At 68.9% G+C, this 54,548-nt stretch carries 62 protein-coding genes; 22 read left to right on the forward strand and 40 right to left on the reverse strand.

Translation table 11 applies throughout. From position 1 onward, the window contains the following. Window positions 1-97 precede the first annotated feature (97 nt). On the reverse strand, window positions 98-1,420 hold the full coding sequence (locus ACFORO_RS04685) for an MFS transporter (protein ID WP_377871891.1): 1,323 nt from the start codon (window positions 1,418-1,420) through the stop codon (window positions 98-100). A gap of 22 nt (window positions 1,421-1,442) precedes the next feature. Here ACFORO_RS04685 and ACFORO_RS04690 point away from each other — a divergent pair, with 22 nt between their 5' ends. After that, window positions 1,443-2,087: a TetR/AcrR family transcriptional regulator gene (locus tag ACFORO_RS04690; RefSeq protein WP_377871892.1), complete on the forward strand. Its 645-nt coding sequence runs from the start codon at window positions 1,443-1,445 to the stop codon at window positions 2,085-2,087. Between the two features lie 40 nt (window positions 2,088-2,127). On the opposite strand, the gene ACFORO_RS04695 is transcribed toward ACFORO_RS04690, so the two are convergent. The 3 genes from ACFORO_RS04695 to ACFORO_RS04705 all read right to left on the reverse strand — a co-directional run bounded on the left by ACFORO_RS04695 (window position 2,128) and on the right by ACFORO_RS04705 (window position 3,833). Then, a complete protein-coding gene (locus ACFORO_RS04695) occupies window positions 2,128-3,078 on the reverse strand; it encodes a PLP-dependent cysteine synthase family protein (protein WP_344271617.1) in 951 nt (316 codons plus the stop codon). A 4-nt stretch (window positions 3,079-3,082) separates the two neighbouring features. Beyond that, complete coding sequence (locus ACFORO_RS04700) at window positions 3,083-3,361, reverse strand: MoaD/ThiS family protein (RefSeq protein ID WP_344271615.1); 279 nt, start codon at window positions 3,359-3,361, stop codon at window positions 3,083-3,085. Window positions 3,362-3,425: 64 nt separating this feature from the next. Beyond that, entirely contained in the window at window positions 3,426-3,833 is a 408-nt protein-coding gene (locus ACFORO_RS04705) for a Mov34/MPN/PAD-1 family protein (protein WP_043827849.1), read from the reverse strand. Between the two features lie 81 nt (window positions 3,834-3,914). On the opposite strand from ACFORO_RS04705, the gene ACFORO_RS04710 reads away from it, so the two are divergent. Further along, a complete protein-coding gene (locus ACFORO_RS04710; RefSeq protein WP_377871893.1) occupies window positions 3,915-4,286 on the forward strand; it encodes a hypothetical protein in 372 nt (123 codons plus the stop codon). 2 nt (window positions 4,287-4,288) lie between these two features. Here ACFORO_RS04710 and ACFORO_RS04715 read toward each other — a convergent pair whose 3' ends face one another. The 3 genes from ACFORO_RS04715 to clpS are packed head-to-tail and all read right to left on the reverse strand — an operon-like array spanning window position 4,289 to window position 6,140. Continuing rightward, on the reverse strand, window positions 4,289-5,326 hold the full coding sequence (locus ACFORO_RS04715) for a P1 family peptidase (protein WP_377871894.1): 1,038 nt from the start codon (window positions 5,324-5,326) through the stop codon (window positions 4,289-4,291). Beyond that, entirely contained in the window at window positions 5,287-5,844 is a 558-nt protein-coding gene (locus ACFORO_RS04720) for a DUF2017 domain-containing protein (protein WP_067593672.1), read from the reverse strand. Before ACFORO_RS04720 ends, ACFORO_RS04715 begins: the two co-directional genes overlap by 40 nt. Beyond that, window positions 5,841-6,140, reverse strand: a complete 300-nt coding sequence (clpS, locus tag ACFORO_RS04725) for an ATP-dependent Clp protease adapter ClpS (protein WP_067593947.1) — start codon at window positions 6,138-6,140, stop codon at window positions 5,841-5,843. Before clpS ends, ACFORO_RS04720 begins: the two co-directional genes overlap by 4 nt. Before the next feature lie 74 nt (window positions 6,141-6,214). On the opposite strand from clpS, the gene ACFORO_RS04730 reads away from it, so the two are divergent. Both ACFORO_RS04730 and ACFORO_RS04735 read left to right on the forward strand, forming a co-directional pair. Beyond that, the gene (locus ACFORO_RS04730) at window positions 6,215-7,519 is read left to right on the forward strand and encodes a nicotinate phosphoribosyltransferase (RefSeq protein WP_377871895.1); all 1,305 of its coding nucleotides are present in this window, start codon (window positions 6,215-6,217) and stop codon (window positions 7,517-7,519) included. 10 nt (window positions 7,520-7,529) lie between these two features. Further along, the gene (locus ACFORO_RS04735) at window positions 7,530-8,105 is read left to right on the forward strand and encodes an isochorismatase family protein (RefSeq protein WP_377871897.1); all 576 of its coding nucleotides are present in this window, start codon (window positions 7,530-7,532) and stop codon (window positions 8,103-8,105) included. A 196-nt stretch (window positions 8,106-8,301) separates the two neighbouring features. Here the strand turns inward: ACFORO_RS04735 and ACFORO_RS04740 are convergent, their stop codons facing one another. Continuing rightward, window positions 8,302-8,961: a choice-of-anchor P family protein gene (locus ACFORO_RS04740; protein ID WP_377871898.1), complete on the reverse strand. Its 660-nt coding sequence runs from the start codon at window positions 8,959-8,961 to the stop codon at window positions 8,302-8,304. Between the two features lie 187 nt (window positions 8,962-9,148). On the opposite strand from ACFORO_RS04740, the gene ACFORO_RS04745 reads away from it, so the two are divergent. The 3 genes from ACFORO_RS04745 to ACFORO_RS04755 all read left to right on the forward strand — a co-directional run bounded on the left by ACFORO_RS04745 (window position 9,149) and on the right by ACFORO_RS04755 (window position 12,272). After that, on the forward strand, window positions 9,149-9,739 hold the full coding sequence (locus tag ACFORO_RS04745; RefSeq protein WP_377871899.1) for a biotin transporter BioY: 591 nt from the start codon (window positions 9,149-9,151) through the stop codon (window positions 9,737-9,739). Between the two features lie 91 nt (window positions 9,740-9,830). Next, a complete protein-coding gene (locus ACFORO_RS04750) occupies window positions 9,831-11,882 on the forward strand; it encodes an ATP-dependent DNA helicase (protein WP_354747251.1) in 2,052 nt (683 codons plus the stop codon). A 57-nt stretch (window positions 11,883-11,939) separates the two neighbouring features. Continuing rightward, window positions 11,940-12,272, forward strand: a complete 333-nt coding sequence (locus tag ACFORO_RS04755; RefSeq protein ID WP_067593690.1) for a hypothetical protein — start codon at window positions 11,940-11,942, stop codon at window positions 12,270-12,272. Window positions 12,273-12,336: 64 nt separating this feature from the next. Here ACFORO_RS04755 and ACFORO_RS04760 read toward each other — a convergent pair whose 3' ends face one another. The 3 genes from ACFORO_RS04760 to ACFORO_RS04770 are packed head-to-tail and all read right to left on the reverse strand — an operon-like array spanning window position 12,337 to window position 16,616. Next, window positions 12,337-13,668: an MFS transporter gene (locus ACFORO_RS04760; protein WP_377871901.1), complete on the reverse strand. Its 1,332-nt coding sequence runs from the start codon at window positions 13,666-13,668 to the stop codon at window positions 12,337-12,339. A 9-nt stretch (window positions 13,669-13,677) separates the two neighbouring features. Continuing rightward, window positions 13,678-15,825, reverse strand: a complete 2,148-nt coding sequence (locus ACFORO_RS04765) for an acetate--CoA ligase family protein (protein WP_377871902.1) — start codon at window positions 15,823-15,825, stop codon at window positions 13,678-13,680. Beyond that, window positions 15,822-16,616 carry an enoyl-CoA hydratase/isomerase family protein gene (locus ACFORO_RS04770; protein ID WP_377871903.1) on the reverse strand — a complete coding sequence of 265 codons (795 nt, stop codon included), beginning with the start codon at window positions 16,614-16,616 and terminating at the stop codon, window positions 15,822-15,824. Before ACFORO_RS04770 ends, ACFORO_RS04765 begins: the two co-directional genes overlap by 4 nt. A 115-nt stretch (window positions 16,617-16,731) precedes the next feature. Here ACFORO_RS04770 and ACFORO_RS04775 point away from each other — a divergent pair, with 115 nt between their 5' ends. Next, window positions 16,732-17,424 carry a GntR family transcriptional regulator gene (locus ACFORO_RS04775; protein WP_377871905.1) on the forward strand — a complete coding sequence of 231 codons (693 nt, stop codon included), beginning with the start codon at window positions 16,732-16,734 and terminating at the stop codon, window positions 17,422-17,424. An 86-nt stretch (window positions 17,425-17,510) separates the two neighbouring features. Here ACFORO_RS04775 and ACFORO_RS04780 read toward each other — a convergent pair whose 3' ends face one another. From ACFORO_RS04780 to ctaD, 4 genes are all read right to left on the reverse strand, one after another. Then, window positions 17,511-17,915: an OsmC family protein gene (locus ACFORO_RS04780; RefSeq protein WP_354747253.1), complete on the reverse strand. Its 405-nt coding sequence runs from the start codon at window positions 17,913-17,915 to the stop codon at window positions 17,511-17,513. A gap of 51 nt (window positions 17,916-17,966) precedes the next feature. Then, window positions 17,967-18,740, reverse strand: a complete 774-nt coding sequence (locus ACFORO_RS04785; protein ID WP_377871907.1) for a peptidyl-tRNA hydrolase — start codon at window positions 18,738-18,740, stop codon at window positions 17,967-17,969. Next, a complete protein-coding gene (gene serB / locus ACFORO_RS04790) occupies window positions 18,737-19,966 on the reverse strand; it encodes a phosphoserine phosphatase SerB (RefSeq protein WP_377871908.1) in 1,230 nt (409 codons plus the stop codon). Before serB ends, ACFORO_RS04785 begins: the two co-directional genes overlap by 4 nt. 579 nt (window positions 19,967-20,545) lie before the next feature. Continuing rightward, window positions 20,546-22,318, reverse strand: a complete 1,773-nt coding sequence (gene ctaD, locus ACFORO_RS04795; protein ID WP_354747259.1) for an aa3-type cytochrome oxidase subunit I — start codon at window positions 22,316-22,318, stop codon at window positions 20,546-20,548. A gap of 136 nt (window positions 22,319-22,454) precedes the next feature. On the opposite strand from ctaD, the gene ACFORO_RS04800 reads away from it, so the two are divergent. Further along, complete coding sequence (locus ACFORO_RS04800) at window positions 22,455-23,285, forward strand: phosphotransferase (RefSeq protein ID WP_377871909.1); 831 nt, start codon at window positions 22,455-22,457, stop codon at window positions 23,283-23,285. Here ACFORO_RS04800 and ACFORO_RS04805 read toward each other — a convergent pair. Beyond that, entirely contained in the window at window positions 23,278-24,015 is a 738-nt protein-coding gene (locus ACFORO_RS04805; RefSeq protein WP_377871910.1) for an alpha/beta fold hydrolase, read from the reverse strand. The two genes, ACFORO_RS04800 and ACFORO_RS04805, sit on opposite strands and share 8 nt — an antisense overlap. 50 nt (window positions 24,016-24,065) lie before the next feature. Between ACFORO_RS04805 and ACFORO_RS04810 the strand changes: the two genes are divergently transcribed. Next, window positions 24,066-24,590, forward strand: a complete 525-nt coding sequence (locus ACFORO_RS04810) for a GNAT family N-acetyltransferase (RefSeq protein WP_377871912.1) — start codon at window positions 24,066-24,068, stop codon at window positions 24,588-24,590. 462 nt (window positions 24,591-25,052) lie between these two features. On the opposite strand, the gene ACFORO_RS04815 is transcribed toward ACFORO_RS04810, so the two are convergent. Both ACFORO_RS04815 and ACFORO_RS04820 read right to left on the reverse strand, forming a co-directional pair. Continuing rightward, window positions 25,053-25,358: a hypothetical protein gene (locus tag ACFORO_RS04815; RefSeq protein WP_370934697.1), complete on the reverse strand. Its 306-nt coding sequence runs from the start codon at window positions 25,356-25,358 to the stop codon at window positions 25,053-25,055. A 211-nt stretch (window positions 25,359-25,569) separates the two neighbouring features. Continuing rightward, window positions 25,570-26,694 carry an alkaline phosphatase family protein gene (locus ACFORO_RS04820; protein ID WP_354747269.1) on the reverse strand — a complete coding sequence of 375 codons (1,125 nt, stop codon included), beginning with the start codon at window positions 26,692-26,694 and terminating at the stop codon, window positions 25,570-25,572. A 45-nt stretch (window positions 26,695-26,739) separates the two neighbouring features. Between ACFORO_RS04820 and ACFORO_RS04825 the strand changes: the two genes are divergently transcribed. Continuing rightward, window positions 26,740-26,943: an FmdB family zinc ribbon protein gene (locus tag ACFORO_RS04825; protein ID WP_078870550.1), complete on the forward strand. Its 204-nt coding sequence runs from the start codon at window positions 26,740-26,742 to the stop codon at window positions 26,941-26,943. Between the two features lie 66 nt (window positions 26,944-27,009). Here the strand turns inward: ACFORO_RS04825 and ACFORO_RS04830 are convergent, their stop codons facing one another. Beyond that, complete coding sequence (locus ACFORO_RS04830) at window positions 27,010-28,122, reverse strand: trans-sulfuration enzyme family protein (protein WP_377871913.1); 1,113 nt, start codon at window positions 28,120-28,122, stop codon at window positions 27,010-27,012. Between the two features lie 59 nt (window positions 28,123-28,181). Here ACFORO_RS04830 and ACFORO_RS04835 point away from each other — a divergent pair, with 59 nt between their 5' ends. Next, window positions 28,182-28,697: an Lrp/AsnC family transcriptional regulator gene (locus ACFORO_RS04835; protein ID WP_354747275.1), complete on the forward strand. Its 516-nt coding sequence runs from the start codon at window positions 28,182-28,184 to the stop codon at window positions 28,695-28,697. 63 nt (window positions 28,698-28,760) lie between these two features. Here the strand turns inward: ACFORO_RS04835 and ACFORO_RS04840 are convergent, their stop codons facing one another. Then, window positions 28,761-29,174, reverse strand: a complete 414-nt coding sequence (locus tag ACFORO_RS04840; RefSeq protein WP_377896489.1) for a winged helix-turn-helix transcriptional regulator — start codon at window positions 29,172-29,174, stop codon at window positions 28,761-28,763. 140 nt (window positions 29,175-29,314) lie between these two features. On the opposite strand from ACFORO_RS04840, the gene ACFORO_RS04845 reads away from it, so the two are divergent. After that, a complete protein-coding gene (locus ACFORO_RS04845; RefSeq protein ID WP_377871916.1) occupies window positions 29,315-30,268 on the forward strand; it encodes a superoxide dismutase in 954 nt (317 codons plus the stop codon). Window positions 30,269-30,295: 27 nt separating this feature from the next. Next, a complete protein-coding gene (locus ACFORO_RS04850) occupies window positions 30,296-30,730 on the forward strand; it encodes a GNAT family N-acetyltransferase (RefSeq protein ID WP_377871917.1) in 435 nt (144 codons plus the stop codon). Here ACFORO_RS04850 and ACFORO_RS04855 read toward each other — a convergent pair. The 7 genes from ACFORO_RS04855 to ACFORO_RS04885 all read right to left on the reverse strand — a co-directional run bounded on the left by ACFORO_RS04855 (window position 30,724) and on the right by ACFORO_RS04885 (window position 38,019). Then, a complete protein-coding gene (locus ACFORO_RS04855) occupies window positions 30,724-32,490 on the reverse strand; it encodes a 3-hydroxyacyl-CoA dehydrogenase family protein (protein ID WP_377871918.1) in 1,767 nt (588 codons plus the stop codon). The genes ACFORO_RS04850 and ACFORO_RS04855 overlap by 7 nt on opposite strands. 116 nt (window positions 32,491-32,606) lie before the next feature. Then, the gene (gene dhaM, locus ACFORO_RS04860) at window positions 32,607-33,293 is read right to left on the reverse strand and encodes a dihydroxyacetone kinase phosphoryl donor subunit DhaM (RefSeq protein ID WP_354747283.1); all 687 of its coding nucleotides are present in this window, start codon (window positions 33,291-33,293) and stop codon (window positions 32,607-32,609) included. Beyond that, window positions 33,290-33,913 carry a dihydroxyacetone kinase subunit DhaL gene (dhaL, locus tag ACFORO_RS04865; protein WP_377871919.1) on the reverse strand — a complete coding sequence of 208 codons (624 nt, stop codon included), beginning with the start codon at window positions 33,911-33,913 and terminating at the stop codon, window positions 33,290-33,292. The genes dhaM and dhaL overlap by 4 nt, the downstream gene beginning before the upstream one ends. After that, window positions 33,913-34,914: a dihydroxyacetone kinase subunit DhaK gene (dhaK, locus tag ACFORO_RS04870; RefSeq protein WP_377871920.1), complete on the reverse strand. Its 1,002-nt coding sequence runs from the start codon at window positions 34,912-34,914 to the stop codon at window positions 33,913-33,915. Before dhaK ends, dhaL begins: the two co-directional genes overlap by 1 nt. 78 nt (window positions 34,915-34,992) lie before the next feature. Further along, window positions 34,993-35,988, reverse strand: coding sequence for a hypothetical protein (locus tag ACFORO_RS04875; protein ID WP_377871922.1), 996 nt, complete (start codon window positions 35,986-35,988; stop codon window positions 34,993-34,995). Window positions 35,989-36,035: 47 nt separating this feature from the next. After that, complete coding sequence (locus ACFORO_RS04880; protein ID WP_377871923.1) at window positions 36,036-36,311, reverse strand: hypothetical protein; 276 nt, start codon at window positions 36,309-36,311, stop codon at window positions 36,036-36,038. A 10-nt stretch (window positions 36,312-36,321) separates the two neighbouring features. Then, window positions 36,322-38,019: a sodium:solute symporter family protein gene (locus tag ACFORO_RS04885; RefSeq protein WP_377871924.1), complete on the reverse strand. Its 1,698-nt coding sequence runs from the start codon at window positions 38,017-38,019 to the stop codon at window positions 36,322-36,324. Window positions 38,020-38,305: 286 nt separating this feature from the next. Here ACFORO_RS04885 and ACFORO_RS04890 point away from each other — a divergent pair, with 286 nt between their 5' ends. After that, a complete protein-coding gene (locus ACFORO_RS04890) occupies window positions 38,306-38,722 on the forward strand; it encodes a hypothetical protein (protein WP_377871925.1) in 417 nt (138 codons plus the stop codon). 16 nt (window positions 38,723-38,738) lie between these two features. On the opposite strand, the gene ACFORO_RS04895 is transcribed toward ACFORO_RS04890, so the two are convergent. Continuing rightward, window positions 38,739-39,455 (reverse strand): TetR/AcrR family transcriptional regulator, encoded by a 717-nt coding sequence (locus ACFORO_RS04895; RefSeq protein WP_377871926.1) that lies wholly within the window; start codon window positions 39,453-39,455, stop codon window positions 38,739-38,741. An 89-nt stretch (window positions 39,456-39,544) separates the two neighbouring features. On the opposite strand from ACFORO_RS04895, the gene ACFORO_RS04900 reads away from it, so the two are divergent. Beyond that, complete coding sequence (locus tag ACFORO_RS04900) at window positions 39,545-40,129, forward strand: flavodoxin family protein (protein WP_377871927.1); 585 nt, start codon at window positions 39,545-39,547, stop codon at window positions 40,127-40,129. 6 nt (window positions 40,130-40,135) lie between these two features. Here ACFORO_RS04900 and nucS read toward each other — a convergent pair whose 3' ends face one another. Then, window positions 40,136-40,795 carry an endonuclease NucS gene (gene nucS, locus ACFORO_RS04905; protein ID WP_354747301.1) on the reverse strand — a complete coding sequence of 220 codons (660 nt, stop codon included), beginning with the start codon at window positions 40,793-40,795 and terminating at the stop codon, window positions 40,136-40,138. Between the two features lie 102 nt (window positions 40,796-40,897). Here nucS and ACFORO_RS04910 point away from each other — a divergent pair, with 102 nt between their 5' ends. Continuing rightward, window positions 40,898-41,437, forward strand: coding sequence for an NUDIX domain-containing protein (locus tag ACFORO_RS04910; RefSeq protein WP_446681610.1), 540 nt, complete (start codon window positions 40,898-40,900; stop codon window positions 41,435-41,437). A 175-nt stretch (window positions 41,438-41,612) separates the two neighbouring features. On the opposite strand, the gene ACFORO_RS04915 is transcribed toward ACFORO_RS04910, so the two are convergent. Beyond that, window positions 41,613-42,386 (reverse strand): enoyl-CoA hydratase-related protein, encoded by a 774-nt coding sequence (locus ACFORO_RS04915; protein ID WP_377871928.1) that lies wholly within the window; start codon window positions 42,384-42,386, stop codon window positions 41,613-41,615. Beyond that, window positions 42,359-43,357 (reverse strand): GlxA family transcriptional regulator, encoded by a 999-nt coding sequence (locus ACFORO_RS04920; RefSeq protein ID WP_377871929.1) that lies wholly within the window; start codon window positions 43,355-43,357, stop codon window positions 42,359-42,361. The genes ACFORO_RS04915 and ACFORO_RS04920 overlap by 28 nt, the downstream gene beginning before the upstream one ends. 72 nt (window positions 43,358-43,429) lie before the next feature. On the opposite strand from ACFORO_RS04920, the gene ACFORO_RS04925 reads away from it, so the two are divergent. Continuing rightward, on the forward strand, window positions 43,430-43,987 hold the full coding sequence (locus ACFORO_RS04925; protein ID WP_377871930.1) for a cysteine hydrolase family protein: 558 nt from the start codon (window positions 43,430-43,432) through the stop codon (window positions 43,985-43,987). Between the two features lie 316 nt (window positions 43,988-44,303). On the opposite strand, the gene ACFORO_RS04930 is transcribed toward ACFORO_RS04925, so the two are convergent. The 4 genes from ACFORO_RS04930 to ACFORO_RS04945 form a co-directional block, all read right to left on the reverse strand. Beyond that, window positions 44,304-46,325, reverse strand: a complete 2,022-nt coding sequence (locus ACFORO_RS04930; protein ID WP_377871931.1) for a protein meaA — start codon at window positions 46,323-46,325, stop codon at window positions 44,304-44,306. Window positions 46,326-46,375: 50 nt separating this feature from the next. After that, window positions 46,376-46,693, reverse strand: coding sequence for a DUF6191 domain-containing protein (locus tag ACFORO_RS04935; protein ID WP_344271494.1), 318 nt, complete (start codon window positions 46,691-46,693; stop codon window positions 46,376-46,378). A gap of 2 nt (window positions 46,694-46,695) precedes the next feature. Continuing rightward, window positions 46,696-47,229 (reverse strand): hypothetical protein, encoded by a 534-nt coding sequence (locus ACFORO_RS04940; protein ID WP_377871932.1) that lies wholly within the window; start codon window positions 47,227-47,229, stop codon window positions 46,696-46,698. Between the two features lie 96 nt (window positions 47,230-47,325). Continuing rightward, window positions 47,326-47,871 carry a hypothetical protein gene (locus tag ACFORO_RS04945; protein ID WP_377871933.1) on the reverse strand — a complete coding sequence of 182 codons (546 nt, stop codon included), beginning with the start codon at window positions 47,869-47,871 and terminating at the stop codon, window positions 47,326-47,328. Window positions 47,872-47,994: 123 nt separating this feature from the next. On the opposite strand from ACFORO_RS04945, the gene ACFORO_RS04950 reads away from it, so the two are divergent. Then, on the forward strand, window positions 47,995-48,621 hold the full coding sequence (locus ACFORO_RS04950; RefSeq protein WP_377871934.1) for a LysE family translocator: 627 nt from the start codon (window positions 47,995-47,997) through the stop codon (window positions 48,619-48,621). Between the two features lie 17 nt (window positions 48,622-48,638). On the opposite strand, the gene ACFORO_RS04955 is transcribed toward ACFORO_RS04950, so the two are convergent. From ACFORO_RS04955 to ACFORO_RS04965, 3 genes are read right to left on the reverse strand one after another with little or no spacing between them, the layout of a single operon-like run. Further along, complete coding sequence (locus ACFORO_RS04955; protein WP_377871935.1) at window positions 48,639-49,829, reverse strand: alpha/beta hydrolase family protein; 1,191 nt, start codon at window positions 49,827-49,829, stop codon at window positions 48,639-48,641. Then, on the reverse strand, window positions 49,826-50,632 hold the full coding sequence (locus ACFORO_RS04960) for an ergot alkaloid biosynthesis protein (protein ID WP_377871937.1): 807 nt from the start codon (window positions 50,630-50,632) through the stop codon (window positions 49,826-49,828). Before ACFORO_RS04960 ends, ACFORO_RS04955 begins: the two co-directional genes overlap by 4 nt. Continuing rightward, entirely contained in the window at window positions 50,625-51,020 is a 396-nt protein-coding gene (locus tag ACFORO_RS04965; protein WP_354743980.1) for a nuclear transport factor 2 family protein, read from the reverse strand. Before ACFORO_RS04965 ends, ACFORO_RS04960 begins: the two co-directional genes overlap by 8 nt. A 93-nt stretch (window positions 51,021-51,113) precedes the next feature. Between ACFORO_RS04965 and ACFORO_RS04970 the strand changes: the two genes are divergently transcribed. Then, a complete protein-coding gene (locus ACFORO_RS04970; protein WP_354743978.1) occupies window positions 51,114-51,704 on the forward strand; it encodes a TetR/AcrR family transcriptional regulator in 591 nt (196 codons plus the stop codon). A gap of 279 nt (window positions 51,705-51,983) precedes the next feature. Here the strand turns inward: ACFORO_RS04970 and murA are convergent, their stop codons facing one another. After that, window positions 51,984-53,258 (reverse strand): UDP-N-acetylglucosamine 1-carboxyvinyltransferase, encoded by a 1,275-nt coding sequence (gene murA, locus ACFORO_RS04975; protein ID WP_377871938.1) that lies wholly within the window; start codon window positions 53,256-53,258, stop codon window positions 51,984-51,986. 61 nt (window positions 53,259-53,319) lie between these two features. Here murA and ACFORO_RS04980 point away from each other — a divergent pair, with 61 nt between their 5' ends. Together ACFORO_RS04980 and ACFORO_RS04985 are read left to right on the forward strand one after the other, a co-directional pair. Then, window positions 53,320-53,886: a cob(I)yrinic acid a,c-diamide adenosyltransferase gene (locus tag ACFORO_RS04980; protein ID WP_377871939.1), complete on the forward strand. Its 567-nt coding sequence runs from the start codon at window positions 53,320-53,322 to the stop codon at window positions 53,884-53,886. Window positions 53,887-53,966: 80 nt separating this feature from the next. Further along, window positions 53,967-54,317, forward strand: a complete 351-nt coding sequence (locus ACFORO_RS04985; RefSeq protein WP_377871940.1) for a hypothetical protein — start codon at window positions 53,967-53,969, stop codon at window positions 54,315-54,317. Here the strand turns inward: ACFORO_RS04985 and ACFORO_RS04990 are convergent, their stop codons facing one another. Beyond that, on the reverse strand, window positions 54,318-54,488 hold the full coding sequence (locus ACFORO_RS04990) for a hypothetical protein (protein WP_167756599.1): 171 nt from the start codon (window positions 54,486-54,488) through the stop codon (window positions 54,318-54,320). Window positions 54,489-54,548 lie beyond the last annotated feature (60 nt).

Below are 54,548 nucleotides of genomic sequence, written 5' to 3' on the forward strand. Positions count from 1 at the left end.
CCCACAAACCAACACCCACCACCGCCCAACCACGAGCCGCTTAAGTCCCAGGCATTGGGACTCAGAGTCCGTGAAGGTGGCCCTCACGGACCGCGCGTCACACCGTTGCTGGCTTCCGGAGCAAGTTTCCATAGGCGGCAGCGAACAAGGCGGAAAGCAGCGCGGCCACCGCCGCCACCGCGAAGCTCCATCCCGGACCGCCAGCCGACAGCACCACCGCGCCGACCGCTCCGGCGAGGCTGCTGCCCACCACCCGAACCAGCGCGTTGATCCCACCGGCGGCGGCCGTCTTCGCGGGCTCGACGTGCTCGACCGCCATCGTCCCCAACGCGGCGTAACCGAGCCCGATCCCCAGCCCCAGCACCGCCGCGACGGCATAAAGCCCAAGCCCGTCCCCCGGCAACGTGGTCAGCCGCAACGCGGCCACCAGCACCACCGCCGAGCCGCCGGCGACCAGCGCGGGCGCGCTGAACCGCCGCATCAACGAACCGGCCAGCACGGAAACCACCAGCATCAAGATCGTCGTCGGCAGGAGATAAAGCCCCACCTGCAACACCGACGCCCCGAGCACGCCTTGCGCGTAGGCCGAAAGCGTCATGATCGTGGCGAACAACGCGAAGCCGAGCAGGAACGACGCCACCGTCGCGCCCACCGTTTTTCGGTGCAGCAGCATGGGAATCTCGATCAACGGCGTCCTCGTGCGCCGCGCCGTCACCACCCACACCGACGCCAGCACCACGGCCGCGACCAGCAGTCCGACGGTCCCCCAGCCCCATTCGGAACCCTTGCTGATCGCCAGCAGCAGGCAGATCAGCCACCCCGACACCAGCACCGCGCCCAGCAGGTCCGGCGAACCGCTCCGTACCGCGGCCGTCCGGTCCTCCTTAACCGCGGCGACCAGCGCGAACGCCACCACGCCGAGCGCCGCCAGCACCCAGAACACCAGCTGGTGATCGCCACCGGCGAGCCCGGCGAGGATCATCCCGCCGCCACTGCCCGCGCCGATGGTCGCGCTCAGAACGCCGATCGCGGTCGGCAGCGATCGGGCGGGCAAAACGGTCCTGACCTGGCCGATCGCCAGCGGAAGCAACGGCGCGGCGGCACCCTGCAGGATCCGGCCGACGACCAGCAGCGGCAGCGAGCCCGCCACCGCGCCCAGCACCGATCCCCCGACCAGCAACGCGAGCACGACCAACGACATCGTGCGCCTGCCGTACAGGTCGCCGAGCTGCGCGACCAGCGGAATCGCGACCGCGCCCGCCAGCAGCCCGGCGGTCAGCGTCCACGACACCGAACTCAGCGGCACCCCCAGCTTGAGCTGCAGCCGCGGCAGCAACGGCACCACGACGGTCATCTGCAAAGTCCCGACCGCCACCGCGAACGCCAGCGCGGCGACCGTCCCCCAGTAGTTTTTATACATGTATAAAAAGTAGCATGGCGGCATGCCAGCGCGCACCGGCCGACCGCCGAAGATCTCCAAGGCCGACATCGTGGCCGCCGCTCACCGGGTCATCGAGGAGGACGGCGTCGACGCGTTGACCATGCGGCGCCTCGCCCGCGAGGTCGGCAGCACGGCAATGGCGCTGTACCACCACGTGCGCGACAAAGAGGGCCTGCTTCTGCTGCTGCTGGACGACTACGCGCACGGCAAGATGCCTCGGCCGGAGAACCTCCCGGAGGAACCGGCGGAGCGGATCGTGGCGGTCGCGAAGGCGATGCGGGACGGGCTGGCGAGTTGCCCGTGGATCGTGGACGTCCTGCGCTCCGACGACCTGCTGTCAGTCGGAGGGCTGTGGTACCCGGAGAAAATCGTTGCGGCGGCGGTAAAAGCGGGCCTGCCGACCGATGCGGCGGTGGAGGTCTACCGAGCGGTGTGGCACTACACGCTGGGCGAGATCAGCTCCCGCGCGGCCGCCGCGCGACGACGGGACCGGGGCGGCGACACCTACCGCGAGCGAGTCTTCGCGGAACTGGACGCCGAGGAATTCCCGACGCTCGCCGAGATCGGGCCGCGCTGGGAAACCCTTACCGCACAAGACAGTTACGAACGAGGCGTACGCGCACTCGTCGTGGGATTACTGCCGTGAGGGGAACCCCGCGGGAAATCAGGGTTCCCCTCACGGACGGTCAGGCCCAGAGCTGACCGTCAAGCCGTTCTGCCGCTTCGTCCAGCGACCCGGAATACGCGCCGGTCGACAGGTACTTCCAGCCGGCGTCCGCGACCACGAAGGCCACGTCCGCCTTCTCGCCGCGAGCGGCGGCCTTCTCCGCGACCCCGAGCGCCGCGTGCAGCACCGCGCCCGTGGAGATCCCGGCGAAAATGCCCTCGTGCTCCAGCAACTCCCGCGTTCGCCGGAGAGCGTCGTACGCCCCCACCGAATAGCGTCCGTTGAGCACACTCTCGTCGTAGAGCTCCGGCACGAACCCCTCGTCGAGGTTGCGCAGGCCGTACACCAGCTCGCCGTACCGCGGTTCGGCCGCGATGACCTGGACGTCCGGCTTGTGCTCGTGCAGGTACCGCCCGACCCCCACCAGCGTCCCGGTCGTGCCGAGCCCGCCGACGAAATGGGTCAGCGTCGGCAGGTCCTTCAGCAGCTCCGGCCCGGTCCCGCGATAGTGCGCGTCCGCGTTGGCCGGGTTGCCGTACTGGTACAGCATCACCCAGTCCGGGTTCTGCTTCGCCAGCTCCTTGGCCCGCCGCACCGCCTCGTTCGAACCGCCCGCGGCCGGGGAGAACACGATCCGCGCGCCGTACGCCTGCAGCAGCTGCTTGCGTTCGGTGGACGTGTTCTCCGGCATCACGCACACCAGGCCGTAGCCCTTGAGCTTCGCGGCCATGGCCAGCGAAATCCCGGTGTTGCCCGAGGTCGGTTCGAGGATCGTGGACCCGCGCCGCAGGATGCCGTCCCGCTCCGCCGCCTCGATCATGGCCAGCGCGGGCCGGTCCTTGATCGAGCCGGTCGGGTTGCGGTCCTCGAGCTTCGCCCACAGCCGCACCTCGTCGGTCGGCGAAAGCCGGGGCAGGCCGACCAGCGGGGTGCCGCCGAGGGCGTCGAGGAGGGACTCGTAGCGAGTCATCGACTCAGCGCGCGCCGCCCGCGACGGCGGGCAGGATGGTGAGGGTGTCGCCGTCCTTGACCTCGGCGGCGAGCCCGCCGGAGAAGCGCACGTCCTCGTCGTTGACGTAGACGTTGATGAAGCGGTGCAGCTTCTCCTCCTTGACCAGGCGCGCCTTCAGCCCGGCGTGCCGCGACTCGACGTCGTCGATGATCTCGAGGACGGTCTTGCCCGCCGCCTCGACGGACTTCTCGCCGCCGGTGTGGGTGCGCAGGATGGTCGGGATGGACACGGTGACGGCCATGGTTCTTACCTCCGGTGGGTTCCTACACGCTGACGCATCGGACGCCGCGCTTTATTCCGCGAGTTCAGTCGAGGATCTCGACCGGCTCCTCGGTGATCTCGGCGTCCACGATCCGGTACGAGCGGAACTCGTGCGAATCGGGCTCTCTTGTCGAGACGAGCACGTAGTGCGCGTCGGGTTCGGCGGCGATGTTCGCGTCGGTGCGCGACGGATAGGCCTCGGTCGCCGTGTGCGAGTGGTAGATGACCACCGGGACCTCGTCGTTCGCGTCCATCTCGCGGTAGAGCTTGAGCAGGTCGCCCGAGTCGAACTCGTAGAACGTCGGCGAGCGGGCCGCGTTCAGCATCGGGATGAACCGCTCGGGGCGGTCCGAGCCGGCAGGACCGGCCACCACCCCGCACGCTTCGTCGGGGTGGTCACGGCGGGCGTGGGCGACGATCTCGTCGACGAGTTCACGGCGGATCCGGAGCACACGGACATCTTAGTTCGTGGACCGAACGAGTCCACACTGTGAGAGCTACCGCTCATCCGCAGGTCAGGGCACAATAACGGGATGCCGGTGTCCTCGAAGGTCCGCCAACGCTGCCGTGGCCTGCTGGCCGAAGGGGACGTCGTCCAGTACGTGTTCCCCGCCACATCGCTGATGGTGTCGATGATGGCCGCGCACCGGAACTTCGTCATCGTGGTCACCGATCGGCACGTGACAGTGCTCGCTTGCAGCACTTTCCGCCGGTGGAAGCCGGTTTCCGTGTGGGAACAGCTGCCGCGCTCGACCGAACTGGGCCCGGTGGACGTGCATCCGTCGCTCGGGCCGACCGTGTCGTTCGGCGGCCTGGTGCTGGAGATCGACGAGGAGTACGTGGCCACCGTGCGCGCCGCCGACCTCGAACGTGACGACGACGCCCTCCCGCGGGACCCGTTCTGACCTCAGCCCAGCGCTTCCGGCCACACGTCCCGATACGCCGGGATCCCGGCCGCGGAGGTCGCCGACAGCAGCCCGTGCACCATCGCCCGCGCGAACACCCGTGCCGACGCCGCGCACAACGCGTCCAACGCGCCCGCTCGCGCGGCCACCGCGAACGACCCGGGCTCCCCCGGCAGCTCCCGCGCGCCCGTCGCCAGCGCGAAAACGGTGTCGCCGTCGAACATCGAATGCGCCGGACGCACCGCGCGCGCCAGCCCGTCCTGCGCGGCGACCGTCAACCGGCGTGCCTCGGCCTTCGTCAACGCCGCATCGCAAGCCACCACACCGATCGTGGTGTTCAGGTCCGTCCGCTGCCCCGGCGCCTCGCCCGGCCGATCCGGCCAGCGGACGCCGAACTCGCCGTCCACCTCGTGATCCCCGGCGAAGGCCCGCCCAGTCGCGAAATCCACGGCCTGGCCCGCCGCGTTCACCGCGACGATCGCGCCGACAGTCACCTCGCCGACGACCTCGCTCGCCGTCCCGATGCCGCCCTTGAGCGAGCCGACCACCGCACCGGAGCCCGCGCCCACGGTGCCCATCGCGACGGCTTCCCCGGCGGCTTCGCAAGCGGCGTAACCGAAATCGGCGTCCGGCCGATTGCCCCACTCGCTGCGCGGCAGGTCGAACAGCACCGCCGCGGGCACGATCGGCACCACCTCATACGGCTGCGCGCCAACGGGAAACCCGTGGTTCCGCTCGGACAGCCACCGCATCACGCCGTCCGCCGCCGCGAGGCCGTACGCGCTTCCGCCGGAGAGACAGACCGCGTTCACCTGCTGCACCAGGTTTTCCGGCTCCAGCAGGTTGGTTTCGCGGGTTCCGGGAGCGCCGCCGCGCTGATCGACCGCGCCGGTCGCGCCGTCCGGCACGAGCACGACAGTGGTTCCGGTTGCCCAGCCGTCGTCGAGCCTCTCGTGCTGGCCTACGAGCACGCCCGGAACATCGGTGATTTTCCCGCCGGTCAGCCGGTCAGCGCCTGGATCAGCGTCTCCTGCACCCATGTCAGCCAATGGTAGACGCCGAGATGGGGCGCGCGGGGGTCGTCGTCGGGCAGCTCGTCCGGCATGTCCTCGGTGACGTCGAGCGCCGTGCCCAGCGCCAGCCGGACGTCGTTCAGCGCGCCGAGCCAGGCGTCGGCCTGCTCGAAGGTCAGCTTCACCGAACCGCCGTCGCGCGGGAGCGTGTCGAGCACGATCTTCGCGACGCCGACCTTCTTCTCCAGCAGCTCCGGCTCGTGCAGCGACCGCATCGCCGCCGCCGAATCGAGGTCCTCGCGGCTCGGGTTGTCCGGGTCGAGCCGGTGGAAGTCCGGCAGCAGCCGCGACAGCACCGGGTCGTCCGGCGATTCGGCGGGGCCGGTGCGGATCCCGGTCAGCTCGGCGAGTTCGTCCTGCGGGGCCTCCTCGGCCCGGGCGGTGAGCATGTCCTCGAGCTGCCCGACGAGCCCGCGCAGCACGGCGGCTTCCTGCTGTTCGAACCCGGCGAGGATGGCGTCCCCCTTGCGCCGCCAGGCCTTCACGAGGGCTGTTCCATGGTCGCCCACAGGCCCGCCGCGTGCAGCTTCGCCACGTCGGTCTCCACCTTCTCCTTCGAACCGGACGACACGATCGCCCTGCCCTTGTTGTGCACGTCGAGCATCAGCTTCGTGGCGTGGTCCCGGCTGTAGCCGAACAGCTTCTGGAGGACGTACGTCACGTACGACATCAGGTTCACCGGGTCGTTCCAGACGATCGTCCGCCAGGGCTGGTCGGATTCGGCCAGCTCGGCCCCGAGTGGATCGACCTGCGTCTGTTCGGATGCGACAGGCGTGGACATGCACACCATGGTGTCACGGGGCCATCCCGGTACGCCGCGCCAGGTCCGTCCATGTGAGTGAATAGGCTGCTCCCATGGGTTCCCCCGAGCCGGTCACCAGCGCCAGCACGGCGCTGCTCACCGACCACTACGAGCTGACCATGCTGGCGAGCGCGCTCGCGGACGGGACGGCCGACCGGCCGTGCGTGTTCGAAGTCTTCGCGCGGCGGCTTCCCGACGGGCGCCGCTACGGCGTCGTCGCGGGCACCGCGCGCGTGCTCGACGCGATCGCCGACTTCCGCTTCACCGACGCCGAACTGACCATGCTGGAGCAGACCGCGGTCGTCGACCCGGAAACGCTGGCGTGGCTGGCGGACTACGAGTTCCGCGGCGACATCGACGGCTACCGCGAAGGCGATCTGTACTTCCCCGGTTCGCCGATCCTCACCGTGACCGGCAGTTTCGCCGAGGCCGTGGTGCTGGAGACGGTGGTGCTGTCGATCCTCAACCACGACAGCGCGATCGCGTCCGCGGCGGCGCGGATGTCCGGCGCGGCGCACGGCAGGCCGATCATCGAGATGGGCGGACGGCGCACGCACGAGTACGCCGCCGTCGCCGCCGCGCGCGCCTCCTACCTGGCCGGATTCGCCACCACGTCGAACCTCGAAGCGGGCCGCCGCTACGGGATTCCGACGCGCGGCACCGTCGCGCACGCCTTCATGCTGCTGCACGACAGCGAGGAAGCGGCGTTCCGCGCACAGGTCAGCAAGATGGGCGCGGACACCACACTTCTGGTGGACACCTACGACATCACCGCGGGCATCGAAGCGGCCGTGCGCGTCGCAGGTGCGGAGCTGGGCGCGATCCGGATCGATTCCGGCGACGTCGGCCCGCTCGCCCGCAAGGCCCGCGACCAGCTCGACTCGCTCGGTGCGAAAGACACCCGGATCGTGGTGTCCGGAGACCTCGACGAGCACGCGATCGCGGCGCTGCGCGCGGAACCGGTCGACGCGTACGGCGTGGGCACCTCGGTGGTCACCGGATCCGGCGCGCCGACCGCCGGGATGGTGTACAAGCTGGTCGAGGTCGACGGCCGCCCGGTCGCGAAACGCAGTGCGCACAAGGAATCCCGGGGCGGGCGGAAGCACGCGCTGCGCCGGCACCGCAGCACCGGGACGGCGGTCGAGGAAGTGGTCTGGACCGCCGCCAGCGGACGCCCGGAGCCCGGCGAGAACGATCTCGACCTGCAGATACCCCTGGTGCGAGAGGGCGCGCCGGTGGATGATCTGCCCACGCTGGACGACGCGCGTGCCCGCCTGCGGCGCGCGCAGGTGAGCCTGCCGTGGGAGGGCCTCAAGCTCTCGCACGGCGAGCCCGCGATACCGACGATTTTTCTGTAGGGAGCCGACCATGGGAACCGCACTGATCGTGGTGGATGTGCAGAACGACTTCTGCGAGGGAGGCTCGCTCGGCCTGCCGGGCGGGGCGGCTGCCGCGGCGGCCATCTCGCGGCGGATGGCCGACGGCGGCTACACCCACATCGTCGCCACCCGCGACCACCACATCGATCCGGGCGACCACTTCAGCGACACGCCCGACTTCAACACCAGCTGGCCGCGGCACTGCGTCGCGGGCACGGCGGGCGCGTCGTTCCACTCGGCGCTGGACGTGGTGCCGGTCGAAGCGGTGTTCTCGAAGGGCGAGTACACCGCCGCGTACTCCGGTTTCGAGGGCAAGTCCGGCGACGGCAAGACGCTCGAGGAATGGCTGCGCGCGCACGAGGTGACCGACGTCGAGGTCGTCGGCATCGCGACCGACTTCTGCGTGCGCGCCACCGCGCTCGACGCCGCTCAGGCCGGGTTCAACGTGCAGGTGCTGCTGGACCTGACCGTCGGCGGTTCGCAGCCGACGGTGGACGCGACGCTGAAGGACTTCGACGAGGCGGGCGTGCGCTACGTCGGCACGCCCGCTTTGCCGCCAGCCTGACCGGTTACGGCTTGGGCGCGTCGCCCTTGCCGTACGGATTGCCTGCCGCGGTGCCACGGCCTGCCCGGGCCGTGACGGTGGCGAAAGCGGAGTTTGCGGTCCGTGAGGGGAACCCTGAGGGACTCTGAGTCCCTCAGGGTTCCCCTCACGGACGCGAAATATGGTCAGGCGGGGGGCGGGGATTCGGCATTGCCGCTCACGAGGCTGGTGCGCCGCCCTTGCCGTACGGGTTGCACGCCGCGGTGCCGAGGTAGATGTCCCCGCTCGCCGGACCGCCCTGCGGGAACAGCTTCACGTGCACCGCGTGCGTGACCAGGCTGCCGTCGGCGGGCGTCGGCGTCACGGTCTCGTTCAGCGTGATCGTGGCCAGCGCCGTGCCCGCCGCGCCGCCGGGGATCGTGATCCGGTAGTTCGCCGGGATCGACGACGGAATGGTGAACCCGGAGACCTCGCCGATCGACATCGACCCGGTGCTGCCCGAATCCGTCGTGGTGGCGCAGCCGACCGAGTACGTGCGGACTTTCAGCTCAGGCCCGCCGTACCGGGTCAGCAGGTCGGACTCGAACCGCTGCCCGCCGGCCTTCACCTGCGCGACCGCGCCCTTCCGCTCGCAGCTGGTGCCGCCGAACCCGAACACCGCGACCTCGCCCGCCGCGCCGCCGGGAGTGCGCGCGGACGCCGGTCCGTCGGCGTCGCAGCGCGCTAATTCTCCGGTGACCACGTGCTCGTGGTCCACCAGCACGTCGAGGCTGCCCGCGGAACCCCAGCCGGTGGACGTGACCGGCGGATCGGCATGTGCCACCGCCGGCGCCGCAGCCAGCAGAACCCCGGTGACCAGCAGGATCCGTCCGCGCATTCGACCTGTCTCCCTTCGCCCGTGCTTCGACATCGGCAGCGCGGCAGGGGTCCCAAACGTCGACCGGGGCAGCTCACCCGTACGTGTGGCGCAAGACAGGGGTGGTGAGGAACGCAACTTGTCTCGTTCCGTCCGGTCACTCGACGATAACCTGCCCGGACGTCCGTTTTCCGTGGTTGGAGGTCCCGTGTCGTCACTGTCTCTCCCGGCCCGCCGTCAGGTGCTGGCCGACCTCGTGCCCGGCACCCTGGTGCGCGACCTGGCGCTGGTCGCCGGCGGAGCCGTGCTCACCGGCGCCGCCGCGCAGCTGGTCATCCCGCTTCCGGGCACGCCGGTGCCGATGACCGGCCAGACCTTCGCCGCGCTGCTCGTCGGCGCGACGCTCGGCATGCGCCGCGGTGCCGCCTCGATGCTGCTGTACTTGCTCGTCGGCGCGGCCGGTCTGCCGTGGTTCCAGGGCGGGACCTCCGGGCTGTCCGGAGCCTCGGCCGGGTACATCGTCGGCTTCGTGTTCGCCGGTGCGCTCGTGGGCGCGCTCGCCCGCCGCGGCGGCGACCGCACTCCGCTGCGCACGGCGGGGACCATGGTGCTCGGCAACGTCGTGATCTACGCGTTCGGCGTGCCGTGGCTGATGGCCGCCACCGGATTCGATCTCGCCACCGCTTTCGACAAGGGCGTCACGCCGTTTCTCGTGGGCGACGTGCTGAAGACCGTGGTCGCGGCGGGTGTGCTGCCGCTCGCGTGGGCCGCGGTTTCGCGGTTCCGCAAGGAAGACTGAGCCGTAATCCCGGGAGCTTCGGTCCGGCGCGAGGGGTCCGTTCGCGCCGGATCGAAGATCCTGTCGGACCTGGCGGCTATCGTGTCTCGCTGTGCCCGCCCGAACCGATTTCCCCGGCGTCCTCGAACTCCTCACCCACGCGGTGGAGTCTGTCGGCGGCGCTGAACGCCCCGGCCAGGTGAAGATGGCCGATGCCGTCGGCCACGCCATCCGCACCGGCGAACACCTCGCCGTGCAAGCGGGAACGGGCACCGGCAAATCGCTGGCGTACCTGGTGCCCGCGATCCGGCACGCGGTGGAGAAAGACACCACCGTCGTCGTCTCCACGGCCACCATCGCGTTGCAGCGCCAGCTGGTCGACCGTGATCTCCCGCGCCTCGCCAAGGCGCTCAAGAAGCCGCTCGGACGCGAACCGACCTTCGCGATCCTCAAGGGCCGCCGCAACTATCTGTGCCTGCACCGGCTCGACACCGGTCCGTCCGACGAGCCCGAGGACGCGCAGCTGTTCGACCCGTTCGCGGTGTCCCGGCTCGGCAAGGAAGTCACCCGGCTGCACGAGTGGACGTCGGACACCGAAACCGGCGACCGCGACGAGCTGGTGCCCGGCGTGTCCGACCAGGCGTGGCGGCAGGTTTCCGTCACCGCGAGGGAATGCCTCGGCGCCGCGAAGTGCCCGGTCGGCACCGATTGCTTCGCCGAACGGGCGCGAGCCGAGGCGGGCCGCGCCGACGTCGTCGTCACCAACCACGCGCTGCTGGCCATCGACGCGCTGCAGGGCTACCAGGTGCTGCCGGACCACGACCTGGTGATCATCGACGAGGCGCACGACCTGGTCGACCGGGTCACGTCGGTCGCGACCGGCGAACTCACCAGCGCCATGGTCTCGGCCGCCGCGCGCCGCTGCGGAAAGCTGATGGACGCGGGAATCGCGGACCGGCTGCTGGAGTCGTCGGACGGGCTCGCGCTGATCCTCGACGACATCCCGTCCGGAAGGCTCGACGCGCTGCCGAAGCCGTTGCAGGGCGCGATCCCGGCGGTGCGCGACGCGGCGAAGGAATGCCTCACCGCGCTGGGTTCGGATCGCAAGGAAGACGTCGGCGAGGCCACCGCGCGCAAGCTGGCCCGGTCGCTGCTGGAAGAAGTGCACGACACCGCGGTGCGGCTGCTCGACGCGTACGACGAGGATCTGGCGCACCAACGCGACGTCGTCTGGCTGACTGGCGACAAGTACTCCGCGAATCCGCGCCCCCCGGCGTTGAAGGTCGCGCCGCTCGGCGTCGCGGGCTTGTTGCGGGAGCGCGTGTTCAACCAGCACACCACCGTGCTGACCTCGGCGACGCTCACCCTCGGCGGCGAATTCGACACCATGGCACGGCAATGGGGTCTCCCGCCGAGCGGCGCGCGCGTAGTGAAGTCGCCCGGCACGGCCACCGACAAGGAAGCGCCGTCCGACGAGGACAACGGCCCGAAGTGGACCGGGCTGGACGTCGGTTCGCCGTTTGACCACCGCCGCAACGGCATCCTGTACCTCGCCAAGCACCTGCCGCCGCCGGGCCGCGACGGGCTCGCCGAGTCCACAATGGACGAACTGGCCGCACTGGTCGAAGCCGCGGGCGGCCGTACGCTGGGCCTGTTCTCCTCGATGCGCGCCGCGAAACAGGCCGCGGAGGCGATGCGGGAACGGCTCGACCACCCGATCCTCTGCCAGGGCGACGACGCCACGCCGTTGCTGGTGCGGCAGTTCTCCGAAGACGCGCGGACCTGCCTGTTCGGCACGCTGACGCTGTGGCAGGGCGTGGACGTGCCGGGGCCGTCGCTGCAGCTCGTGGTGGTGGACCGGATCCCGTTCCCCCGCCCGGACGATCCGGTGTCGTCCGCACGCCAACGCGCGGTGGAAGCCCGGGGCGGCAACGGATTCCTCACCGTCGCCGCCACGCACGCCGCGCTTCTGCTGGCGCAGGGCACCGGACGGCTGCACCGCTCGGTCACCGACCGCGGCGTGGTGGCCGTGCTGGACTCCCGGCTGGCCACCGCGCGCTACGGCGGTTTCCTGCGCGCGTCGCTGCCGCCGTTCTGGCCGACAACAGATCCGCAGGTCGCACGGGACGCACTGAAGCGACTCGACGCGGCCGCGCCCGCCTGACCGAGCGCACGGGCCAGGCGGGTACGGTGAGTGGAACGAACACGACAGGGAGCACCGTTGACCCAGGATTCGTCCAGCGCACAATCCCGGACCGTCAGTGTTGACGACACCGGGGTGCGGCGCCGGCTCGCCGATGGCAGCGAAGAAGCTGTGACGTGGTCAGAACTGAGCTCCGTCATGGTGAGAGTCATCCCCGACGGCCCCTGGAACGAAGACGTCTTCTTCATGCTGGTCGGCAACGACGGCAAAGGCACGGCGGTCCCAAGCGGCGACCCGGCCGCGGACGCCCTCATCGAACGCCTGCAGACCTTGCCCGGTTTCGACAACGAGAAGTTCATCGAGGCGATGACCACGGACGCCGACCAGGCGTATGTGGTGTGGCAAAGCTGAACGACGGCCAGGTTTTCCGCTGGCGTGTGGTCGAGTCTGAGTTCGACCACACGCCAGCGATCTTTCACGGAGACGTCGGCGCAGTCGTCGTAGCAGTCCCAGGCTGAACCTCCGCAGCAGCCGCACCCCGCTTGCCCTTCAGCAACAGCGCGGCGACCAGCGAAAGCAGCCCAGCGGCAGTGATGTACACGGCCGGAACAACGGAACTGCCGGTCGCTTGGACGAGAGCCTCGAGCACCAGCGGCGTCGAACCACCCATCAGCGAAATGACGACGCTGATCCCGATCGACACACCGGTGAACCGGACCGCGGTCGGGAACAGTTCGGCGGCAGCGATGCCTTGTACGGCCAGCAGCGGCGACAGGACAACAGCGACGGCCACCGAGGCGGTCAACGCCGAGCCGAAGCCGCCGCTGCTCGCGAGGTAGAACAACGGGATGGTCAGCAAGACGACCGCGAGTGTCCCGCCGACCAGGAAAGGCTTGCGGCCGTAGGTGTCGGACAGCCGAGCCCAGACCGGGACCAGGACAGCCGCCACGGTCAAGCCGATCAGCATCGCGGCGAACATCTGCCGGGACGTCAGCCCAACGGTTTTGACCAGATACGACGGGAAGAAACCGACCAGCATGTAGGTGGTCGTGGTGAGCCCGATGGTCAGGCCGCACACCTTCAGCAACGCCCGCCAATGCAGGCGCAGCACGTCGCTAAGAGGGCTGCGCGTGGTCTCGCGCGCATGCGCGGCAGCCGCGAATTCCGGCGATTCCGCCAATTTCGTGCGCAGGTACAGACCGAGCAGCCCCAGCGGCAGGGCGAGGAGGAACGGGATCCGCCAGCCCCAGCCGTTGAGCGCGGCCGGGGTGAGCACGCTGGTGAGCAGGGTCCCGATGAGCGCGGCGAACACCTGGGCCATGAGCTGCGTGAAGCCGTTCCAGCCGGAGTAGAAGCCTCGGCGACCAGGCGGGGCGTACTCGGCCAGCGCGGTGACCGCTCCGCCCATTTCCGCACCGGCGAAGAAGCCTTGGGCCAGGCGCGTCAGGAGCAGCAGCACCGGGGCGAGCAGGCCGACGGTCTGGTCGCCGGGGAGCACGCCGAGCAGGAAAGTCGCGATCGACATGCCGATGATGGAGATCGACAAGGCGGCCCGGCGGCCGACACGGTCGCCGTAGCGGCCGAACAGGATCGCTCCGACCGGACGGCTGACAAACGCGATCCCGAACAGCATGAAGGTCGAGATGAGCGCTGTCCCGGCGGATTTCCCGGAGAAGAACGTCGTCGAGATGCTCACCGCGAAGTAGCCGTAGAGGCCGAATTCGAACCACTCCACGAAGTTGCCGATCGCGATCGCGGTGATGACCCGGGATCGGCTGGTGTCGATGTCGTGCGCCGTTGAAGACATCGGGGCCTCCTAGTCGAGGACGATTCTGGCATCCGCGACGAGTCCGCCGCGGTGGCTGTGGGTGACGATGATCGGATTGAGGTCGACGTCGACGAGGCGATCGGCCAGGTCGCTGGTGAGCTGGCCCAGCCGGCAGAGGGTCGTGGCGAGGCTGTCGACGTCGGCGGCGGGCCCGCCGCGGAAGGCGTGCAGGATCTTCGCGCCGGTCATCCGGGTGAGCGCCTCGTGGGCGGTGGCCTGGTCCAGGGGCGCGGCGACGACGCTGGGGCGGCCCAGCAGTTCGACGAGCGTGCCGCCGAGCCCGACGGCGACGGTGGCGCCGAGTCCGGGTTCCACGCGGCTTCCCATGAACAATTCGATGCCCCGCTCAAGGTGGGGCGCGACGAGAATGCCGGTGACGCGGGCGTCCGGTCGGGCGTGCCGGATGTTGTCGTGGATTTGGCGGTAAGCCGTCCGCAGTTCGGCGAGGGACTCGATGCCGAGGACGACTCCGCCAGCATCGCTTTTGTGCGCGATGTCAGGCGAAACCACCTTGGCTACAACGGGAAACTCGATATCGAGGGTGTCGAGATCGGTCTCCGCGGAGATGTGCCAGGTGGGCACGACGGGCACGCCGTAGGCAACGAGGAGCTGGCCGGTCTCCTCGGGGGTGAGCAGGCCGTGCCGGTCGCGGAGCCGGTCGAGAATCGTTTCCGGGGACGTTGCGGGGCGGAAGGTCTCCGGCGGAGTCCACGCGTGCCCCGCCCGGCGATGCCACCGGGTGTAGGCGCGCACCGCGCACAGGGCGGGCCGCAGGCCGCTGAGCACTGGGACGGAATCCACTTCCAGTTCCTCGGGCGTGGGCGGAACAGGAAATTCGGAGGCGATGACCACCGGTTCCGCGATATCCGCGGCAGCGTCGACGACCGCCTGTGCCCAGCCGCGTTCCAGCTCGTTGGCAAGGCCGGTGCCGCTGAGGCTTTGCTGGACCAGCACGAGTCCGACGGCTGGGTCCGAAGCCAGTACTCGCACACAGTCGGCGAGATTTTCGGTGGCGGGCTTTCCGGAACGGAACCCGGCACCGACGTCGACGGGGTTCTGCGCGTGGGTTTCGGCGGGCAGCGCCAGCGCGGTGTCGAGCTGGTGCACGGTTCGCGGGGAGAGGGAAGCGATCGGCATGTCGAGGCGCTCGGCGAGGTCGACGACGACGGACAGCTTGCCGCCCGACATCCCGGCGACCGCCACGCCTGGACCGGTCGGGCTCCGCTGGCTCAGGACGGCAAGCGCCCGAACGGTCTCCCTCAATTCTTCGAAGTCGTCGACCGCCATGACGTTGAGCTCGTCGAACAAGGCTCGATAGGCGGCTCCGGCACCGACCATCGCTCCGGTGTGGCTCCCAGCCGCGGCGGCGCCCTTCTCCGAGGTCCCTGCTTTGAGAGCGACGATGGGTTTGCCGAGTGCGTTGGCGCGGCGCGCGAGCGTGCGGAACTTGTCGGGCTGGCGCAGGGCTTCGACGAACATCGCGATGACGGTGACGGCTGGGTCCTCGACGAGGTGCTCGAGGATGTCCTCGGCAGTGGTGACGGCCTCGTTGCCGGTCGAGACCAAGCTGTGCAGGCCGACGGCTTGGCCGAGCTGCAGCATGCTGACCGAGACCGAGCCGCTCCCGGACAGCACCGCCAGCCCTCCCCGACGGATTCCGGGCGGGATGTCGGCGCCGTAGAGCGCGACCGGCCCGCGCGAGTGGTACATCCCGAGGCAGTTCGGCCCGATCAGCGCGGCACCCGCTTCGCCGCATTGCGCGTGCAGTTCTGCTTGCAGGCGAAGGCCTTCGGCACCGGTCTCGCCGAACCCGCCGGAATGCACGACGAACGAGCGGACTCCGGTGGCGACCCCGGCGCTCACCGCGCCCAGCACCCGCTGAGCGGGGGTGTTGATCAGGCAGACGTCCACCGGCTCGGGCAGCGCCTGGAGATCGGGATAGCAGGGCTGGCCGAAGACCGACTCGTGCCGGGGATTGACGAAATAGGTCGTCCCGGCAAACCCGAGATGGGTGTTGTTGCGGGTCAGGCGCTGGGCGAAGTTCATCGGGCCGGGCCGGGGCGACGCCCCCACCACCGCGATCCGGCGAGGCGCGCTGAAGGCCGCCCACTGCGTGTTGTCCACTCCGACGCTCACGAGGCCACGCTCGGCTGCTCCGCGGGCGTGTCCTTGGTGCGCGCCCAGGCGAGCGCCGCACGCAATCCGTCGGACTCGCGAATCTCGCGGAACCGGGCGCGGTCGGCGGTGTCGGTCAATTTGCTGACCACGAAGTCGCTGGCGAACATGCTCTCGGCGACCCCCAGCCCCTGCATCTCCAGCACCCGTCCCATGATCGTTTTGGTGTGCTGGAAGGTCTCGGCCGGAACGCGGCACAAGCGCCGGGCGAACGCCAGCGCCCGGTCGCCAAGTTCCGCGGCAGGCACGACTTCGTTGACCAGGCCAAGACGTTCGGCGTCGGCGGCACTGAACGGCTCGCCGAGCAGCTGGATCTCCTTCGCCTTGCGCAGCGGCACGAAGTACATCAGCCGCGGATGCGCCACGAGGGAGAAGCGCACCTCCGGCTCGCCGAAGACCGCGTCGTCCGCGGCGACGATGAAGTCGCAATAGTTCGCCAGCTCGAAGCCGCCGCCGAGGCAATAACCCTGCACTGCCGCGATGATCGGCTTCGGCGAATTCCCGATCGTCGCCATGGCCGTGCGCTGTCCCGCCATTCCGGACCACTGGGACCACACCGGCTCCCGCACCGCCATGTCGTCAGAGGCGGCCAGGTCGAACCCGGCGCAGAAGTGCTCGCCAGCCCCGGCGATGACGATCGCCCGGATCTCGGGGTCGGCGTACGCGGCGTCGAGCGCGGCGAACAGCTCCGCGTAGACCGCCGGGTCGAGCACGTTGAGCCGCTCGGGACGGTTGAGGCTCAGATGAGCCACTTGCTCACGATGGGTGACAAGGACATGCGGCATGGTCACACTCCGGCGATCAGTGCGGTACTCCGACCGCACTTTTGATTTTTGATCAAAAGTTACCTGCGATACGGTAGGTCACATGACGCGTGCCGCGCAAGACTCCCCCGACACGACCCGGATCGAAGTCCAATCGGTCGAGGAAGCGGTGGTCAACGCTCTCCGCGACGACATCGTGCAGCTCCGGCTGAAGCCGGGAACGCGGCTGAGGATGGCCGCGATCGCCGATCGCGCCGGGGTCAGCCTCACCCCCGCACGCCAGGCGCTGCGTCGTCTGGAGGCGGAGGGACTCGTCGTCTCGCACCCCCGGCTCGGCAGCCGGGTCGCCCCGCTGACCGAGGAGGACGGCGAGGTCGTGATGGCCGTCTGCGGGGCGCTGGAACGGCGCTTGATCGCGACCGGCGTCCCGAAACTCACCGACGAGGACGCCGAGGAGATCACCCGGCTGTCGCGCGTGCGCGAGGACGCCGTCCGGGCCGCGGACGAGGAAGTCCTGGTCGAATCCTCTTTCCAGCTAAGGGATCTGGTCTACCGCCGAGCCGGCCGGACCCATCTCTACAAAGAGGCGATGGCATGGCGGCAGCGCCAGCAGCGGTACCTCCGCTACGCCCGCCACTCCGTCGCCGACAGCGGAATCGAATTCGGCCGCGAGTTCGAGGCCTTCACCACCGCCTGCCTCGCCCGCGACGCGGCCGCCGCCCAAACCGCGTTGCAGCACATCGAAGAACGCATCCTCGAATGGCTGCACAGCATGCTCGCGACCGACGAGCGGTAGGCGCGGTTATCGTCCACTGTGGACCCGCCAAGACGGCGGACGAAATCGGTGGCTGGCCCTTCACGCGAAACGGCCGGGTCGCGCGCTCAAGCGGTCGGAAAGGTCTCCGTCACCGGAATGGCCTTCTTGAGCGTCCGGCTCACCGTGCACAGCCGCTCGATCGCCCGGTCCACCGCGCCCGCCAGCGCTTCCCGCTGGGCTTCGTCCAGGCCCGACACGTCGACGTCGAACGCGACGTGCACCGCGTCCAGTTCCGACGCTCCCTCTCGCCGATCGGCCGTCACCGCGACGCTGAACTTCGAGTCCTCGCCCACGCGCCGCGTGATCAGCTGCTCAGCCGTCACCGCGGAGCAGCCCGCCGCCGCGATCTGCAGCAGTTCCGCCGGGGAGAAGGCACCCTCCGCGCCAGCCCGGCCCAACCGCACCTCCGCACCGCGCTCGTTGCGGCCGACGAAGCTGTGCGTGCCTTCGCGCTGTACTTCCAAGGTCATCGGAGACGCCTTTCCACCCGTCGGATCACTGCATTGGCGCAACCGCGCGGGTCACGCCGATGTTCCGGGCTGCTGCGCCAGCACGGTGATCGTGCCGGGGTCGACCTCGGTGAATCCCGCATCCCGGACAGCGATCACGCGATTGTCACGCCAACCCGCCTCCGGGTCCTCGACCGGGCACAGCTCTTTCCACCGCGCCGGGCTGGGCGTTCGGACCGCGACTCGGTAGTCCTTCGCCGCCCACCTCGCCAATTCGTCGTCCGGCAGCAGCGACGCGAGGATCATCGTGGCGTGCCCGACCTGCGCGGACGCCTTGCCGACGGTCATCGGGACGTCCGGGTTCAACATCAGCAACGGGACGTCGGCCGGTGCCGGGCCGGGGGTGTCGGCGGGCAGTTCGCTGCCGGAGATCTGCAGCCGCGAGACCTCTTTCGGGGCCTCCTTCACGAGCCCGGGCACGAGCGCCCGCGCTTCCGCGCCGTCGACCTCGATGGTGATTCCCGGCTGGTCCAGCACCGCTAGCCAGTGCGCGCCGCGAGCCCGGCGCGCGACCTTGCGGATCCGGTTGTCGAGCCACGCCTGCACCGGCTCGGCCCATTCGCCGCCGGGCTCGACGCGTTCGTCCAGGCACACCGCCAGCGCCGCCGCGGCCGCCGCTTCGAGCAGCGCCGTCCGGCCGGGCGGTTCGGCGCGTTCGATCCGCAGGATGATCGGCATCGCGCGGACCTCGTCCGGGTCCTCGTAGGAGGTGTCCGCGGTGTCCTCGGCGGGGAGGCCGAGCCACGAGGCGTAGCGGCTGCGCAGCGGTTCGAGCAGAGGGTTCACGGGCGGGCCAATTCGAGTCCGTCGGCCGCGTCCGCCGCCTCGACCTCGGCGCGCGTGACGCCGAGGACGAACAGCACCGCGTCGAGGTACGGGTGCGAGAGCGCGGTGTCGGCGACCTCGCGCAGCGCGGGCTTGGCGTTGAACGCGACGCCCATGCCGGCCGCGGCGAGCATGTCGATGTCGTTGGCCCCGTCGCCGACCGCGACACAGGCGCCGAGCGGAATCCCGTACTCACCGGCGAACCGGCGCAGCGCGGTCGCCTTGCCGGCGCGGTCCACGATGTCGCCGACCACGCGGCCGGTGAGCTTGCCGTCGACGACCTCCAGCTCGTTGGCCGCCGCGAAGTCGAGGCCGAGGTCGTCCACGAGATGGTCGATGACCTGGGTAAACCCGCCGGACACGACGCCGCAGCGGAACCCCATGCGCTTCAAGGTGCGGACGGTCGTGCGGGCCCCCGGGGTCAGCTCGAGCTTCTCCGCGACCTCGTCCATCACACTGGCGGGCAGCCCGGCCAGCAGCGAGACGCGCCGTTCCAGCGACTCCGCGAAGTTCAGCTCGCCGCGCATCGCGGCCTCGGTGATCTCGCGGACCTGCTCCTCGACCCCGGCGTACGCGCCGAGCATCTCGATGACCTCGCCCTGCACGAGCGTGGAATCGACGTCGAAAACCACCAGCCGCTTCGCCCGGCGTGTGATGCCCGCGCGCTCGACGGCGACGTCAACGTTGGCCTCGGACGCCGCGTCGGCCAGCATGGACCGGAGCTCGGCGTCGGCCTCTTCGCTGTCCTCGCGCACCGAGACGTACAGCTCGAGCCCGGTGACCGGATAGTCGGCGACGCTGCGAATCGAGTCGATGTTCGTCCCGATGCCCGCCAGCCGCCGCGCGATCTCGGAGAACGCCCGCGCGGTCACCGGACGCCCGAGCAGGACGAGCACGTGCGACGAATCGCGCCGCCCGAGCGCGAACGGATCCGCACCGATCGCGTCGCCGATCCGGACCTCGACCTCCATGCCGACGGTCGCCATCGCCTGCTCGACGGACTCCTGGAGCCCTTCCGGGTCGCGGTAGACGCCGGCGAGCACGCCGAGCACGAGCTGCCCGCGGATGACCACCTGCTCGATGTCGAGCACGTCCACGTCGTGCCGCGTGAGCACGGCGAACAGCACGGACGAGACCCCGGGCTTGTCCGGACCGGTCGTGGTGATGAGGACGGGAGTCTGGCTCACTGGTTCGGTATCCCTCGTTCGTCTCGGCACCGACGCTTAGGCCACGGCGAGTCGGCACGCACAGTCTGGCCTCCAGCGGCGGCGGGCAGAACGCCCCCGTGCCGCGCTTCACACCTCGGGCACCACTAACGGGCGACGAGAGGAGCGGTGGACCAGGTTAAGGCGTGCGCTGCCGTGCGGGTCGGAGCCGAGGACTGATGCACCGCGGCTGCGGATGGCGGTCTTGGCGGAGGCCGCGGAGCGGGCGGGCCGTCCCAGGGTGTGAGGCCCAGCGGCGCGGGGTGGGGCGGGCGGCGCAGCGCGAGGTGGCGGGGCGGCGCAGCGAACAGCGAGTATGGGCGGCGCGTCGGCCACGCACGAGGCCAGGCATGCACTCACGACGCCCCAGCAGAGGGCAGGCCCGCAGCGGTCACGTCGCCCCGGGTAGGTGTCGTGGCTAAGCCGGTTCTAACCGGCACGAACACTCACGAGGCCCCCGCCCGCACGCCTCGGGCAGCCCCTCTCCGGCACGAAAACGGCGCGTGCCCGGCCGAGAGAATCCTCGACCGGGCACGCGCCGTGCAGCTGTTCTGAGCGCCGTTACTGCTCGCTCGCGTTGTCCTTGCTGTGGTCGCCCGGCATGGTGGCGTCCACGAGCTTCTGCGACGGGGCCGCGACGTGCTTGGCCTTGCCGAAGAAGCCGATCTCGCCTTCCGCGTGCAGGCGTTCGACCATGTGCGGGTAGTGCAGCTCGAACGCGGGCCGCTCGGAGCGGATCCGGGGCAGTTCGGTGAAGTTGTGCCGCGGCGGCGGGCAGGACGTGGCCCACTCGAGCGAGTTGCCGTAGCCCCACGGGTCGTCGACCGTGACGATTTCGCCGTACCGGTAGCTCTTGAACACGTTCCAGATGAACGGCAGCGTGGACGCCCCGAGGATGTACGCGCCGATCGTGGAGATCGTGTTCAGCGTGGTGAACCCGTCGCTGGCCAGGTAGTCCGCGTAACGCCGCGGCATGCCTTCCGCGCCCAGCCAGTGCTGCACCAGGAACGTGGTGTGGAAGCCGATGAACGTGGTCCAGAAGTGCCACTTCCCGAGCTTCTCGTCCATCATCCGGCCGGTGATCTTCGGGAACCAGAAATAGATCCCGGCGAAGGTCGCGAACACGATCGTGCCGTAGAGGACGTAGTGGAAGTGCGCCACCACGAAGTAGCTGTCCGACACGTGGAAGTCGATCGCCGGAGCGGCCAGCATGATGCCGGTCAGACCGCCGAAGAGGAACGTGACGATGAAGCCCATCGAGAAGATCATCGGCGTCTCGAAGGACAGCTGGCCCTTCCACATCGTGCCGATCCAGTTGAAGAACTTCACGCCGGTCGGGACCGCGATGAGGAACGTCATGAAGGAGAAGAACGGCAGCAGGACCGCGCCGGTCGCGTACATGTGGTGCGCCCACACCGCCACCGACAGCGCCGCGATCGCCAGCGTCGCGAAGACCAGGCCCTTGTAGCCGAACACCGGCTTGCGGCTGAAGACCGGGAAAATCTCCGACACGATCCCGAAGAACGGCAGCGCGACGATATAGACCTCTGGATGGCCGAAGAACCAGAACAGGTGCTGCCACAGGATCACCCCGCCGTTGGCCGGGTCGAAGACGTGGGCTCCGAGGTGCCGGTCCGCCAGCAGGCCGAACAGCGCCGCGGTGAGGATCGGGAAGGCGAGCAGGATCAGGATGCTCGTGACCAGGATGTTCCAGGTGAAGATCGGCATCCGGTACATCGTCATGCCGGGCGCGCGCAGGCAGACCACCGTGGTGATCATGTTGACGCCGCCGAGAATCGTGCCTAGACCGGAGACCGCTAGACCGGCGATCCACAGGTCGGCTCCCACGCCTGGCGAATGGATCGCGTCGGACAACGGCGTGTAGGCGAACCAGCCGAAGTCGGCGGCGCCGCCCGGGGTGAGGAAGCCGGACAGCACGATCAGGCTGCCGAAGAGGAACAGCCAGAACGAAAACGCGTTCAGCCGCGGGAACGCCACGTCCGGCGAACCGATCTGCAGCGGCAGGATGAAGTTCGCGAATCCGAACAGGCTCGGCGTCGCGTACAGCAGCAGCATCACCGTGCCGTGCATGGTGAACAGCTGGTTGTACTGCTCCTGCGACAGGAACTGCTGACCCGGCTGGGCCAGCTCCGTGCGCATGAGCATCGCCATCGCGCCGCCGACCATGAAGAAGGCGAAAGACGCGACGAGATACATGATCCCGATCTGCTTGTGGTCCGTCGTGCGGAACAACCGCAGCAGGTACGAACCCTTTGCCGTCTCGCGCGCGGGATACGGGCGCGTCGCGATCGGCTTGGGGGCTACGGCCGTCACTCCTGCCTCCAACACTGCAACCTTGTGGTGGTCAACTTCGGGGCGCTCGGGCTCAGGCGGACCTGATTCCGGGCGGTCAAGGGGATCGTAGCCCTCGGTACCGACAGTCGCTCGCACCGGCTGGTTAGATCACCGCATGACCGACCCGTACCGCGCCGCGGCGGTCTCTTCCGCGCTCGTAGTCGGCCGCCGGTTCGGCCTCCCGGCCGATGCCGCCGAGGTGCTGCACGAGCGCTCGAACGTGCTGGTGAGGATGGGTCCGGTCGTGGCGAGAGTCCCGGCCACCACCCGGCTGCTGCGGCCGGACGCGACCGCCTGGCTCGAGCGGGACGTCGCCCTTTCGGCCTACCTCACCGAACGTGGTGTGCGCGTCGTCTCACCGGCCGCGGATCCCCCGGCCGGACCGCATTTCGCCGAGGGTCTGCCGGTCACGCTCTGGCACTGGACCCCGCACGATCCGGACCATCGGCACGGGCCGGACGGGACCGCCGGATCGCTCGCCCGGGTCCACGCCGCCTTGCGCGATTACCCGGGCGAACTGCCCTCCCGCGGCCCGGTCGACGAGCTGCTGGACACCGTCACCCGCAACGGTTCGCTGCTGGACGGCTTCGCCGACCGGATCCGCGCGGAGACCGAACGACTCGCGGAGCTGCTTCCGTCCGGCCAGGTCCAGGCCCTGCACGGCGACGCGCACCCCGGCAACCTCATCGAGACCGCCGAGGGCCCGTGCTGGCTCGACTTCGAGGACACCTGGCGCGGACCACTCGAATGGGACCTGGCGATCCTCGCTCGGCAAGGCGGGCCGGAGTACCTCGCCGCGTACCCGGGCGAAGCGGACGAAGCCGTTCTCGCGACGTGTACGCAGCTTCGCTCGCTCTTCGCGGTGGCGTGGCGCTTCTTGATCGCACAGCGTTTCCCACACCGCCTCGCCGAAGCGCGCGCCGCAGCGGTTGAGTACTTCAGCTGACCCAGCCGAGGATCGCTTCGACCACGCCAGCTGGGTCCTCCAGCGGCGTCAGGTGCCCGACGCCGGGCAGGACCGCGAGAGTCGCGTCAGGCAGCGCTTCGACCATGGTGTTGGCGGCGTCGAGCGGCGTGATCGCGTCGCGCTCCCCCACGATGACGAGCGCCGGTACGTCGGTTTCGCGCAGCAGGTCAACAGAATCGGGCCGGTTGCGCATCGCCCGCGCGGCCCAGGCGACTCCGGACGGCGGCTGCGCGTCGATCAACTCGCGCACGCGCGCGAGGAGGTCGGCGGACGCGGTGTCGGCGAGAAGGTTTGGCAGGTTCGCGTCGGCCAGCCAGTCTTTGACGCCCTCGGCCTCCGCTCGGTTCGCGACGTCGAGCCTGGTCTGCGCGGCTTCGGGAGTGTCCGCGGTGGCTTTGGTGTCGATGAGGACCAGTCCCCCGACGCGCTCGGGAGCCAGCCGCAGGACGGCCAGCGCGAGGTAGCCGCCCATCGAACAGCCGCCGAGAACCACCTGGTCGAGTTCGAGCTTGTCGAGCAGCGCGACGACATCCCGGGCCGCGTCGGCGAGATCCGGTTCGGCCTCGCTCTCCGGCAACGGGCTTCGGCCGAGCCCGCGCTGGTCGGGCGTGATGACCCGGAAGCGTTCCGCGAGCGGCGCGCGGACCGGGTCCCACATGCGGGCGTCGAGCGGGAAGGCGTGCAGGAGCACCAACGGCAGTTCGGTCATGGCGGAGATTGTCGTCTTTATTGCTTCGGTTTTTGTCGTACCCCGTAGTTATGGTCGGGGGCGTGACAGAGATCGTGACGGAAAGGCTGGTGCTGCGGCACTTCGTGGAGACCGATCGGCAGGCAGTGGTGGAGATCCAGAGCGACCCGGAGACGAACCGGTACAACCCGCGTCCGCCGGACACCGCGACCACCCTGGTGATGTTCGACAGCTGGCTCGAGCACTGGGCGGAGTTCGGCTACGGATACCTGGCGGTCCGGGAGCGGGGCAGGCCGGAATCCGCCGACGGGTCGGACGTGATCGGCATGGCCGGAGTGCGCAACCGGGAGTTCCGGGGCGAGAAGGTGCTGAACCTGGCGTACCGCTTCCGGCCGTCGGCGTGGGGGAAGGGTTACGCGGCGGAGGCGGCGCGGGCGTCGGTGGAGTGGGCGGAACGGGAGATCCCGGCGATTCCGGTGCTGATCAGTGTGGCGGTGACCAATACGCCGTCGTTGCGGGTGGTGGAGAAGCTGGGGTTCACGGAGTACGTGGAGGAGGAGTACGACGGGGCGATCTCACGACATTTTCGACGGTGATGGGGTTTCGGGAGGTGAAGGGGTTCGGCGGGACTAGCGTTCGACCGTGACGGGACTTCCGCGGTAACAGGCGTGCGGCCGCATCGAGGTTCGGTGGTAGCGGGATCTCAGCGGTCGCGCGGATGTCCGGAGACGACAGGTCTCCGCGGTGACGAGTCTTCGACCGTTACGGACGCTTGGCCACAGCGGGCATTCGGCGATGCTGGGCGTTCGGCCGTGACGGGACTTCCGCGGTAACAGGCGTGCGGCCGCATCGAGGTTCGGTGGTAGCGGGATCTCAGCGGTCGCGCGGATGTCCGGAGACGACGGGTCCCCGCGGTGACGAGCGTTCGGCCGTTACCGACGCTTGGCCGCAACGGGCGTTCGGCGGTGATGGGCGTTCGGCCGCCCGAGTCAACCGCGATGCGGTCCGGCGGTGCCGGGCGCGGCGGAAGGAAGCTCGTTCGCGGTAACGGCTTCTCCTCACCAACGCCGGTTCGGCCGACGCCGGGCCCGAGCCTCCCAGCAGGGGCGATGCCAATGCCGACGATCCGCGACGCCGCCGGTCTCGTCCGCGGGCCAGACGACCAGGTGCGGGACACCGGGTCGGATCTCGTGGTCGCAGCCGGGGCAGCGGTAGGTCTTGGCGGCTTGCGAGCCGGGAACGGTGCGCACCAGCCAGTCCCCGTCGGGACCGGATTCGCTGCGGGCCCAGCCGCTGACCGCACCGGCGTCCGGCCGCTCGCCGGAAGCGGGACGGCCTCGGCCAGGTCGATTGCGTCTGGGCACGCAGCCACGGTAACCGGGGGTCGGCGGGGCGGCTCACCAGGTGGGACCTGCGCGGTCCCGAATGAACAGTTCCTGGTGAGCGGCGCGTCCGGATCACATAGTTCCTGGTGAGCGGCGCGTCCGGACCGCCCGGTGACCGCACTGGCCGTCACGCGCGTCAACTCCGCGATCACCCGCACGGCCGCACGCCAAGCCAAGCCGCCGAGCGAAATCAGCCGCGCGCGATCGCCAGCGGAACCAGCTGCTCCGCCGACGTCAGCGAGCCATGTTGGCCCACCAGGTTCGACTCCACCGCCTCGGCCAGTTCGCGCACCATCCCGAACGTTCCGGTCGCCGCCGCGACGACGTCGCCGATGCGCGGGCGTACCCGGTCGCTCACCGCGGCACCGAACCAGCCTGCCGCGATTGCCTCTTCGCGCGGCAGGACCCAAGCCCGCGAACCCAGCACCGAACGCCACGCGGCCACGACATCCGCCGTCGCGCCGGGTTCCGTGTAGACGTGCCGCGCGCGGACTTCGCCGCCGAAAGTGCGGACGCCCGCCAGCAGTTCCGGGGTGTCCTCCAGGTTCAGTTTCTCCTCGACGGTCACCATTCCGTGGTCCGCCACCACCGCCAGCACCGCACCGGCGGGCAGTCCGTCCACAATGGACTCCACCAAGCGGTCGACGTGGCGGAGTTGCATGCGCCACGCGGTCGAGCCGGGGCCGTAGAGGTGGCCAAGCAGGTCCAATTCACTGTGGTAGGCATAGCAAAACGACCGGGAAGACAGCACGTCCAAGGTCCGCGCGGCCAAGTCGCCCAGTGCGTGGACACCGGCGTATCGGGCACCGCTCTGGGTCGCTTGAGTCAGGGCCGTGTTGGCGAAATGCGCCGAGGACACCACTGCGGCTTCGATCCCGGCGGCAGCGGCGCGTTCGAAGGTCGTCGGCAGGGGTTGGACTTCGCGGGGCGGCAGGGTGCCTCGCAGGTCGCTGCCGTCTTCGTGGGAGCGCCAGCGCAGGGCGTTCATGACACCCGCGCCTGGGACCTCGAAGGTGTAGCCGACCATGCCGTGCTCGCCGGACGCCAAACCGGTGCCGATCGCGGCGACGCCGGCGGCGGTAGTCGACGGGAAGCCGACTCGCAGGGGGCTGCTGGCCAATTCAGTGAGGACGGGGGCGTCCGCGGCGTGCTGGGCGAGCAGTTCCCAGCCAAGACCGTCGATGAGGAGCACGCAGGCGCTGCGGGCTTCGGGCAACGCCAGGCCGCCGTCTTCGCCCGGCACGCCCAGCGCGCCGAGCAGGGCGGGAACGACCTGGCCTAGGTGCGGAACATCCGCGTACTGGGGCACATCCACCCGGACAGCTTCCCACCAACGCGGCCCGCCAGCGATAATCACGGCATGCCCACCTACGCCTATCGTTGCCGCGACTGCACCGAGACGTTCGAACTCCAGCGCCCGATGGCCGAGTCGAGCGCGCCTGCCCCCTGCCCCGAGGGGCACACGGACACGGTCAAGCTGCTCACGACCGTCGCGCTCACGGGCTCGGCGTCCGCACCGGCCCCGGCTGGCGGAGGGTGCTGCGGAGGCGGTTGCTGCAGCTGATCGGTACCGAGTCCGGCCGCGGCACCCGCCGTCAAAACCGACGGCGGACGCCGCGACGGCGACTGATCAACAACCCTTAAGAGCCTGATCCAGATCAAGCCACAAGTCCTCGACATCCTCCAGCCCGGCCGAAAGCCGCAGCAAGCCGTGTGTGATGCCGGAGCCGGTACGGTCGTCCTCGGCGACGATTCGGTGCGTCAGGGAAGCCGGGTGCTGGATCAGCGTGTCGACGCTGCCCAGGCTTACCGCGGGCGTGATCAGCCGGACAGCGCCGATCACCGCGTGCGGGTCGCCAGTCACCTCGAAGGCCACCAGCGGGCCGCCCAGTTTCGGGTAGTGCACGGCGCTCACCGACGGGTGCGAGGCTAGCCGCGAGGCCAGGTCGGCGGCGGTCTCCGAAGCGGCCTTGACGCGCAGCGGGAGCGTCGACAGGCCTCGCAGCAACAGGTATCCGGCGAGCGGGTGCAGCACGCCACCGGTGGCGAAGCGCAGGGAACGCAGGCGCGCGGCTTCCTCCGCGTCGCAGGCCACGATGCCGCCCATGACGTCGCCGTGGCCGCCCAAGAACTTCGTCGCGCTGTGCAGCACCATGCGGGCGCCCAGGCGGCCGGGGCGTTGCAGGACGGGCGTCGCGAAGGTGTTGTCGACCAGGACCGGGACGTCGCCGCACGCCTCAGTCAGGGTGGCGATGTCCAGTTCGCTCAAGGTCGGGTTCGCGGGCGTTTCAACGAAAACCAGGCCGGTGTCGGGGCGCAATGCCTCGGCGACATCTTCGGGGGCGGTCCAGGTGACCTCGGTGCCCAGGAGGCCGGTGGTCAGCAAGTGATCAGTGCAGCCGTACAGCGGGCGGACGCCGACGATGTGGCGTTTTCCTTGCGACACCGCGGAAAGCAGGCACGCCGATACCGCCGCCATGCCGCTGGCGAAAGCCACGGCGTGGTCGAAGCCTTCGAGTTCCGCGAGCGCCTGCTCGAACCGTTCGACGGTCGGGTTGCCGATCCGGCCGTAGATGCCGGTGACGTTCCCGCCCGCGGCGAACTCGTCGATCCGGCGGGCCTCCTCGGCGCTGTCGCGCGCGGGGTAGGTCGTGGAGAAGTCGAGCGGGGCGGCGTGCAGGCCGAGGTCGGCGAGATCGTCGCGACCGGCGTGGACGGCTCGGGTGCGCAGGGCGGAAGTCATGGCAGTCACGTTCGGACAAGCAACGGCAGCAAAGCAACAATCTCGGATAAGATTCAGCGGTGAGCGAGACTGTCGAACTCAGTCCGGTTGATCTTGAGATTCTGCGGGTGCTGCAGAACGATGCCCGGACGTCGAACAAGGAGCTCGCGGCCGCGGTCGGGCTCGCGCCGTCGACCTGCCTGGACCGGGTGGCCCGGCTCCGGGAGACCGGCGTGATCACCGGCCAGCACGCCAAAGTCGACGCGGCGAAAGTGGGGCGTCCGCTGGAGGCGTTCCTGTTCGTGCAGGTCCGGCCGCATCGACGGCCGCTGGTGGAGCAGTTCGTGGAACACCTGTTGGCACTGCCGGAAATCCGCGCGGTCTACCACCTGACCGGGCCGGACGACTTCCTCGCGCACGTCGCCACTACCTCGGCCGCGGAGTTGCAACGGCTGGTGCTGGACGAGCTCACCTCCCGCGACGAGGTCGCCCGCGTGCACACGAACCTCGTGTTCCAGCAGTGGCAAGGCGGCCCGCTGCTGCCGCCGGACGGTGAACCCGCCCAAGGCGCGCGCATCCGCCAGCGCAACCGATGAGCTGCACAGGCGCGGGTATTCGAATTACGCGCGTCGGACGTAGCCGCGGAGCCTTCGGACTGCTCAGCCGGACGGCGAAGCGCGGTTGTCGTACTCCTCGCGGGCATCGAGGACCTCGCTCAGGTGCAGCACCGACCATTCCGTGAGCGCCTTCAGAGGCGCCCGCAGCGACTCGCCCAGCGGAGTCAGCGCGTACTCCACGCGCACCGGCACGGTCGGATACACCGTTCGCCGGACTATGCCGTCGCGTTCGAGGGCGCGCAGCGTCTGGGTGAGCATCTTCTCGCTCACTCCCGACAACCGGTTGCGCAGCTGGGTGAACCGGCACGGCCCTTGTTTGCCGAGTTCGCCGAGCACGAGGATCGACCACTTGTCGCCGATCCGGTCGAGCAGGTCGCGGGACGGGCATCCGCGCACATACGGATCCCACGAGGATGTCGTCCCGGTCACGGCCTTGGCGGTTGCCACAGCGCTCACCTCACTGCTTTCCCATGGGTGGCTACCTTACCAAAAAGTGGCTACTTCCCCTTGGGAAGCGGCCGGGCCATCGTGGACCGCAACGCCGCGGGAGGCCCGCGGCGGGAAGTCCTTGCCACCACCGGAAAGGTGCTCACACGATGTCCCCCCGCACCGCGCTGCTCGCTCTCACCGCGATATCCACCGCCATGACCGCCTTCGCGTTTCCCGCCACGGCCGCAACCCGTGGGGGCGGCCTCGCCACGATCATCATCAACGGCGCCAACGCCTATCCCGAAAGCATCGCGACCGACAACCGCTACGTCTACACCGGCAGCATCGCCGACGGGACCGTCTACTGCGGGCGCCTCGGGTCGAAGACGCTCGATCCCTTCCTGCCCGCCGGTCGCGACGGCCGCACCGAGGTCGCCGGGATCAAGATCAGCGGCAATCGCCTGGTGGTCGCCGGCGCCTTCACCGGACGCTTGTTCACCTACACCAGCACCGGGGAACTCGTTGCCAGCTACAGCGTCCCCGACTCGGGGGAGAAGACCCTCGTGAACGACGAAGCCATCGCATCCAACGGCGACGTCTACGTCACCGACTCGTTCCGCCCCGTGCTCTACCGGATCCCGGCCGCCGAGGTGCACGGCCCGGTCACCGGTGCCCACCGAACCCTGCAAGCGGCCTATCGCCTGCCGGACTACGTGGCCGGCCAGTCCAACGGCAACGGCATCGTCGCCACCCCCGACGGAAAGTCGCTGATCATCGGCTACTGGTACAGCGGCGCGCTCTACCGGCTCACCCTCGCGACCGGCGAAATCCGCAAGATCACCGCGCCGCCTCTGCCCAGTGCCGACGGCATGGTGCTGCGAGGGAACACCCTGGACATCGCACGCTCCGTGAACAACGAGATCACCACTGTGCGGCTGTCCCGCGATTACACCCAGGCCACCGTCGTCGGCGAACGCACCTACCCGGGGGCCGACACCACCACCGGCGTCGCCGTGAGCGGGGATCGGCTGCTGGTGAGCAACTCGCAGATGAACGGGTACCTGCGCGGCGACCCGCCGGCCAGCCCGGTGTTCACCCTCGAAAGCTTGCCACTGCACTGATTACGCGCGGCAGCGCAAGATGGACGGGTGCAGATCAGCTTCCTGACCGAATCCGACCGCGACGACTGGGAAACTCTCGCCCGCGGCAAAGACACCTACTTCGACGTCGAGCGCACCGACGAAAGTTACGACCGGACCTGGCGCCGCCTGCTCGACGACGACCGGATCCGCGGGGTCGCCGCCAAGCTGGACAGCGCGATGGTCGGCATCGCGCACTACCTGTTCCACGCCAGCATCTGGTACTCCGGAAAGTGCTATCTCGCCGACCTGTTCGTGTCCGAGACCGTCCGGCGCAAGGGAGTCGCGACGGCGTTGATCGAATGGGTCGCCCGCGACGCCGAGGAGCACGGTTTCCCGTCGCTCTACTGGAATACGCTCGAGGACGCCCCGGCCCGCGCGCTTTACGACCGGGTGGGCACATTCCACGACGGCTTCATTCTCTACACGTACAAACGTCAGTAGTCCTTGAAGCCCTTGCCGGTCTTGCGGCCCAATCGTCCGGCCGTCACCAGGTGCTCCAGCAACGGCGCCGGAGCGAAACCTTCTTCGCGGAACTCGTTGAACAGCGTCCGCTCGATCGCCAGCGACACGTCCAGCCCGACCACGTCCAGCAATTCGAACGGGCCCATCGGCAACCCGCAGCCGACCTTCATCGCGGTGTCGATGTCGTCCGCCGACGCGTAATGCGCCTCCAGCATTTTCACCGCGTCGTTGAGATACGGGAAAAGCAATGCGTTCACAATGAATCCAGCCCGGTCGCCGCACTGCACCGGGTGTTTGCCGACCGCCGCGCACACTGCCGTCGCGGTGGCGGTGACGTCCGGGGCAGTCGCGATCGTCGACACCACTTCCACCAGTTTCATCACCGGCGCCGGGTTGAAGAAGTGCAGGCCGACCACGTCGCCGGGCCGCGAGGTCGCCGCCGCGCATTCGATGACCGGCAGCGAGGACGTCGTGGTCGCGAGCACCGCGCCCGGCCGGACGACCTCGTCCAAAGCCGAAAACACCGCCTGCTTAACGGAAAGCTCCTCGGCGACGGCCTCGACCACCAGGTCGACCTCGGCCAGTTCCTCGAACTCCGTCACCGGACGGATCCGGGCGAGCGCGGCGGAAGCGTCCTCTTCGGACAGTTTGCCCTTCACCACGGCCTTGTCGAGCGACTTCTTCACCTTCGCCACCGACGCTTGCGCCTTCTCCGTGCTCCGTGCCCGCAGCACGACGTCAAACCCGCGCTTGGCGAACACTTCCGCGATGCCGGTGGCCATCGTCCCGGTGCCGATCACGCCGACGGAACGCACTTCGCGAGCCGTCGAAGAGTCCACTTCGGACGAAGCGATCGAATCCACCACCACCGGCGAATCCGGCGCGTCGTAGGCGTAAAAACCGTGCCCGCTCTTGCGGCCCAGCTGACCCGCGGTGATCATCTGCTTCAGCAGCGGCGCGGGAGCGTGCAGCCGGTTGCGGGATTGGTGGTACATCGTGTCGAGGATTTCGTACGCGGTGTCCAGCCCGATCAAGTCGAGCAGTGCGAGCGGGCCCATCGGGTAGCCGCAGCCGAATCGCATTGCCGCGTCAAGATCTTCGCGGGTGGCGTAGCGCTGCTCGTACATCCGCACCGCGTGGTTGAGATAGCCGAACAGCAGCGCGTTCGCGATGAACCCGGCCCGGTCGCCCATCACCACCGGCGATTTGCCCAGCCGCTGCGCGAATTCCACGACGTCGGACACCACGTCCGGCTCCGTCACCACCGTGCGCACGACCTCGACCAGCTTCAACACCGGAGCCGGGTTGAAGAAGTGCATCCCGACGACCTTGCCCGGCCGCGCGGTGTGCACGCCGATCTCGGTGATGGACAGCGACGACGTGTTGGACGCGAACACCACGTCCGGCCGCGTGACCTGGTCCAACTGGGTGAACACCTCGGCCTTCGCCGCGAGGTTCTCCGGGATCGCCTCGATCACCAGGTCCACTTCGGACAGATCGGCGAGCGAGGTGGTGGCGCGGATCCGGCCCAGCAGCGCCTCCCGGCCCGCCTCGTCGAGCTTCCCGCCCGCGAGCGCCCGTTCGGTCGAATGCCGCAGGTGGCCGAGGCCGCGTTCGACGGCCGCCTCGTCCAATTCCACCGCGACCACGTCGAGCCCGCTACGGGCAAGCACCTCCGCGATGCCCGCGCCCATCGTGCCAAGACCGACCACACCGACCGTCGAGATTTCCCGTGCCACAAGGCCTCCAGAGGTTACCCGCTGGTAATTGCCGCTCACTGTGCCACGCGAGACCCTCGAAAGCACATCGGAATCGAGTCAGTCCAGCCGAAGTCACCCGGTCGGAAACCCGCAGGTCACTCCCCGAAGTTCGCCTCCACCAGCTCGGCCACCTTCGCGACCGCCTCGCTCGCCTGCAGTCCGCGGGCCCGCACCACGATCCGGTCGCCCTGCCGCGCACCGAGCGACATCAGCGCCAGCACGCTGTGCGCGTCCGCTTCCTGCTCGCCCAGCCGGACCGACACCTCCGCCTCGAATTCGGCGAGACTGCGCACCACGACCGCGGCTGGACGCGCGTGCAGGCCGACGTCGTTGGTCAGCGTGAATTCCTTCTCCACCACGCCTTCCTCGCCGGTCGCCGAAGCCTCAGTAAAAGCCAGGTCGGGCGCGACGCCGGCACTCGCCGCGGCCTCGCCCACCGCCTTGGCGTTCGCGCCGCCCTGCGCCGCGACGGCCGCCGCCACCGCGCCTTCCACCAGCGGTGCGTCGACGACCACCGCGGCGGATGGGTCGGCCAGCGACTCCACCGCCAGCTCGGCGGTCATCTGCGCGCTGCCGAGGTCGTACAGCAACACCACGCCGTCGCCGGAATCGGCGCGCTGGGTGGCGGCCACGACCTCGTCGTAGTCGGTGCCGATGCCGCCGCCGTCGGGCAGGCCGCCCGCCGGGACGATCCGGACGTCCGGGGCCATCTGGGCGGCCAGTTCGGCCAGTCCTTCGGCCAGTTTCGCGCTGTGCGACACAAGAACGATTCCGACGGTCACCGGGCCGCCTCCGCGAACGCGCGCAGCAGCAGCGCCGTCGAACGAGCGCCCGGGTCCATGTGTCCGACCGCGCGTTCCCCGAGGTACGAGGCGCGGCCCTTGCGCGGCACCAAGTCCACAGTGGACTCCGCACCGCGGTCGGCCCCGTCGGCCGCCGCGGTGAGCACGTCGGCGATCGTGCCGTCGGCAGCGCCTTCAGCCGCGGAGATGGCCGGGATCAGCGCGTCGACCATCGTCGCGTCGCCGCCCACCGCCTTGCCGCGCGCCTGCACGCCCTCCAAAGCCGCGCGCAACGCGTCCAGCAGCAGCGGCACGTCGAGCTCAGCCGCGTCGCCGAGCTTCGCCGACGCGCGCAGGAAAGCCGTGCCGTAAAGCGGTCCGGCCGCGCCGCCGACCTTCGAAATCAGTGTGGTGGCAGCGAGTTTCACCACCCCGGCGGGCGTTTCCGGCACCGCGGTCTCCAGCGCGGAGACGATCGCGGTGAAGCCCCGGCTCAGGTTCTCGCCGTGGTCCGCGTCGCCGATCGCGCGGTCGAGGTCCACCAGTTCGGTGCGGTGCTCGGCGATCACTTCGGCGGCGGCCCGCAACGCGGCCGCGACCCCTTCGGCAGTGCAGGCCATCAGATCCCCCACCGCAGCGCGGGCGTGCGCACCGGCGCGTCCCACAGCTGCGTAAGCTCGTCGTCCAATTTCAGCAGGGTCAGGCTGATGCCCTGCATTTCCAGGCTCGTGATGTACGGCCCGACCAGCCTGCGCTCGACCAGGATGCCGCGCTCGGCCAGCAGCCGCTCGGCGATGCCGTGCGCGAGGTACAGCTCCAATTGCGGCGTGCCGCCCATCGAGTTGGTGAACAGCAGCACCTTGTCGCCGGAGGAGAACGGCAGGTCGGACACCACCGCCTCGACCATCCGGGCGACCAGCGCGTCGGCCGGTTCGGCCGGGATCCGCTCGCGGCCGGGCTCGCCGTGGATGCCGATGCCGAACTCGATCTCGTCCGGGCCGAGGTCGAAACTCGGCTCGCCGGCGTGCGGAACGGTCGGCGCGGACAGCGCCACCCCGATCGACCGGACCTGCCCGATCACCTTACGCGCCAACGCTTCCACCGCGTCCAGCGAATCGCCGCGCTCAGCCGCCGCGCCGGTGATCTTCTCCAGCAGCACAGTTCCGCCGACGCCGCGCCGCCCGGCGGTGAACGTGGAGTCCTTGACCGCCACGTCGTCGTCGATCACGACGCTGCGCACGTCCAGGTCCTCAGCCGCGGCCAGTTCGGCGGCGGTTTCGAAGTTCAGCACGTCGCCGGTGTAGTTCTTCACGATCAGCAGCGCACCGGCCGGCCCGGTGGTGGCGGCGATCGCGCCCTGCACCGCGTCCGGGGTCGGCGAGGTGAACACCGGACCGGGCACCGCGGCGTCGAGCATCCCCGGTCCGACGAACCCGCCGTGCAGCGGTTCGTGCCCGGACCCGCCGCCGGAGACCACCGCGACCTTGCCCGCCACCGGCGCGTCCGCGCGCACGACCAGCGCCGGATCGTCCCGCACGCGCAGCAGGTCCGCGTGCGCGACCGCGAGCCCTCTCAGCGATTCGGCGACAACGGCCGCCGGATCGTTGATGATCTTCTTCATGGCGGACCTCCGGCACCTCGGCGTCGTGGACTGCCCCAACCTATGAGGTCGCCGGGCCCACCGCAAAGCGCCCCCTGGTCACGCCTTGGGCAGTTTCCCGGCCAGCTGCTTGGCCAGCCCGGTGGTCTTGCCGCACGGGTCGTCCTTGTCCGCCTGCGCGTCGGGGTTCGTGTACTCCAGCTGGACAACCTCGACGTGGTCTTCCTTCCACTGCCGGTGCTGCCATTTGACCTGGCAGCTCGACCCGGAGGTGCCCTGCTTCGCGTACGCCTGGTTCGGCGTGCCGACGTCGGCCTTCAGCCAGCCGTCGCCCTCGCTCGGCGCGACGCCGGGGAACATCGTCACCCGAACGCTCGGGATGAGGCCCCAGTCGCACGAGTGCAGCCCGGACGCCCGCGGCGTCCCGCCCTTCACAACACCGTCCACTGCGGTCTGATCGAGCACCGAGCACGGGTCGACGGCCAGCAGCGTGCCCGGGCCTGGCGTGTACTTCTGCGGGTTGTTGTGCAGCTTCTCGACCGCCGTGGCGACGAGTTTGCGACCGGCGGCGCAGGCGTCGCCGCCGGTGTAGTCGATCCGGAAGGACACCCCGAAGGACGGGTTCCGCGCCGTGAGCGCGCTGACCACGCAGCCGGTCCCGCCGCCGAGGTCGGGCACCTCGACCTGCGGCAGCCCGCCGACCGCACCGGTGGTCTTGTCCGAAGCGAACGTCACGATGCCGCCGACCTCGACGCTCGCGCGGATTTCCTTGCCGCCCGGGTCGTTCGCCTTGGCGACGCAGGAGTCGAACTGCGTGCTCGACGCGGTCGCCTCGCCCTGCATCGTGCCGAGCGGGCTCATCGCGGTCTTGTCCACGAACTGGCACGGCAGCAGGTCGCGCAGAACGGCGGGGGCGACCGCGGGATCGGTGATGGGGCCGGACGTCGCGGCGCTGTCCCCGGCGGCGGGGACGGTCGTGCGCGCGAAGTTCTCCTTGCCCAGATTCGGGCCGCCGCACGCGGACATCGCGACCACGCCCGCGGCTGCCAGGGCGGACAACTTCAGGAACCGGCCGAACCGGCGATCGTGCACCACGTCCGGCAACCTAGCCTGCGAGGTTGCCGGACGTGGGAACAACCCGGTTATTCGGCGGGTGACTCTTCCGTCGTTTCCGCGGACGGCGGCACGACCAGCGGCCGCAGCACCGCCCACAGCACGAACAACGCGGTCACCACCAGCAGGCCGATGCCCGACCAGAGGTTGATGTTCACACCGGCGGCTTTCGTCAGATCGGCGTCGCTGGTGAACCCGGCGCCCATGATCGTGAGGATCACGCCGTAGACGCCGAGCAGCAGCGCGATGATCAGCCGGATGTCGAAGGCGCCCGCCTTGTGCGGCCGCGAGGTTTTCTCGGTCATGCGGGCCTCCTCAGAAGATGATGTTGAGGGCGATGGTGATCACGAGGACGATGCCGGCCAGCAGCCCCGGCTTGCGGTACCAGCCCGCGTTCTCGCCGGTGTTGTCGTGCTTCAGCGAATCACGCGGCGTGAGCGAGTAGACCAGGCCGACGAGCTGCGCGTCCGGCTTCGGCTGGGTGGCGAGCGAAACCCCGATGCTGACCACGATGTCGACGACGAACGCGGTGCCCGCGGCCACGAAGCTGGTGCCCTGCCCGGCGAGCGAAAGCACGTCCGCCTGCGACAGTGCCCAGATCGTGACCGCCGACGCGGTACCGGCCACCAGGCCGATCCACCCGGCGGCCGGGGTCATCCGCTTCCAGAACATGCCGAGGATGAACGTGGCGAACAGCGGCGCGTTGAAGAACGAGAACAGGTCCTGCAGGTAGGTCAGGATGTTCGCGGACTGCGACGCGACGAACGCGGTGCCGATGGCCAGGATCGTCGCGACGACCGTGGTCTTGCGGCCCAGGTTCAGGTAGTAGCCGTCCGGCTTGTCCTTCTTGAAGTACGTCTGCCAGATGTCGTACGTGAACACGGTGTTGAACGAGCTGAGGTTCGCCGCCATGCCCGCCATGAACGACGCGAGCAGACCGGCGATCGCGATGCCGAGGATGCCGTTGGGCAGCAGGTCGCGCATCAGCAGCAGGAGCGCGTTGTTCGCGGTGACCCCGCTCGTGGCCGGTTTGTCGGCGAGCAGAAGTCCCTTGTCCTGCAAGTACTCCGGCACCACGACGCCGGCGATCATGCCCGGGATGATGACGATGAAGGGCACCAGCATCTTCGGGAACGCACCGATGATCGGCGTGCGCCGCGCGGCCGACATGCTCTTCGACGCCATCGCACGCTGGACCTCGACGAAGTTCGTCGTCCAGTACCCGAAGGACAGCACGAACCCGAGGCCGAACACGATGCCGAGGACGGACAGGAAGTTGTTGCCGAAGCCGGTCAGGTTGTCGCCCGGCCAGGAGTGCAGCTGCGCGGTGCCGCCGGGGCTGTGCGTGATCTTGTCGACCAGGCCCTGCCAGCCGCCGACCTTGACCAGGCCGACGATGGTGAGCGGCAGCAGCGCCACGACGATCACGAAGAACTGCAGCACCTCGTTGTAGATCGCGGCGGACAGCCCGCCCAGCGCGGTGTACCCGAGCACGATGGCGGCGGCGATGACGATCGACAGCCACAGCGGCCAGCCCAGCAGCAGGTTCACGACGCTGGCCAGCAGGAACAGGTTCGCGCCCGCGATGAGGATCTGCGCCGCGGCGAAACTGATGCCGTTGACGAGGTGCGCGGTCGGCCCGAACCGGCGGCGCATGAACTCGGGCACGCTGCGGACCTTGGAGCCGTAGTAGAACGGCATCATCACCAGGCCGAGGAACAGCATCGCCGGGATGGCGCCGATCCAGAAGTAATGGACCGTCGGCAGGCCGTAGAGGACGCCGTTGGCGGACATCCCCATGACCTCGACCGCGCCGAGGTTCGCGGAAATGAACGCCAGGCCGGTGACCCACGCGGGCAGCGACCGGCCGGAAAGCAGGAAGTCGAGACTGCTCGACACCTGCCTTCGGGCGAGAGCGCCGATACCGAGCACCAGGACGAAATAGAACGCCAACTCGATGTAGTCGATCGGACTCGCGTCGAGCCGCAAGTTCGCGTCGGCGAGGAACGGCACCCTGCCACCTCCGAATCAAACATTCTCACACAGAAAACACCATCGTTCCTGTCAGACCGGCACAGTACTGCATGGATTCCGAACAGGCACCCCGACACCGCGGTTTTTCACCAACCTGCCGCTGACCTGTGCATTCCGCGTGCCCGGAAGCACCCGTGTTGAGTCCTGTCGCTTCGCCGGGCAACCACTCACCACGGGGACAGATTCACCCGATCCAGGAGTGTTCCCGCCGCACTGCCCCTAAGCTCCGGGCACCGTCGGCGCCCCCGGAAAGGAACTCGCCGCGATGACCGGCCCCACGATCCCCATGCCCGGACGGCTCCGCGCCGCGCTCGCGCTCGCGTTCCTGCAAGTGCTCATGAACGGCGTGTTAGCCGCGTCCGCCCAACTGCAGATCGCCACGCAGCGAAGCGACGGCGAGGAGCCGTTCTCTCTCCTGTACGCGATGATGTGCCTGTGGTACGTCTTCGCCGCGGGCCTGATGGTGTCCTGGATCGCGATCCTGTTCGGCTACGACTGGGGCCGATGGTCGCTGCTGGCGTTCGAAGCGCTGTCCACGATCGGCGGTTTGGCGGGCGGCAGCCTGGCGGCAGCGGCGGGTTTGGTGCTGGCCGGGTTGGTGGTGACGACTCTGTTCCGGGAACCGGTGACGGCGTGGTTCGCGGCGAAGACTGCTCAGCGCCGAGCGAGTTCGACGATCTGACGCATCCCGTCCGGCGTTATCGGCTGGCCTCGTTGAGCCGAGCGAGCCATTCGCGCAGCAGACCGGCTTCGGAGACGCTGAAGCCCGCGTCGGTCACCGGGTCGACGTCTTTGGCGGGGGTGACGATCCCGAGCAATGCCTGCGCACGGTCGGCGATCGGAGAACTCTCGCCAGGTGCTTTCTGCTCGGTCAACGCGTTGAGCACGATGTCGCGCAACGGCCGGATCAACTCGACCTCCCGCGCTTCTTCCGGCTGCGCCAGCAGGAGCAGAACCGCGCCGGTCGTGGACGCCTCGATGGCCACCGCGGCCGCCTCGACCGAGGCCCGGAGCAGGCCTTGCGCGTTGGCGCGTTCGAGCATGCCGCGCAGGATGGCCCGGTTTTCCGCGGCCGCCGCGGGTTGCCGGCCCGGCCGGACGCTTCCGTACATCAGCGTGTAGATCGCGGGGTTGGCCAGCCCGAACGCGACGTGCACGTCCCAGCCGCGGCGCAGGTCGTCGATCGGGTCGTCGGCGGGTTCGAAGGCGCGTTTTTCCGCGAGGTAGCTCTCGAAACCGAAGGTGGCCACGGCGTCGAGCAGCCCGTCCTTGTCCGCGAAAAGCCGGTACAGCGTGGGTGTTTGCACTCCGGCCGCCGTCGCGACGGCTCGGGTGGACAGCCCGGACGGTCCGGCCGCGGCCAGCAATTTCACCGCTTCGCCCAGGATGCGCCCGCGCTGGTCCTCCACTGCCATGTGCCGACGATAACAGATTCCTGTTGACGTTGACACTGACGCTGTCACGGTAATAGCGTTATCAACGTCAACACCGAAAGGATCCGCTCATGTCTTCTGTGCACGTCGCCATCGCCTACTACTCCGGATACGGGCACACGCTCGAGATCGCGAAGGCCGTCGGCGACGGTGTCGAATCAGTGCCCGGGACTCGCGTCGACCTGGTCGACGTAGCCGAAATGACCGACGCGAAGTGGGAAACCCTCGACGCCGCCGACGCGATCATCTTCGGCACCCCGACCTACATGGGGTCGGCGTCCGGGGCGTTCCACGCGTTCGCCGAGGCGACCTCGAAGCGCTGGATGACCCAGCGCTGGCTGGACAAACTCGCGTCCGGGTTCACCAACTCCGGATCGATGAGCGGCGACAAACTGCACACGCTGCAGTACCTCGCACTGCTCGCCGCGCAGCACGGCATGCACTGGGTCAGCCTCGGCCTGATGCCCGGCTGGAACACCACCACCAGCAGCGAACACGACGACAACCGGCTCGGCTTCTACCTCGGCGCGGGCGCGCAAACGTGGAACGACCAGGGCCCGGACGCCGTCCACGCCGCGGACCTCACCACGGCGCACCACCTCGGAGCGCGGGTCGCGACCCAGGCCCTGCGGTATCAGCAGCCGATCGCTTCCTGACCGCAGTCAGAACAGTCGGAACTCGTCGGAATCCGTGCCGCGCAACGCGTCGTAATCCAAGACCAAGCAGCGGATCCCGCGGTCCTCGGCGAGGACGCGCGCCTGCGGCTTGATCACCTGCGCCGCGAACACGCCCTGCACCGGGGCGAGCAGCGGGTCGCGGTTAAGGAGTTCGAGGTATCGGGTCAACTGCTCGACACCGTCGATTTCGCCGCGGCGTTTGATTTCCACCGCGACCGAACCGCCGTTGGCGTCGCGGGCCATGATGTCGACCGGGCCGATCGCGGTCGGGTATTCGCGGCGGACCAGGGTGTAGCCGTCGCCGAGGGTTTTGATGTGCTCGGCGAGCAGTTCCTGCAGGTGCGCTTCCACGCCGTCCTTCTGCAGGCCCGGGTCCACGCCGAGTTCGTGCTTCGAATCGTGCATGATCTCGGCGAGCGTGATGACGAGTTTCTCGCCCGCCTTGTTCTGGACCGTCCAGACGTCCGGGTCCTCGATCAGCCAGCACGGCGGCGACATCCAGTTCAGCGGCTTGTACGAGCCGCCGTCGGAGTGCACGAGCACCGAACCGTCGGCCTTCACCATCAGGACGCGGTTGGCCATCGGGAGATGCGCGGTCAGCCTGCCGACGTAGTCGACCTGGCACCGGGCGACGACGAGCCTCATCGGATCCGCCCCGCACGGAGCGGGCTGGCGAAACCGGCCTGGGAAGAGGGGAGCACGAGACGCACCCGCCGAGGGTAGGACAGTCTCGGTGATACTGGCGAGGTGGACCCCATTCAGCGTGTCGCGACCCGCGAGGTGTATCGGAACAACTGGATGACGGTGCGGGAGGACGCCATCCGCCGCGCCGACGGCAGCGACGGCATCTACGGCGTCGTCGACAAACCGACCTACGCACTGGTCATCCCGCTCGACGGCGACCGGATGCACCTGGTCGAGCAGTTCCGGTACCCGCTCGGGATGCGGCGGTGGGAATTCCCGCAGGGCACCGCGCCCGACCTCGCCGAGACCCCGCCCGCCGAGCTGGCCCAGCGGGAACTGCGGGAGGAGACCGGGTTGCGGGCGTCGGCGTTCACCGAACTGGGAATGCTCGACGTCGCACCCGGTCTGACCAGCCAACGCGGGCATGTCTATCTCGCGACCGGCCTTACCGAGGGCGCGCCGGAACGGGAACTGGAGGAACAGGACATGCGGACGGCGTGGTTCAGCCGGCCCGAGGTGGAGAAGATGATCTCCACCGGGGAAATCTCGGACGCGCAGTCGGTGGCGGCGTACACGTTGTTGCTGCTGCACGAACGCCGCTGACCGCCTTCGCGGCACCGGGCCGCCGACGCCGCTGCTGCCCCAATGCCACATTGGGTGCGTCAGATGCACCCAATGTGGCGTTCGGTGCACCCCACGCACCCAATGTGGCGTTCGGTGCGTCAGACGCACCCAATGCCACATTGGGGCGGCACGAAACCGAGTCCAGGGCGCGGAATCAATCCGTCCAGTCGGGCTTGCGCTTCTCCAGGAACGCCGCCATCCCCTCACGCGCCCCCGGCAGTTGCGAAGCCGACGCCATCACCTCCACGGCGATCGCGTACGCGTCGGCTTCCGGGCGGTCCAGCTGGGCGTACAGAGTCTGCTTCCCCATCGCCTTGCTGGCCCGGCTGCCGCGAGTCGCGCGGCCGAGCAGTTCCGCGACCGCCTCGTCCAGGGCGTCATCCGGAACGACGCGGTTGACCAATCCCCAGTCCAGCGCCGTCGCCGCGTCGACCACGTCGCCGGTCAAAGCCAGCTCCATCAGGCGTTTCCGCCCGATCGCGCGCGCCACCGGCACCGCAGGCGTGTGGCAGAACCAACCACCCTTGCCGCCCGGCAGCGCGAACCCCGAAGACTCCGCCGCGACCGCCAAATCACAGGAGGCCACCAGCTGACACCCCGCAGCGGTCGCCAGTCCGTGCACCCGCGCGACCACCACCTGCGGCACCGATTCCATCGTCCGCATGAGCGTCGTGCAGAGGGTGAGCAGCTCGCGCACCCCCATGAGGTCACGTGCGGCGACGTCGCCGAAGTCGTGTCCAGCGGAGAACACCGGCCCCGCCGCCGCCAGCACGATGCCGGTCGCGTCGGACTCGCCCGCCTCACGGAACGCGGCGAGCAACTCGCCGAGATGCTCGGCGGACAGCGAATTGCGCCGCGCCGCGCGGTTCATCGTGATGGTGACCGTGTCGCCGTCCCGCTTTACGAGGATGTGCTCGTACTCGCCCATGCCCCGACCGTAACCCCGACCGACGGGATGCGGAAAGTGCGCCGATAGGAATCCGGCCCGACTCCCACCTCCGCCCGCAACCGGCGTCGCAGGTTCGCGGCGCTGCCGAGCCCCGCCCGCTCAGCCACTCGAGCGACCGGCAGATCCGTGGTCTCGAGGAGCCGCTGCGCATGCTGCACCCGCTGGACGAGCAACCATCGCCCAGGCGTACTGCCAGTAGCGGCAGCGAACTCGCGATGAAAAGTCCGGGGACTCATCCCCGCATGCTCCACCAGATCCGGCACGCTGATCTCGTCGGCAAGCCGAGTCATCGCCCAGTCCATTGTGGACGCTATCCCCGGCCGCGAAGCATTGGCAGGCAAGGGAGCCTCCGCATACTGCCGCTGCCCGCCTTCCCGAACCGGCGGCATGACCAGACGGCGAGCAAGCCGCGCAGCAACATCCGCCCCGTGATCACGACGAACCAGATGCAGGCAAAGATCAAGGCCACCCACGACGCCCGCAGACGTAAGCACGCCGTCCTGCTCGGTGTACAACACGTCACGCCGAAGCTCCGCCGCCGGCGCGGCTATCGCGAGCGCGTCGAGATCGCGCCAATGCGTAGTAGCAGGCCGCCCGTCAAGCAGCCCCGCAGCAGCGAGCGTGAACGCCCCAGAACAAAGCCCGGCGACCGTCGCCCCACCACGATGAACCCGCCGAAGCGCGCCCCGCGCAGCGGCAGTCACCTCGGCCAACGGATCGTCGCGTCCCGGCGCAAGAATCAGATCGCACTCGTCCAGCCCGGAAAGACCATGCGTCGCAACAACTTCCCCAAACGGCGACACCCGCGTCCGTCCCCGCCCAGGCGCACACACGCGCACCGTGAACGGACCGATCCCACTGTCGGTGCGGTCCTGAGCCCACACCTCCGCGATCACCGCCAGGTCGAACATCCGGCTGCCCGGCAGGAGCAGCACCCCGATCGTGCGCATGGCAGAAAAGTACCGCATCGCGCCTCTTATGCCACTCCCCTTCGGCGCGATCTCGCGACCACAATCAAGCTCATGACCACCGCACTGCTGCTGATCGACGTCCAACAAGGCTTCGACGACGCCGAGTTCTGGGGCCCACGCAACCACCCCGACGCCGAAGCGAACATCCAAGCGCTGTTGCAGTCTTGGCAGGATCGGCGCGACCCAGTCGTGCTAGTCCACCACGACTCCATCAAACCCGATTCGCCCCTACGCCCCGGCCAGCCAGGCAACGACTTCAAGCCCGAACTAGCCAACGCCCGCCCAGACCTGGTCTTCGGCAAGAAGGTGAACTCCGCCTTCCTGGGCGACGTCGACCTGGACGCCTGGTTCAAGACCCGAGGCATCACCAGCTTCGTCCTGGCCGGAATCCAAACCAACTTCTGCTGCGAAACCACCGCCCGCATGGGCGGAAACCTAGGCTACGACGTAACTTTCGCCCTGGACGCCACGTTCACCTTCGCCTTGGAAGGCCCAGACGGCACCACCCTGACCGCAGACGAACTGACCCGGGCAACCGCGACAAACCTCCACGGCGGCGGCTTCGCAACAGTGAAATCCACCAAGGAAATCCTGTCCGCCATTCCGTGAGGGGAACCCTCACGGACTCAGAGTCCCTCAGGGTTCCCCTCACGACCCGCCATTTGTCCGTGAAGGGCTCCTTGAAGGAATCTAATTCCCTCAAGGAGCCCTTCACGGACAAACTCGCCAACCGCAGCCGATACGCCCAACCAGCGAGGCACCCACCCCACCCCCGCACCCCGATACGAAGCCAAAAACGCGGCGCGGGAGTGCTTGTCAAGGCATCTTTCCCGCCTTGACAAGCACTCCCGCGCCGCAGTCACAATCAGCTTCGGGGTGCCCCACGCAACCGTAGGCGCAATGTCGCCGCCAGGCGACGAGCCGCTTAAGAACCCAACCCGTGCCGCTCCCGAACCAACTCCACAATCCCAGCCATAATGTCAGTCAGCTCATAATCCTTAGGCGTAAACACCCGAGCAATCCCCCGCTCAGTCAACAAAGCAGCATCATCAGGCGGAATAATCCCACCCACGATAACCGGAATATCCCCAGCCCCAGCAGCCCGCAGCCCGTCAACCACCAACGGCACGACCTCGAGGTGAGAGCCGGACAACACCGAAAGCCCGACCACGTGCACCCCTTCCTGCACAGCAGCCGCGACAATCTGATCCGGAGTCAACCGAATCCCCTGGTAGATAACCTCAAACCCCACATCCCGAGCCCGAACAGCAACCTGCTCAGCCCCATTGGAATGCCCATCCAACCCAGGCTTCCCCACAAGAATCCGCAGCCGCTCGCCCATCTCGGATTCAGTACGACGAACCAGTTCACGGACCCGCTCTAGCTCCGGATCCCCCTGCCCAACAGCTGAAGCAGCAGAAACCCCAGTAGGCGCCCGGTACTCCCCGAACACCTCCCGCAGAGCTCCAGCCCACTCCCCAGTAGTCACCCCAGCCCGAGCACAATCCACAGTGGCTTCAAACAAATTGTCCGAGGTAGCAGCTCTGGACTTCAACGCAGCAAGAGAAGCAGCAACAGCAGTGTTATCCCGCTCCTCCCGCCACTTCTCCACCGCAGCAACCGCAGCCTTCTCCACTGCGGGATCAATAGTTTCGATCGCCTGAGCCCCCTCCGCCTGCAACGGCGACGGCTCAGTCGTCTCGAACTTATTCACCCCGACAAGAACCCGCTCCCCGCTTTCCATCCCTCGCCGATATTCGGCAAGAGACGAAACGAGCTGCGACTTCATATACCCACTCTCGACCGCGGCCACCGCACCGCCGAGATCCTGTACCCGGGCGATCTCCTCCCGGGCCCCAGCCACGATCTCGTCCACTTTGGACTCAACAACCCGCGACCCGTCGAAAATGTCCTCGTACTCCAGCAGATCCGTCTCGAACGCGAGCACCTGCTGCATCCGCAACGCCCACTGCTGATCCCACGGCCGCGGCAACCCCAGCGCCTCATTCCAAGCAGGCAGCTGAATCGCCCGAGCCCGCGAGCCCCGCGACAACGACACCGCCAGCATCTCCAGCACGATCCGCTGGACGTTGTTCTCCGGCTGCGCCTCAGTCAGCCCGAGCGAGTTCACCTGCACGCCGTACCGCAACCGCCGTGCTTTCGGGTTCTCGACGCCGTAGCGCTCGCGCGTCAGCTCGTCCCACAGCTGCGTGAACGCGCGCATCTTGCACATCTCTTCAACGAACCGGACGCCCGCGTTGACGAAGAACGAGATCCGCGCGACGACCTTCTCCATGTCGGCCTGGTCGACCTGGCCGGAGTCGCGCACCGCGTCCAGCACGGCGATCGCGGTGCACAGCGCGTACGCGACCTCCTGCGTCGGCGTCGCGCCCGCTTCCTGCAGGTGGTAGCTGCAGATGTTGATCGGGTTCCACTTCGGCACGTGGTGCACGGTCCACGCGATCATGTCGGTGATCAGCCGGAGACTCGGCCCGGGCGGGAAAATGTAGGTGCCGCGGGACAGGTACTCCTTGATGATGTCGTTCTGCGTGGTGCCGGTGAGCTTGGCCAGCACCTCGTCGACGTCGCGGCCCTCGGCTTCGGCCTGTTCGCGGGCCACCGAAACGTACAGCGCGAGCAGCCACATCGCGGGCGCGTTGATGGTCATCGAGGTGTTCGCCTCGGCGAGCGGGATGCCGTCGAACAGCTGCCGCATGTCGCCGATGTGCGACACCGGGACGCCGACCTTGCCGACCTCGCCGCGGGCGAGCACGTGGTCCGGGTCGTAGCCGGTCTGCGTCGGAAGATCGAAGGCGACCGACAGCCCGGTCTGCCCCTTGGCGAGGTTCCGCCGGTACAGCTCGTTCGACGCGGCGGCGGACGAATGACCCGCATAGGTGCGCATCACCCAGGGCCGGTCGCGCTCGTGGTCGGTGGGGTACGGCACGGTGCACCTCTCTTCGCCGAGACGACCGCCCGAGTGTACCCGCCGGTAACTTAATCGGCGGAGTGGAATCGGCCACGCCCGGGTGACGCGCCGGGCCGGACGACCACTACCCCGCGGTCAAGGTCGACGGTACCCAGCGGCGGCGCTCCCTGCGCTTCCTCCTCGAGGGTCATCTCGACCGAATCGCGGTGTTCGAGCTCGTTGCGCTTGGTGCCGTAGAGGAACGCGGTGACCTCGTCGAGGTATGTCGAGGACAGCCGCGCCTTGAGCCGGGACGGCTTCTTCTTCCGCCGCAGTTCCCAGCCGCCGACGATCAGCAGCACGATGGTGGCGACCGGCAGCGAGAGACCCAGCAAGGTCAGCAGCATGGTTAGCCAACGGCCGGGGCGCGCGGAGCGTTCCGGGCGATCAACTCGGCGACCCGGGCGGCGTCCGGGACGGCCATCAGCTCCGGCAGGATCGGATACCAGGCGGGCCGGGAGCGGAAGCCCTGGTCGCGCAGCCACTCGGAGGCGGTGGGGTGAAAGTCGATCGTCCCGGTGCCGTCGCCGTGGTCGCGCACCCGCGGCGGCCGGAGGTCGGCGAGCCGGATCCAGCGGAACTCGATGCCAGGCGGCGATTCCGACACGAAGATCAGCCTGCGGTCGGTGACCAGGTAGGTCGTCACGGCGATGAAGGCGCGACGCTCGCGGTTGCGCTCGTGCCCGGTTGCGACGGCCAGGACGAACACGACGACCCAGCCGATCATGACCCAGTAATTCAGGCTCAGGATCGTGGTCAGCCCCGCGGTGAAGAAGATCAGGATCCCCACCGTGAGGTAGTAGTGATAGTCGCGGTAGCGCCGCAGGTAGCGCTGCGGCCGCCCGGACCAGAGCAGTTGTTCCCCTTCGACCAGCGGATACATAGCGCCCTCCTCGCTCCCGAAGAGTGCACGCCGTCCCGTTCGCCCGGGTTGCCCGATCGGCCGGAATTAACCGGCATCGCGGAGACCCGGCACGTCCTACCCAGCGGCCGGGGTGCGCGGAGCGTTCCGGGCGATCAACTCGGCGACATGCTCCGGATCCTCGATCGCGACCAGTTCGGGCACCATCGTCGTGAGCAACGACCGCGCCTGGAACTTCTGGGCGCGCAGCCGCACCCGCACAGGTGCCCCGAAGCCGACCGTGCCGGTGCCGTCACCGTGGTCACGAACCCGCGGGGTGGCCAGGTCGGGAAGCCACACCCAGCGGAACTCGATGCCGCCCGGACGGTCGGCGACGAAGACGATCCGGCGGTCCGTCACCAGGTAGGTCAGCACCCCGAACAGCACCCTCCGCTGCCGGTTCTGTTCGGCGATCAGCGCGATCGCCAGGACGAAGAAGCTCGGCCACAAGCTGAACGTGACGGGATCGACGTCGAACATCACGATGCCGACGATGCCGGTCGCGACGATCGTTCCGAAGCCCACCGCAACTCCGACGTAATTGTGATAGTCCGCGTACCGGCGCACGTAGCGCTGCGGCCGCCCGGACCAGAGCAGTTGTTCTCCTTCAGCCAGTGGATACACAGCGCCCTCCTCGATCCCGAAGAGTGCACGCCGTCCGGTTCGCCCGGGTTGCCCGGCAGACCGGAACCAGTGTGACGGAAATCCGCGAGACGTCGGCCGATCCGGGATCTACCGTGGTCAGACGTGACGTGGAGCGGGTACGGCAGTTATCTGGTGATCGTGGTCCTCATCGTGCTCGCGCCGGGGCCGGACACGATGGTGATGCTGAAGAACGCACTGTCCGGCGGGGCGCGTGGCGGCTTGCTGGCCACTGCGGGCATCTTCGCCGGCAACGCGGTGCAGGGCACTGCCGCGGCCCTCGGGCTCGGCGTGGTGATTGCCCGCTCGCAGCCGGTGTTCCTCACGCTCAAGTGGCTCGGCGCGGCTTACCTCCTCTTCCTCGGCATTCAGGCGCTGCGCGGCGCCTGGCGCGGCAACTACGACGCGGTCGCCGACACCCAGCGCAAGCGCGCCAGCGGTTTCCGGCGGTGGCGTGAGGGATTCCTGTCGAACATCACGAACCCCAAGGTGCTGGTGCTGTACCTGTCGGTGCTGCCGCAGTTCCTCGACCCGGTGCGCACGACGACCTGGGACGCGCTGGTGCTCGCGTACACGGTCGCCGTGCTGGGCACGATCTGGCTGCTGGTCCTCCTGTTCTTCGTGCACCGCGTCCGCGCGTGGCTCAGCCGCCGCAAGGTCCGCCGCGCGCTGGACGGGGTGACCGGCACCGCGCTGGTCGGGTTCGGCGCGGCGCTGGCCCTCGAGTCCTGACCCCGGTTCAGCTCGGTTCAGAGAACGTCGTCCAGCCAGTCGTAGATGCGGCCGCTCGCGAGCCGCATCGCGCCGACGTGGCAGTGCGCGTCCGCGCCCTCCTCCGCGGTGAAGTTCAGCATCTTCTTCGGGCCGCTGATCCGGTCGTACAACTGCTGCGGCTGACCAGTGAAGAACAAGTCCTCCGGAGCGTCGCAGATCAGCGCCGGACACGTGATGCGCTCGGCGACGCCGTCGTACAGGTGGTATTCGAGGTACTTCGCCAGGAACTCGCGATCGGTCGCGCCGCCCATCACGTAGCGGCCGTGGCTCAGGGCCCAGCGAACGGTCGGGCTCTGTTCCCGCGCGGCGGCTAGAAAGGCGTCCAATTCAGGATCCTCCGGCGCGTTCGCCCGGCGGACGAGCTCCTCGCGGTCCCACGGGAGCTGCTCCACGAAAACCGCACCAGCGTCGAAGAGGCCGTCCACCGCGACGACGGCCGACAGCCTCGGCTCGAACGCGGCTGCGCGCGGTGCGAGCATCCCGCCGAGGCTCCAGCCGATCAGCGCGACCTTTTCCGGGATCACGTTCGGGAGAGCAAGGGCGTAGTCGAGCACCTGGCTGACGACGTGCTCCCAGTCCGGCCGGAACAGCAGCCCGTCGCGGTGCACGGCACTGGGCTGGCCGGGGCCGTCGAAGGTCAGTACGTGGTAGCCGCGTTCCTGGCCCGCCGTCGCGCCCATGAAGTGCAGGTCCTCGGCGCTGCCGTCGAAACCGTTGTGCACCACCAGGAGCGGCTTCGGGCCGTCGCCGGGAGCACGGTAGAAGTAGCCGCGCAGGACGTGGCCGTCGTAGGGGATTTCGATCCGTTCGACGTGGTCGATCGACTCCACAGCGAGCTGGAAACACTCGACGTTGCGCTCGTAGGCGTAGTTGATCCGCAGGTCTTCCGGGTTGCCGTGCAAGAAAAACTCGGCGCGGCGGTAGTACGTCGAGGCACGCAGGTACGCGTCGCGCGCGCTGACCGGGTGCATGGTGGCAGCTTCGGCGTAGAGCCGTTCGGCGGTGGCGAGCCACGCGTCGTGCCAGCTGTCGTAGTCACCGGACTTGATGTTCGACGCGGTCGCGACGACCTCGCCGAAATCCGCGCCTCCGTAGGCGATCTCGCCGAGGGCGATCAGGGTTTCGAACCAGAATTGCGGGTCGTCTTCGAACAGCAGGGGCTTCATCGGATCTCCTCTTTCGCGAAGGTGCGGAAGTCACGGGCGGGTCGTCCGGTGACTCGTTCGACGGTGTCGGTCACGCGGTCCTCGGCGCCGCGGCGGATCGCCTCGTCCAGCAAGGCGAGCATTTCGGCGTACGACTCGGGAAGGCCGTCGCGGACCAGGAATCGCTGGTACTCGTGGGTGGAAACCGGTGCGTGCACGACCGGATGGCCGAGCCGTTTCCCGACGATCCCGGCGGCCTCGTCGTAGCTGAGCGCACGCGGACCGGTGATGAGGTGGCCGGTGTTGTGCGGTTCGGGATCGAGCAGCGCGCGAACGGCGACCGCGGCGATGTCGCCCGCGTCCACGAACGCCACCCGGGCGTCGCCGGTCGCGGTCACGATCCGGCCCGCGCGGGCACTGTCGCCGACCAGGTTCCCGGCGGTGAAGTTCTGCATGAACCACGACGGCCGGAGCACCGCCCAGCCCGGCTGACGGCGGACCAGGCCGGGCAGCCCGCCCAGCACCGGGGTGTGCTCGTCCACCGCGGACGAACTGAGCAGGACCACCCGTGCGTCCGGCGCGTGCTTGAGGAACTCCTCGACGAGCGGCTGCGGATCGGCCGCGACCGGCGCGATCAGGTAGACCGCCGAGACCCCGTCCAGCGCCGGGCCGTACGTCGCGGGTTCGTCCCAGTCGAACCGGATTTGGCCTGGTTTAACGGGATTCCGCGTCGCCGCCCGAGCACGTGCCCCGGCGGCTTCGAGACCGCGCACGACCCGGCTGCCGGTGGTGCCGGTCGAGCCGAGCACGAGGACGTCAGACACCCGGCACCCCGAGAACGTCGATCACCGCGAGCGGGCTGAAGTAGTCGCGATAGCGGCGGATCAGGCCGTCGCGGACGGTCAGCACCACGACGTAGCCAAGGCGGTACGGCTTCTGCGTGGCGACCGCGATGCCGGCCAGTTCGAACTCCGCGATCGAGACCTCCGGATCGGTCGTCTGGTGCACGCGCTTGGCGGCGACCTCGCGGACGTCGAACAGGTTCGGGTAGTCGCGCAGGTACTCGGCCAGAGCGGCGCGGCCTTCGACGCGCTGGGGCTCGCTCGGCGCGGCGAACGGGAACTCGAGCACTGCGTCTTCGGCGAACAGCTGCACGAATCCGGCCATGTCGTGCTGGACCAGCAGGTCGAGCGCGTGATCGATGAGTGCCATCGAACCCCTCCTCAGGAACGGACGAGACGGTACCGTCTCGACGCCAACGTACACGGGACGGGACCGTCTCGTCCACACGCTATGCTCATTGGCATGACGACCCGCCGGACGCCGACCGGAGCTGCCGTGCTGCAGCCCGACGTCACCTACGCCATCACCGAAGCCGTGATCGACGAGCTGGCCGATCACGGCTTCGGGAGACTGTCGATGGAAGCGGTGTCGAAACGCGCGGGAGTCGGGAAAAGCGCGCTATACCGGCGCTGGCGGTCGAAAGACGAAATGATCGGCGCGGTCATCGCGGAATTCAGCCTGGCGCGCGCGGTGGACCCGGACACCGGCAGCCTGCGCGGAGATATCCGAGCCACCCTGGAGGCGCTTTACGGCTGGATCGCGCATCCGCGGTTTTCGCGGATTTTCCCCGGGCTGATCGCGGAAGCGCGCCAAAACCCGGCAATGGCCGAATTCGCCCGCGAAGCCATCGGCGGACCGCGGCGGGCGATCAACCGGGCGGTGTTCACCAGGGCGATCGAGCGCGGGGAGATCCCGGCGGACACGGACATCGAGATGGCCCTGGACATGGGCGCGGGGATCGTTTACTGGCGGCTGATCGTGCGCGGGATCCCGGCGGAGGAAGGGTATTTGGATCAGGTGACGGACCTGGTGGTGCGGGCGTTGCGCGCGTAATCAGAATCGCCAGCCGGTTCCGGCTGAATGCCGGGTACCCGGCATTCAGCCGAAAAGATCGGTCAGCGGACGGGAAGGATCACTGTCGGAGCCGACGCGCGGTTGCTCGACGCGGATCCTCGCACGGACATCGCGCACCTGATCGACCGTTTCGACCAGGTCGGGACGCTGCGGGCAGGGCGGCCGAGCCAAGAAGAGGCGTGCCCCCGCCGCCTCGCGAAGCCGGGAACGCCTGACAAGCGCTTTCCCCCGGCTTCGCGACCGCGGTGCAGCCACCGCTCAAGCCCGCTCCGGCTCCCCCGCAACCCGGTCGATCCGCGCGCCCAGCCGGTTCAGGTTCTCCACGAAATGCGGGTACCCGCGGTCGATGTGGAACACGTCCCACACCTCGGTCACCCCGTCCGCGCACAGCCCGGCCAGCACCAGCCCGGCCCCCGCGCGGATGTCTGAGGCCCACACCGGCGCGCTCGACAGCTTCTCCACACCGCGGACCACCGCGTGGTGGCCGTCGGTGCGGGCGTCGCCGGACAACCGGATCATCTCTTCGATGAAGCGGAACCGCGCCTCGTACACGTTTTCCGTGATCATCGACGTGCCCTCGGACACCGCCGACAGCGCGACCGCGAACGGCTGCAGGTCCGTGGCGAAACCGGGGTACGGCAGGGTCACCCAGTCCACCGCCTTCGGGCGTTCCGGCTGGACGACTCGGAAGCCCTTGTCGTCGTAAGTGGTGACCTCCGCGCCGGCCAGGCGCAGCTTGTCCAGGACCAGGTCGAGGTGGTGCGGGTTCACGCCGCGCACGGTCAGGTCGCCGCGGGTCATCGCGGCGGCGAACGCCCAGGTCGCGCCTACGATGCGGTCGCCGATCACGCGGTGTTCGGTCGGGTTCAGCTGTTCGACGCCGTGGACGGTCAGCGTCGAGGTTCCCGCGCCCTCGATCTTCGCGCCCATTTCGGTCAGCATCGTGCAGATGTCGGCGATTTCCGGTTCGCGGGCGGCGTTGTCGATCACCGTCGTGCCCTCGGCCAGCACGGCCGCCATCAGGATGTTCTCGGTCGCGCCGACGCTCGGGAAGTCCAGCCAGATCTGGGTGCCCACCAGCGTTTCGGCCTTCGCGACGACACACCCGTGCTCGATGGTGCTCGTCGCGCCGAGCTTGCGGAGGCCGTTCTGGTGCATGTCCAGCGGGCGCTGGCCGATCGCGTCGCCGCCGGGCAGCGCGACGACCGCCTGCTTCAGGCGGCCGACCAGCGGGCCCAGCACGCACACCGACGCGCGCAGCTTGCCCATCGCCGCCGAATCGGCGCGGTGCGACAGCTCTTTGGGCGTGGTGATGCGCGCCGTGTCGCCCTCGATCTCCACCGCGCAGCCGACGCTGCGCAGGACGTCGCCCATCAGCGGGACGTCCAGGATCTGCGGGCAGTTCGTGATGGTCGTGGTGCCTTCGGCCAGCAGTGCCGCGGCCATCAGTTTCAGCACGCTGTTCTTGGCGCCGACCACGTCGACCTCGCCGACCAGCCGGGCTCCGCCATGCACGTCGAAGTGCTCGCTCATGGCCGCCAATCATGCCCTCTCGCCCAGTTTTGCCCGAACCCGGGCCGGTAGAGTCGAACGTATGGTGGTTCGTATCAACCGGGTCTACACGAAGGTCGGCGACAGCGGCACGACCGCGCTCGGCGACGGTTCCCGGGTCCCCAAGACTTCCGCCCGGCTCTCCGCCTACGCCGACACCGACGAGGCCAATTCCGTGCTCGGCCTGGCGATCGCCCTCGGCGGGCTCGCCGACGAGATCGCGGAAGTGCTGCGCCGGATCCAGAACGACCTGTTCGACGTCGGCGCGGATCTGTGCCTCCCGATCCAGGAGGACCCGCCCTACGAGCCGCTGCGCATCACCGAGGCGTACCTGGAACGGCTCGAAGGCTGGTGCGACGAGTTCAACGACCGGCTGCCGAAACTCACGTCTTTCATCCTTCCGGGCGGCACCCCGGGCGCGGCGTTCCTGCACCAGGCGCGCACGGTCTCCCGCCGCGCGGAGCGGTCCGCGTGGGCGCTGATGGAGGCCGAGCCGGACACGTCCAACCCGATCGCGGCCAAGTACCTCAACCGGCTCTCCGACCTGCTGTTCATCCTCGCCCGGCTGGCCAATCCGGAAGGCGACGTGCTGTGGCGGCCGGGCGGCTGATCGCGGCCTCCGTTCCTGCCACGGCAGTCCTCGCCGCCGGCGGTTGAGCGGCCCGCAATCTCAAGACGTACGACTGGGCGATGGCCCGCACGCGGCGTGCCGGGTTCACCGAACACGACGCGGTGGTCAACGGCTCGAAGCTCCACTACGCCCAAGGTCCGGCCGGTGCTGCTGCTGATCCACGGACAGACCGTCGACTGGCAGAGCCACGCGCGCGTGCTGCCGGAACTGGCGCGGGACTTCACGGTGTACGCGGCCACGGCCAGTCCGCCCGGGCGCCGGAGAAGTACACCGCGGCCGCGATCGGGGCTGATCTGGCCCGGTTCGTCGAGGAAATCATCGGGAAGCGGGCGGACAGCGGCCACAACGTGCACGGAGAGAAACCGGCGCGGTTAGCCGAGCTTGTCCGCGCCGTCACCGCCCGGCTCTGACTACCGGGCCCAGTTGGCTTCCTGGGCGGCCCAGTATCGCTCGTAGTCGACGTCCCACGTCGAATCGCGGCCCGGTTCGACGGCCTGGGCGACAGTGAGCTCCTCGAGCCGCACCGGCTTCGGCAAGGTCTGCCAGCGGCGCGCGCGGTCTTCCCGTTCTCGGGCGTCCATACACCCAGGTTAGCGCCGGAGAACCCGCTGCACGAGAAACAAAAACCGGGCCCGCCGCAA

This window comes from Amycolatopsis halotolerans, from assembly GCF_042647905.1.
GTDB classification, from domain to species: domain Bacteria; phylum Actinomycetota; class Actinomycetes; order Mycobacteriales; family Pseudonocardiaceae; genus Amycolatopsis; species Amycolatopsis halotolerans.

Bases quoted from the DNA above. Each gene is read 5' to 3' on its own strand.
- ACFORO_RS04735 (WP_377871897.1), top strand. From the start codon at position 7,530: ATGGGAACCGCACTGATCGTGGTGGATGTGCAGAACGACTTCTGCGAG.
- ACFORO_RS04805 (WP_377871910.1), bottom strand. From the start codon at position 24,015: ATGACCGAACTGCCGTTGGTGCTCCTGCACGCCTTCCCGCTCGACGCC.
- ACFORO_RS04810 (WP_377871912.1), top strand. From the start codon at position 24,066: ATGGTCGGGGGCGTGACAGAGATCGTGACGGAAAGGCTGGTGCTGCGG.
- murA (WP_377871938.1), bottom strand. From the start codon at position 53,258: ATGAGCGAGCACTTCGACGTGCATGGCGGAGCCCGGCTGGTCGGCGAG.
- ACFORO_RS04985 (WP_377871940.1), top strand. From the start codon at position 53,967: ATGGCCCGCACGCGGCGTGCCGGGTTCACCGAACACGACGCGGTGGTC.
- ACFORO_RS04935 (WP_344271494.1), bottom strand. From the start codon at position 46,693: ATGCTGCTGACCTTGCTGGGTCTCTCGCTGCCGGTCGCCACCATCGTG.
- ACFORO_RS04825 (WP_078870550.1), top strand. From the start codon at position 26,740: ATGCCCACCTACGCCTATCGTTGCCGCGACTGCACCGAGACGTTCGAA.
- dhaK (WP_377871920.1), bottom strand. From the start codon at position 34,914: ATGAAGAAGATCATCAACGATCCGGCGGCCGTTGTCGCCGAATCGCTG.
- ACFORO_RS04915 (WP_377871928.1), bottom strand. From the start codon at position 42,386: ATGGGCGAGTACGAGCACATCCTCGTAAAGCGGGACGGCGACACGGTC.
- nucS (WP_354747301.1), bottom strand. From the start codon at position 40,795: ATGAGGCTCGTCGTCGCCCGGTGCCAGGTCGACTACGTCGGCAGGCTG.
- ACFORO_RS04990 (WP_167756599.1), bottom strand. From the start codon at position 54,488: ATGGACGCCCGAGAACGGGAAGACCGCGCGCGCCGCTGGCAGACCTTG.
- ACFORO_RS04760 (WP_377871901.1), bottom strand. From the start codon at position 13,668: ATGTCTTCAACGGCGCACGACATCGACACCAGCCGATCCCGGGTCATC.
- ACFORO_RS04970 (WP_354743978.1), top strand. From the start codon at position 51,114: ATGACGACCCGCCGGACGCCGACCGGAGCTGCCGTGCTGCAGCCCGAC.
- ACFORO_RS04710 (WP_377871893.1), top strand. From the start codon at position 3,915: ATGCCGGTGTCCTCGAAGGTCCGCCAACGCTGCCGTGGCCTGCTGGCC.
- dhaL (WP_377871919.1), bottom strand. From the start codon at position 33,913: ATGGCCTGCACTGCCGAAGGGGTCGCGGCCGCGTTGCGGGCCGCCGCC.
- clpS (WP_067593947.1), bottom strand. From the start codon at position 6,140: ATGTCCACGCCTGTCGCATCCGAACAGACGCAGGTCGATCCACTCGGG.
- ACFORO_RS04895 (WP_377871926.1), bottom strand. From the start codon at position 39,455: ATGGCAGTGGAGGACCAGCGCGGGCGCATCCTGGGCGAAGCGGTGAAA.
- ACFORO_RS04740 (WP_377871898.1), bottom strand. From the start codon at position 8,961: ATGCGCGGACGGATCCTGCTGGTCACCGGGGTTCTGCTGGCTGCGGCG.
- ACFORO_RS04890 (WP_377871925.1), top strand. From the start codon at position 38,306: ATGACCGGCCCCACGATCCCCATGCCCGGACGGCTCCGCGCCGCGCTC.
- ACFORO_RS04940 (WP_377871932.1), bottom strand. From the start codon at position 47,229: ATGTATCCGCTGGTCGAAGGGGAACAACTGCTCTGGTCCGGGCGGCCG.
- ACFORO_RS04730 (WP_377871895.1), top strand. From the start codon at position 6,215: ATGGGTTCCCCCGAGCCGGTCACCAGCGCCAGCACGGCGCTGCTCACC.
- ACFORO_RS04925 (WP_377871930.1), top strand. From the start codon at position 43,430: ATGACCACCGCACTGCTGCTGATCGACGTCCAACAAGGCTTCGACGAC.
- ACFORO_RS04920 (WP_377871929.1), bottom strand. From the start codon at position 43,357: ATGCGCACGATCGGGGTGCTGCTCCTGCCGGGCAGCCGGATGTTCGAC.
- ACFORO_RS04800 (WP_377871909.1), top strand. From the start codon at position 22,455: ATGACCGACCCGTACCGCGCCGCGGCGGTCTCTTCCGCGCTCGTAGTC.
- ACFORO_RS04965 (WP_354743980.1), bottom strand. From the start codon at position 51,020: ATGGCACTCATCGATCACGCGCTCGACCTGCTGGTCCAGCACGACATG.
- ACFORO_RS04830 (WP_377871913.1), bottom strand. From the start codon at position 28,122: ATGACTTCCGCCCTGCGCACCCGAGCCGTCCACGCCGGTCGCGACGAT.
- ACFORO_RS04980 (WP_377871939.1), top strand. From the start codon at position 53,320: ATGGTGGTTCGTATCAACCGGGTCTACACGAAGGTCGGCGACAGCGGC.
- ACFORO_RS04690 (WP_377871892.1), top strand. From the start codon at position 1,443: ATGCCAGCGCGCACCGGCCGACCGCCGAAGATCTCCAAGGCCGACATC.
- ACFORO_RS04880 (WP_377871923.1), bottom strand. From the start codon at position 36,311: ATGACCGAGAAAACCTCGCGGCCGCACAAGGCGGGCGCCTTCGACATC.
- ACFORO_RS04685 (WP_377871891.1), bottom strand. From the start codon at position 1,420: ATGTATAAAAACTACTGGGGGACGGTCGCCGCGCTGGCGTTCGCGGTG.
- ACFORO_RS04845 (WP_377871916.1), top strand. From the start codon at position 29,315: ATGTCCCCCCGCACCGCGCTGCTCGCTCTCACCGCGATATCCACCGCC.
- ACFORO_RS04700 (WP_344271615.1), bottom strand. From the start codon at position 3,361: ATGGCCGTCACCGTGTCCATCCCGACCATCCTGCGCACCCACACCGGC.
- ACFORO_RS04775 (WP_377871905.1), top strand. From the start codon at position 16,732: ATGACGCGTGCCGCGCAAGACTCCCCCGACACGACCCGGATCGAAGTC.
- ACFORO_RS04955 (WP_377871935.1), bottom strand. From the start codon at position 49,829: ATGAAGCCCCTGCTGTTCGAAGACGACCCGCAATTCTGGTTCGAAACC.
- ACFORO_RS04900 (WP_377871927.1), top strand. From the start codon at position 39,545: ATGTCTTCTGTGCACGTCGCCATCGCCTACTACTCCGGATACGGGCAC.
- ACFORO_RS04695 (WP_344271617.1), bottom strand. From the start codon at position 3,078: ATGACTCGCTACGAGTCCCTCCTCGACGCCCTCGGCGGCACCCCGCTG.
- ACFORO_RS04780 (WP_354747253.1), bottom strand. From the start codon at position 17,915: ATGACCTTGGAAGTACAGCGCGAAGGCACGCACAGCTTCGTCGGCCGC.
- ACFORO_RS04715 (WP_377871894.1), bottom strand. From the start codon at position 5,326: ATGGGTGCAGGAGACGCTGATCCAGGCGCTGACCGGCTGACCGGCGGG.